Origin of the sequence: Conyzicola sp. (assembly GCF_046714715.1) — a bacterium.
Taxonomy (GTDB): Bacteria; Actinomycetota; Actinomycetes; order Actinomycetales; family Microbacteriaceae; genus Conyzicola.
Genome location: NZ_JBKKAD010000168.1, coordinates 1 through 55226, shown reverse-complemented (window position 1 = coordinate 55226; position 55226 = coordinate 1). Strand labels below are relative to the sequence as shown.

The window sequence follows — 55226 nt, the reverse complement described above, 5'->3', positions numbered from 1 at the left end:
CGTCACCCGCGTATCCGGATGCCTCGGGCAGACGCTTCTCGACGGCGGCGACGACGGCGTCCGGGCTCGCGCCAACACCGCGGATCGCGCCCGCGGCGGGCTCGTTCGCGGCCAGCACCCGCAGGATGTGGAGGGCGTCGAGCTCGTTGTGACCGTGGTCGAGGGCGAACTGGCCGGCCTCGGCGAGCATCTCACGGCTGCTGCGGCTGAGCAGGCGGCCGATGTTGATGGCGCGCGGCGATTCGGCCGAGCGCTCGCCCTGTAGGTAGCGCGCAAGGAACTCGTCGAACGAGCTGCTGGCATCTGGTGTGTTAGGCAATGGGACCTCCCGGTAAGACTTGAGTGCCTTCGACTCAAGTTAACGCCGGGCGTCGAATTTCATTCCCGCAGTCAACTTCGCATGGGAGTCCCCGCTAAAGCGGGTTGCACTTGGCGTACCCCCGCAGGCGATTTCACCGGGCGGGGTAAACGGGCATTTGAGCAACCAATGGCGCAGGAGGCCGAACCGCGATGAACTGCGCGCGGTGATCGACCCGGTCCGGGCAGATCCTAGAAGCGAAACAACGATCATCTGTCCGGCCTGCCTTCCTGATCGCGGAACAGCCTCAGTCAGGTTAGGGAGATCGCCAAAGATGCGTCGTGAGGGTACGGGAAAACGCTGTGCAGTGCGTAACGTTCTCCATGGCTGCCCGTCGCATGACGCCCGCCTCACGCACGCGAGGAGACACTGTGGAACTCAGGCACCTGCGGTACTTCGTCGCTGTCACCGAGGCGTTGAATTTCACGCGCGCCGCAGAACAGCAGCTCGTCGCGCAATCTGCGCTGAGCCAGCAGATCGCGGGGCTCGAGCGCGAGCTCGATGTGCGTCTTTTCGAACGCGGCGCTCGATCAGTCTCGCTCACCGACGCCGGCGAGGCCCTCCTACCGTTGGCTCGCCGTGTCCTCGGGGACGTAGAGGCAATCAACGTCGAGATGGATGCACGTGCAGGCCTGCGACGGGGAACTCTGCGGATCGGGCTGCTCCAGTCCCCAGCGACGTCGATCGATGTCGTGCAGGTCATGGGTTCATTCCACGAGCGATACCCTGGCATTACTTTCACCATCACCGACTCCCCGTCAGAGCAGATGGCTACTGCGGTAGCAGCCGGTGATTTGGACGTGGCGCTGGTGGGCCTTGAACCGCACGAACTGCCCGCGACCGTGTCCTCCTTGCTGCTGGCCGTCGACCCGCTGGTTGCGGTCGTCGCCAAGGACAACGCGCTCGCCTCGCGGCGCCTTGTGAGTATCCCCGAACTCGTCACGCAGGGCCAGTTCATCCACTTTGCCAAAGGCTCGGGGTTGCGCCGACGCGTCGAGGACGGGTTCGCCCGTGCCGGCGCACCGCTGGTCGGCTCCTTCGAAGTGGGACAGATCATCGACATGATCCGCCTCGCCGGCCACGGCATCGGCGTGACGATCGTGCCACGGACGGACGCTCTGGAGGCCGAGAACGCGGTCGAGGCGTTCGCGGTCATTCCCTTGGCCGACCCTGACGCTGTCCACCCGGTCAGTCTCGTGTTCAACCCCGCGCGTCTCTCCCGCGCAGCTGAGGTTTTCGTCGACGAAGCCTCTTACCGATTCCTGGGAAAGTCCGCCGAGGATGCGGCGGTCGCCGGCACGCTGCCATAAGCAGAAGCGATCGGTCTGAGCGCATCTATGTGTTGGACGGATCGACGTGCAGGGCGGACGATGGACCGACGGAACGTTCCGACCGAGTTCCGTGGAAAGTGATCATTGTGACGACTCGAACCATCACGAACCGCGATCTGCTTGCGACGGTCTGGACTTGGTCCGGGAACGCCGGCCCTGCGATCGGCGACGAGACAAGCCCGCTCGACATCCGCTCCCGCCTGGCCGCCGTGCAGAAGGCTGGCTGGACAGGAGTCGGCTTCGTGCACAGCGATCTTATGAAGATCGTCGAGGCCATCGGTGTGCGCGAACTGAAAACGCTCCTCGACGGCCACGGCATCGCCACGGTCGAGCTGGAGTTCATCAGCAACTGGTGGGCGAACGGCAGTCTGCGCGACGCCTCGGACGCCGTGCGCGCCGACCTGTTCGCGGCAGCGAGCGTTCTCGGGGCCACGACGATCAAGGTCGGCGCCGAACTGCAGTCGTTCGGTGTCGAGCACCCCGTCACGCCCGACCGCTTCCGCGAATCCTTCGACTCGCTCGCCACCGACGCGGCGACGCACGGCCTGCGGGTCGCGATGGAACCGATGCCTATGTCCAACATCACCACCATCACCGCCGGAGCTGACCTCGTTCGGGAGATCGCCAACCCCGCTGCCGGCCTCGTCGTGGACGCTTGGCATGTGCGTCGCGGCGGCACCGACTACCAGGCGATGATCGACACACTGCCGATGGAGCACGTTTTCGTCGTCGAACTCGACGACGCCGACGCCGACGTGGTCGGCACCCTGTGGGACGACACGGTGAACAACCGACGGATGCCCGGAGACGGTGCACTGGACACCCCGGCCTTTGTCGCCGCACTCCACGACGCCGGATGGCGTGGCCACTGGGGCGTCGAAATTATCTCGCGAGAGCTACGGGCCCTCCCCGTCGAGGACGGTGTTCAACGCGTCTATGACAAGACCATCGCCACCTTCGACCGAGCCGAGCACGTACCTGCATTCACCATCGTCACTCGCGCCTGACCGGACGGAGCCATGCTCGAACCCGTCATTGTCGAGCGACCTGACGGGACGGATGAAAGTGTTATGTTCCGGGCTCAGACCCGCGTCCATGCATCGCTGTCGAGTCTTGACGTCGCGCTGGCGTAATGGACGAACCGCGATGGCTCAACACCCCCGGACCGGCTTCTCGTCGAAGCATTCGCGATCGTCCGCATCTAGTTCGCGCGCCCGATAGTCGATGGTCTATCGGTTCACGTTGATCACGCTCGGCGTTGCCGGGCTGCCGGGCGAGCGAATCGTACAGTCCGACCCTCTCGTCGCCGACGTGCCCCTCATGACTGTTGTATGGTACGGCGATGGAATTCGCTGCGCATCCCTTCTCGACCATCGAATGGAAGTCCGTCGAACACACCGTGCATAACGGCTCCACGGGCGAAGCTCGCTGGCGGTCGGTCGAGATCGGCGCGACGCGACTCCGAATGGTGGATTACAGCGCGGGCTATCTGGCCGATCACTGGTGCACACGCGGGCACCTTCTCTTGGTGCTCGACGGGTCACTCACCACCGAACTCGATGACGGCCGGGTAGTCGAACTCACGGCGGGGCAGAGCTACCAGGTCGGCACGGGCATGGAAGCCCACCGATCGAGCACGGAAGACGGGGCCAAACTCTTCATCGTCGATTAGGCAGCACGCCAGGCGGACCTCGGCCCGGTGGGGCATCCTTTGCCTCACATGTACGTCCCGGGACGACATCGGCCCTCAAGGCCGTTGCCAGATGTGATGGGATGGTCCGATGAGTACGCACCTTGAACGCACGTTGAGCTTCCGAGCGATGCATGAGCCCGGCACGCCGATCGTCCTACCGAATGTGTGGGACGTCGCCTCGGCGCGCGTGGTCCTCGCTGCCGGAGCACGCGCGATCGCGACGACCAGCGCCGGCGTCGCATGGTCAGGCGGCCACCGTGACGGCAACGACCTGCCGCGCGACAGCGCTTTGCTCGCCGTGGAGCGCATTACGGCAGCCGTGGACGTCCCCGTTACCGCTGACATCGAGCGTGGCTACGGCGAGACACCGAGCGACGTCGCCGCGACCGTCGACGCGTTCCTCGACATTGGGGTCGCGGGCGTCAACATAGAGGACTCCTTGAGCCCGATCGAGCAGCAAGAGCTGCGTATCCGGGCTGCGCGTGACGCCGCGGAGGAGAAGGGCATCCCATTGTTCATCAACGCTCGCATCGACACGCACCTTCTCGGAGACCCAGGAAGCGACGACTGGCTCGAGGAGACGATGAAGCGGGCGACGGCGTACGCCAGTGCAGGGGCGAGCGGCATTCTCGTCCTGGGCGCCCTGTCGACAGACACGATCTCGGCCCTCGTGAACACGATCACACTGCCGGTCAACGTCGCCTTCGGTCCCGGCACGTTGCCAATCGGCGACCTCGCGCGAGCCGGCGCCAGTCGTGTCAGCGCCGGATCGGCGATCGCGGAAGCCGCTTACAGCGTGGCGCAAGAATGGGCCTCGACCATGTTCAACCTCCCCGAAGCCACCATCTCCACACCACCGGGGCTCGGATGGACGGCGCTCAACAGAACCATCCGCGACTGAATCATTTTCGAGAAGCTCGATTGCGAGCACGCTACGACATCGAGGACCTGCGAACGTCCCGGTGACCGATCGTCAAACGGACACCCAGAGCCGGCCCCTCGGTTTCCGGTGAGCGCCTGCGCGATAAGAGATCCCCACTTCAGAGAACATCCGGTATCCCCTACCCGTCTGGTCGCATCTCCCAAGCACGTCGCTTCTCCGCAAACCAAGGCCCCCTGTCGAGAGCGCGCGGGCAACGGGGCTATTTGGTGGGGGTCGAGCGGCGATTCGTGCTGAGGAGCCTCACCGCGCCGATTATGGCGACGAGCGCCAGCACTACCGAAAGCGTCGAGGTGATCGCGAGAAAGAGCGCTGCGAATCCGCCGGCCGATTCGAAAACTTGCTGACCGACCAGACCCAAGGCCGCGAGGGCGCCAGCGATCAGGGCTAAGAGAGCGATCCGAGTCCACGTAGCTCGGGCGGTAGGAGGCTGGGGAGTCATGGCGAGAGCCTAGCCTGCTGACGCGCACCCGCCTCATTCCCTCAGGCACACATTCGTGCCTAGCGCCACTACTGCGCTGACCATTGCCCGTCGGCAGCCCGAGGGTGCTTAGTGGGTATACAGCACCACAACGCACAAAGGGGTAACACCATGACCAACACAAACGATCCCATCGAAAACGACCGTCGACGCGACGCCGCAGCAGCCGACGCAGCGGCCGGCCACCGGGCAGACCGCCCGGTCGACGCCGAGCCCGCTCGCACCGTCGATGCGAACAGCACTCCGGTCGGAGAACGTCCCGTCGTGTACGAAGAGCCCGTGACATCCGCTGGCAACGTCGCCTCCGAGCGTCGGCCCGCAACAGAACCGAGCGCCGACGGCCGCACGGTTCGGCAGAACGTCGTCGCACGCGAGAAGGAGGAGTTCGGCGGGTTCAAGTTCGGCTCGGCCTTCTTCGGCTGGCTGACCGCCACCGGCACCGTCGTGATCCTGACCGCGCTCGTCGCCGGAGCGGGCGCCGCCCTCGGGCTCGGAACCGAGACCACGCGCGACGATGTGACCGACGTCGCGCAGGCCGATGCCGAGACGATCGGAATCATCGGGGCCATCGCGGTTCTCGTCATTCTGCTCATCGCGTACTACTGCGGCGGATATGTCGCCGGGCGCATGGCACGGTTCAGCGGCGCGAAGCAAGGAGTCGCCGTGTGGCTCTGGGCGATCGTGATCGCCATCGTGCTGGCCATCGTCGGCGCCATCGCGGGCAACCAGTACAACGTGCTGTCGAACCTCGACACGTTCCCGCGCATCCCGATCGGCGAGGGCGAACTCACCGCGGCCGGCATCATCACCGCGCTGCTCGCCGTGGCCGTCAGCCTCGCGGGAGCGGTTCTCGGCGGTCTCGCCGGCATGCGCTACCACCGCAAGGTAGACCGCGCGGGTCTCGGCAAGTAAGGCCACTCCGGCACCACCCGAAGAACCGCCCGCGTCTGACGCGGGCGGTTCTTTCGTGCGTGTTGCGATCGACGCCCTTCGATCGATGACGTAACCTGAGCTTTCCACACGGTGAAGGGGGCGGTAGATGGCGGACGAGAGCGCCTTTGCGAGCCGCCCGGCCGTTCACCGGCCGCTCACCTGGCGCTTCGCGTTGGCCGTCGTCGCGGGGTCGTTCGTCGGCGCCGCCGCGGTGCGCTGGACCATCGTCTTGGTCGCCTCTGCCCAAGCGCGCAACGAGGTATCGGGCCTGCAGACGATCCTGCTCGGAGCCGCTCTCGGGTTGGTGATCGGCTACATGGTGGCGGTCATCATCGTCGGGGTCGGCATGCGCAACCGGGAGCACGGCGGCCGATTCACGGTGGTCTTCGCGATCGTGCTGCTGGCCGTGCACGTGTTCTCGGGCATGTCGCGGGGCATGGCCATACTGGCCGTGCCGCTGGTCACGACGTCGAGTGACTTCTCCTGGCTCTTCCTCGTGCCGCCGCTGTTCACCGTGCCGGCAGCGGCCATGCGGGTCATCCGGTGGCGCTGGGCGGTGGGCGTGGCCGGGGTCGGCGTGGCGCTCGCGGCTGTACTCGGGGCGATGTTCGGGTGACGGGCGGGCGGCACGGGGTCGTCCGAGAGGGTGTCGGCGCAGCATCCGAATGTCTTCTTCGACGCGACGCGCTACCGCACGAGGCGCCCAGTCTCATAATCCGCCCCGGACGCTTGATCACCTCGAGGGCCCGGCGTAGACATGAGGCACACGACAGTTAGGTGTTGAACATGAACGACAAAAAGAAGCCAGACGGACTCGGAGACGATCAGACCATCCCGAACTCCGACGACGGAATCGCGGTGACCCTCGGGGCCGACAGCAATTTCAACCCCGAAGAAGACGAAGAGTCAGAGTCGACCAAGTAGCTGAACGCAGAACTGCCCGCCTCGATCGAGGCGGGCAGTTTCGTTTAACCGGGGGTTACGGAATCCAGTTGAACGTGTCGGGGTCGGGACCCGTGCGCTCATCGCGGTTGAGCTTCGCGATGGCGTCGATGTCGGCGTCGGTGAGCTCGAAGTCGAACAGGGCGAGGTTCTCCTCGACCCGGCTGCGCGTGACCGACTTCGGGAACACGATGTCGCCACGCTGGATGTGCCAGCGCAGGGTGACCTGGGCGGCGCTGCGGCCGACCCGCTCGGCGATCGCGGTGACGACGGGGTCGGTGAGCACGTTGCCCTTGGCGATCGGCGACCACGCCTCGGTGGCGATACCGTGCTGAGCGTTGAACGCGCGGGCGACCTCGTTCGTGAGGTACGGATGCACCTCGATCTGGTTGACCGAGGGCACGGTCTCGGTCTCGTCGAACAGACGCTGAAGGTGCGCGGGCTGGAAGTTGGACACGCCGATCGAGCGGACGCGGCCGGATGCCTTCATCTCCTCCATGGCCTTCCACGTCTCGACGTAATCGCCGACGGCGGGCATCGGCCAGTGGATGAGGAAGAGGTCGAGCGTCTCGAATCCGAGCGCCTCCATGGTGGTGTCGAACGCCTTGAGCGCGTCTTCGCGGGCGTGGAACGTGTTGTTCAGCTTGCTCGTGACGAAGATCTCGTCGCGCGCGATTCCCGACTCGGCGACGGCCTCGCCGACGCCCTTCTCGTTACCGTACATCTCGGCGGTGTCGATGTGGCGGTAGCCGACCTCGAGCGCCTGGAGCGTGGCCTTCTTGGTGTCCTCGGGCGGCACCTGGAACACGCCGAATCCGAGCTGCGGAATCTCGACGCCGTCATTCAGTTTGATGGTGGGTACTGCACTCATAGAGCCGTTCTCCTTACATTGCGGAACAGTGGCGGATCGCGCCACACCCCCAAGCCAACGCCTGTCGCTGCGGGATATATACCGGATGACACGGATTAGGTTTTTCGTCGCTGGGTGAGTAGGGCCGTCTGCTGGTTGAGTAGGGCGCCCGCGCCCGTATCGAAACCTGCCCCGCTACCGCTTGCGTCGACCGGACGCTGCCAGCGCGATACCCACGATTCCCCAGCTCACCGCCCAGGCGATCGGCACGGTGACCGCGAGCAGCGCCACGAGGTTCGGCTTGAACTTGGCGCCGTCCGGCCCGCGCACGTAGGCGCCGACCGGGATACTGGCGCCTCCGCCGCCTCCTCCGCCCTGCTCGGCTTCGTCACTTCCGCCGCCGAATCCGAACCAGACCAGCGCGACGGGAACGAGCTCGACTCCACCGACGGTGACCGGTTCTCCATAGCTTGCCTTCGCGCCAACGGATGTGACCTGTTGCGCGATCTTTTCCACGATGTTCGCCATGGGCACGACCGTACTCGCGGGGGTAGGGGGCGGGTCAACCGGTCCTCCACAGATATTGCCTGTGGAGAACGCTCCCGAGTTTGGCCGGATCTTCACCACGCGCGACGGTCGCTTGGGAAAATTCATACATGTCTTCCACGGCCCCACTCGATGCGTCGCTCGCAACGCTGTTGCAGTGCGCCGAGTCGGTGCCCTCGGATGCCACGGTCTTCACGTCTATCTCCGATGACGAGCTATTGGCGGCCCAGCGGTCGCTCGCGGCGGTGCGACGCGCGGTCGACACCGCTGCCGCGGTCGTCGCGGGCGAGGTCGGGCGCCGCTCAGACCCGTCGCTCGGGCATTCCGGCCTCGCTCAGCGCTCCGGTTTCCGCACGCCCGAGAAGCTCGTGCAGCACGAGACGGGGTCTACCGCCCGCGACGCAGTGACACTGGTGAAGGCCGGGGCGCTGGTGCTCGACGCCCACGAGCCGACACCCTCGGGTGCCGTCTGGATGCGCGACGTCGGGCGGGCGGTTGCAGGCGGCTCGCTTTCCGTCGCGGCTGCGACGGCCATTCAGGCCGGGCTCGGTGAGCCGGGGGTCGGGGTCACTGCCGAACAGCTGAGCGCTGCGGCGGCATCGTTGGTCGCGCTCCCGCTCGATGCCGACGCGATGTTCAAGCGCGCCCGCGAACTTCGCGACGACCTCGACGAAGCCGGCATCGTCGAACGTGAACGCCAGATCTATGAGCAGCGGGCGGTTCGCCGGGTTCGACGCGCGAACGGCCTGAACCGCTACATCGTCGACGCCGATCTCGAGTCCACGGCGTTCCTCGACTCGCTCTACGACTCGATCAGCTCGCCACGCCGGGGCGGGCCGCGGTTCGTCGACCCCGACGACAAGGCTTGGGCCGACGCTGTCGTCGCCGATGGCCGCACGACCGACCAATACGTGCACGATGCGTTCCTGCACGTGCTGCGGGCGGGGTCGGCGGCCGACGAGTCGCGCATCATGGTCGGCTCCCGTGTGCCCGCGGTGCGGTTGCTCGCCAACGTGACCGCGCTGGAAGCGGCGAAACGCGCCCGTGCGGGCTCGGCGTTCGGCGCTGGCGGTTCTGGTGGTGGTGGAACTGGTACCGGTGCTGGTGCTGGTGCTGGCGCTGGTGTCGGTGCTGGTGCTGGCGTCGCAACAGCCCCCTCCCCCAGCCACGGACGCATCGAGGGTCTCGACATCCCGGTCTCCATCGCGACTATCGAACGCAACGCCTGCGACGTGGGCACCCTCACGATCGACTTCTTTACCGGGCAACCCATCGACGTCGGCCGCGAACAGAGGCTCTTCACCGCGCGGCAACGCGTGGCCCTCGCGGCCCGCGATGGCGGCTGTCGCTGGCCCGGTTGCGATCGGCCACCCTCGTGGACCGAAGCGCACCACATTCGACATTGGAAACGCGATCACGGCCCCACCGACATTGTGAACGGCATCCTGCTCTGCCGACATCACCATCTGCTGCTGCACGACAACAACTGGGAGATCACGCGAAGCGGTGCCGACTACTGGCTCGTGCCGCCGGCCGACGTCGACCCCGACCGTGTTCCGCGCGCGATGCCCTCGAAGAGCGCCGCGCTGCACGACCTGGAGAGAGCGGCGGCAGGATAGCCAGGGAGGCGGCCGGGTGGAGCGCTGTCTGCTAGATCGAACCAGCGAACGCGTGAATCGGGCGAACCTGTGAACGGGCGGTCGACGCGGGACACTAGCACCCGACCGTCGCGCTGGCGAGGGGCAGCGAGCGCTCCGGTGGCTCCGTAACGTCGAAGGGGTGGCCACGAACCTTGTGGCCCGCACATCAATGCAACCGACAGATCAATCCACCAGAGAGATCAACAGGAAGAAGATAGCAATGCCCCAGGTCATCAAAACCGTCGACGTCAACGTTCCCGTTTCGACGGCCTACAACCAGTGGACCCAGTTCGAGACGTTCCCCAAGTTCCTGAGCTTCGTCGAGTCGATCACCCAGACCACTGACACCCTCACGCACTGGAAGGTGAAGGTCGCCGGAATCGAGCGCGAATTCGACGCCGAGATCACTGAGCAGCACGCCGACGAGCGCGTCGCCTGGAACAGCGTAGGCGGCGAAGAGAACCACGCGGGTGTGGTCACCTTCCACAAGCTGAAAGACGACGAAACGCGCGTGACCGTGCAGCTCGACTGGGAGGCCAGCGGCCTCGCCGAAAAGGCCGGCGCCGTTCTGGGTGTCGACGACCACATCATCAAGAGCGACCTCGACAACTTCAAGAAGTTCATCGAAGAGCAGCACACCGCGACCGGAGCCTGGCGCGGAGACGTCGCCAACTAGCACCGCGCGTTCGACTGGTACGCGCGAGCACAACGCTCGAACCAGCCGGAGAGCCTACCGTGAGGTGTGGCCAGTTCGTTACCTCGAGGGCCCCGCAGCTTCTGCTGTCGGGGCCCTCGTCGTTTTAGGCTGAGGGATGCCTACCTCCGCCGATCACAGCGCGGGCCTCCTGCTGTACCGGCGCCGGGAGAGCCTCGAGGTGTTCATCGGCCACATGGGTGGTCCGATCTGGGCGAGGCGCGATGCCGCGGCGTGGTCGATCCCCAAAGGACTCATCGAACCCGGCGAAAACGACTTCGCGACCGCTCGACGCGAGTTCGCCGAAGAGATCGGGCAGCCCGCACCGGAGGCTGAATACGTTCGGCTCGGCGACTTTCGCTACGTGTCGGGCAAGATCGTCACGGTGTTCGCGGCCGAAAGCGATCTCGGATTCGCGGAGCACGAGTTCGCGAGCAACCCCGTGACCGTCGAGTGGCCGCGGGGAAGCGGTCATCAGATCACTTTCCCCGAGATCGACCGTGCCGAGTGGTGCCCGGCCGACGTCGCGCGCTCAAGGTTGGTCAAGGGCCAGGTGCCGGCGGTAGCCGCGCTCGAGGCGATACTGCGCTGACCGCGCTCGAGGCAATGCGGCGATAAAAGCGGCTTACGGGTCAGGCGTCGGTGCGGGTCTGGACGCGGGCGGCGATCGGGATGGCCACGAGTGCCAGCACCGTCGTCAGCGCGAGAGCCGCGACGAAGCCGGCGCCGGTCGCCGCACCGAACGCCGTGAAGACGAGACCGGCGAACGCGATCGCCGTTGCCGCGGCGGTCGAGTCGGCGATGGTCAGCGCGGAGCTGTTGAAACCCTGGTCGGTGTCGCTGGACAGCGACAGCACGAGGGTCGAGAGGCGCGGGAAGAGCAGACCCATACCGCCGCCGGCGAGCAGCCATCCGGCGGCCGCGACGATCGGTGAGAGCAGCAGCGCGGCCGTCAGCAGCTGCACCGCGATACCGGCGAAGACGATGGCGGCACCGATGCGCAGGGTCGCGGAATGCGACATCCGGTCACCGAGTCGTCCCTGCAGCGTCGATCCGGCGGCCCACGACAGAGCGCCGACCGTGAGGATGAGCCCCGCCAGCCACGACGGCAGGCCGTACTGCTCGTGCAGCAGGTAGGGCAGGTAGACCTCCGTCGCGAAGAACGGCGCCGCGACCGCGCCGCGCAGCAACACCGTCGCGGGCAGGCCACGTCGGGCGATCAGGGTTCCGCGCGGCAGCAATGGGCGCAGGGCCAGCACCACGACCACGAAGGCGACCACCACGATGGGCCAGGCGAACGGGCCGCCGTTCTCGCCGCCGAGCCCGATCGCGAGCACCGCGACGGCGACCACGATCGCCCAGAGCACGGCCCAGCGGGCGCCCGCTGTTCCGGGGGCGACGACCACCGACCGAAGGTGCAGCAGGGCGGGAACGATCGCGCCGGCCGCGACCAGCGAGATCACGCCGACGCCGAGGAACACCCAGTGCCAGCCCACGGTGTCGGCGACGGCGCCCGCGACAGGCGGGCCGATGAGGGACGGCAGCACCCAGGCCGTCGCGAACGCGCCGAACATGCGCGGATGCAGCGCGGGCGGGTAGATGCGCGCGACCACGACGTAGAGCGCGACGATCGTCGCGCCGGAACCGAGGCCCTGCAGGAACCGGCCGACGATGAACACGTACATGTTCTCCGCCGTGCCCGACAGCGCGAGACCCACGACGAACACCGCCATCGACGCGATGAGGGGTCCGGACGGACCGCGCCGGTCGGACCAGCCGCCGGCGACGACCATGCCGATGACGCTCGCGGCGAGGGTGGCCGAGAAGGCGAGCGAATACAACGCCTCGCCGTCGAGTTCGCGGCTGACGGTGGGCATGATCGTGGTCACGGCGAGCGACTCGAACGCGCCGAGGAAGATCAGGGTGATGGCTCCGACCGTGGTCCAGAGATACTGCGGGGAGAGAAGGCGTTCCGGTGGTCGGGTGGTACTCATGATTCTTCGAGGTTAGTCATAGAATTCCGTCAACCGCACGGCGAAAGGACATCATGGCTCCCGAAATCAACTACTGGGCGGTCATTCTCGCGACCCTGTCGAGCATGATCGTCGGTACGGTCTGGTACACGCCGAAGGTCTTCGGCACCTACTGGATGCGGGTGGCGAAGGTCACCCCCTCCGGCAACGCGAAGGACGCGGCGTGGCCGATCGTGATCACGCTCATCGTGAGCTTCATCACGGCGTGGGTGCTGGCCGGGGCAGCCTACATCTCGTGGGACTTCTACGGCGGCAGTTTTCTGGTGAACGCGCTCGTGACCACGATCATCCTGTGGGCGGGCTTCACCGCCGCGCGGTTCATCACGCACGACGCCTTCGAGGGGCGTCCGAGCGGGCTGACCGTGCTGAACATCGCGCACGAGTTCGTGACGCTCGTGATCATGGCGCTGATCATCGGGGTGTGGCCGGCGTAGCTCGGGCCGCGCGGCTCTGAAATCAGGGCTCGCGCTCGCAGCCGCGGCGGCTGGCTATCCTCGACAGATGGGATCTGACGGGCGACGACCGACGGGCGGCGTTGGTCGCGACGTGCGTGGCTCTGGCACACGAGGCAGGGCCACGAGCTCTTCGCGCACTAAAGCGGCGCCCGCCCTGCCCGGATACATCCTGCTCGCCGCCTTCGCCGCGCTGTATCTCGGCGTGTGGGTCGAGTGGCCGTTCCCCGTCTGGGTGCACGCGCTCTACCTGGTCGCGGGTGTCGTCACCTTCGTCGTCTACGCCGTCGACAAGCGGGCCGCCGGAACCGGCAGGCGTCGCGTCTCGGAGAACACGCTGCACCTGCTCGCCGTCGTCGGCGGCTGGCCGGCCGCCCTCATCGCGCAGCAGATGCTGCGGCACAAGACGGCCAAGCGGTCGTTCCGCGCCGTCTTCTGGGTTACCGCGGCGGTGAACGTCGCCGGGTTCGTGCTGCTGACGACGCCGGTGGTCGGCGCGCTCGCGGGATAGGGCGCACGGCAGGGCGACGCCCCCGCCGCAGACCGATCGACGCACCCCGACGGCATCGACCGGCCCCGCGACATCCGCATCGCTGCGCGGTCTTGCGGATACGCAGGGGAAAAGCAAGGCCTGCTCCGATCCGGCGCGCGCACATACCGTGAAGAAATGACTTCTGCCCGTGGTGCCCTGTGATCGGGTACTACGCGCACCACCGCGGCGCCGGCCACCTGCACCGCGCCATGTCGATCGCGCACGAGCTGGGCGACGAGGTGACCATCCTCTCGTCGTCCCCGCGACCCGCGGCCTGGACTGGCGGCTGGGTCGACCTCCCCCTCGACCATTCGCCGCACGACCGTGACGCCGACGCGGACGCCACGGCGCACGACGCGCTGCACTGGGCGCCGCTCGGCTCCGACGGACTGCGCGAGCGCATGGGCCTCATCGCCGAGTGGCTGCGACGCGAGACGCCGTCGGCGGTCGTGGTCGACGTGTCGGTCGAGGTGGCGTTGCTGGTGCGGCTGCACGGGATCCCGGTCATCTCCATTGCCCAACCGGGCGATCGGGCGGATGCGCCCCACTCGCTGGGCTACCGCGCGTCGAGCGCGATCGTCGCCGTCTGGCCGCCGGACATCGCCGCCCTGACTGTCGCGGACGACGTCGCACCCCGCATCGAGCCCGTCGGCGCGATCAGCCGCATTGCCACCGTCGATTCGCTGCCCCGCGTCGCCGGGCAGATCGCCGTGCTCGCCGGACTCGGCACACGCGGGGTGAGTGCGCTCGACGCCGCCGTCGCCGAAGCGCGGCGCGCCCTGCCCGACGCCGACTGGGTCGTGCTGTCCGGCGCCGACAGCGCGACGGTCGCCCACACGCTGCGCACCTCGGCGCTCGTGATCGCACACTGCGGCGAGAACGCACTCGCCGAGATCGCCGCGTCGCGGGTGCCGGCGATCATCCTGCCCGAGGACCGGCCACACGACGAGCAGCACGCGATGGGGCGCGCGCTCGCGGCGAGCGACATGCCGGTGGCTATCGTCGATCCGACGGTGGATGCGTCGCCGGTCGACTGGGCGCGGCTCGTGCGCGAGACGGCGGCACTCGACGGCGAGGCGTGGAGCGTCTGGTGCGACGGTGGCGCCGCCGCGCGTGCGGCGGCCATCGTGCGCCGCGTCGCGCGACCCGTTGGCGCGGGCGATGCCGGCGACGCCGACGACGCCCCCGCCTCGCCACCACCCGACACCGCTCCCTCGCCCGCTCGCGACGCCGGCACCGCTCCCTCGCCCGCTCTCGACCCCGGCACCCCTCCCTCGCCCGCGCTCCCCCGGACCGACGCAGCGTGAGAGTCGCCGTCGTCACCATCGTCTCCGGCCGGCACGAGCATCTCGAGCGGCAGCACGCCGCACTCGCCCGCTCGACCCGGGCGGCCGACGACTACATCGTGGTGGCCATGGGTGACGCCGCCCTCGGCGGCTGGGCGCCCGGCGGTGCCCCTGCTCCGTTCGTCGTCGACGTGCCCGTCGACGGGCGGCTGCCGCTCGCCGCCGCGCGCAACCGCGGCGCGGACCTCGCGCTCGAACGCGGCGCCGACGTCGTAGTGTTCCTCGACGTGGACTGCATCCCCCACCCGCAGCTGCTCGACCTGTATGCGAAGGCCGCGCAGCAGCATCCGCGGTCTCTGCTCACCGGTCCTGTCGGCTACCTGCCCGAGGGCGTCGACTACAACCGCCCGGCCTCGTTCGACGACGTCGCGCACGTGCACGCGTTCCGTCCGAACCCCTCGCCGGGCGAGATCGACCGCGGCCGCCACGAGCTGTTCTGGTCGCTGTCGTTCGCGGTCGACCGTGCCGCCTGGCGCGACCTCGACGGCTTCTTCGAGGGATACACGGGGTACGGCGGCGAAGACACCGACTTCGGGCTCGCGGCCGACGACGCCGGCATCGACCTGGTCTGGGTGGGCGGCGCCGTCGCGTACCACCAGTTCCACGAGACGCAGGACCCGCCGGTGCAGCACCTCGACGACATCCTCACCAACGCCGCCCTGTTCGAAAGCCGCTGGGGGTTCTGGCCCATGCGCGGCTGGCTCGACGAGTTCGAACGCCGCGGCCTCGTGGGTCGCGACGCGGCCGGCCTCTACACCCGAATCGGAGTCACCACGTGAGAATCGCGCTGCTCAGCCACATGCACCACGCCATCGCCGAGCCCTACGAAGGCGGCACCGAGGCGCACACCGCGATGCTCGCCGACGAGCTGGTGGCCCGCGGGCACGACGTGACCCTGTTCGCGAAGGAGGGATCGGTCAGCGACGCCGAGGTCTACCCACTCGTGCCGGCGGACTTCGAGTTCACCAACTTGGCCAGCCCGCTCGTGCGCAAGCAGCAGCAGGGCTTCCTCGCCGAGGCGGTGCACCACAGCATCGCGGTGATCCACGACGGCCGGTTCGACGTCGTCGTCAACAACTCGCTGAGCTCGCAGCCGTTCAGCGCGATGCGCGAGCTGCCGATGCTCACCATCCTGCACACGCCCGCCAACCTCGACGACGTGACCGCGATCGTGAGCCGACCCGGCTGGACGCCGAGTGCGCTGCACCGGTACGTCACCGTGTCCGAGTCGAACGCGCGCGGCTGGCGCGGCATGCTGCCCGAGGTCGACGTAGTGCCCAACGGCATCAAGCTCGAACGCTGGCGTCCCACGGTCGCGCACACCCCCGGCCTCGCGGTCTGGGCGGCGCGCATCACGCGCGAGAAGGGCCTGCACCTCGCCATCGACGCCGCCCGCAGCGCCGGCATGCAATTCGAGTTCGCCGGGCCGATCTCGCGCCACGACTACTTCGAGACCGAGATCGCGCCGCGGCTCGGCGCGGACGTGCGCTACCGCGGCCACCTGCAGCACCGCGAGCTCGCCGGCTTCTTCGCGTCGGGCGAGGTGTTCGTCTCGTCGCCGCTGTGGGAGGAACCGTTCGGCCTCACCGTGGTCGAGGCGCTCGCGAGCGGCACGCCCGTCGCGGCTCTGCCGAACGGCGCGGTGAGCGAGCTGCTCGGCGGGCAGGGCGGGTGCATTTCACGGTCGACGGATGCCGCGGCTCTCGCCTCGGCCATCACCCGCGCCCGGCGCATCGACAGGTCGGAGGCGCTCGCTGCCTCGCGCCGTTTCGAGTTCGGCGGCATGGTCGACGCCTACGAGTCGGTGCTGGTGGATCTGGCCGCGGTGCCGGTCGAGCGTTCCGCCTGAACCGGTCGGCCTGAGCGACCGGGCGGCCTGAGCGGCTAGTTCGTGCGGGCGCGACGGCGCGCGCTCACCAGGTGGGCGACGGCTCGCCAGCCGAGCAGGAAGACGCCCAGAACCACGGATGTCACGATCACGAAGCTCCACTGAACGCCCTGGTCGGCCAGCACCCGCAGCAGCATGCCGAGCGCGACCGTCGTGACCCAGATCGGCACGCCACTGCGCAGCACGGCGAGCGGAGACCTCCACGCGCGAGCGAGCACCCATCCGACCAGCAGCGCCACGAGGAACGGCCAGTAAGTCACGAGCGCCCCGAGCATCGGGTTCTCGTCGTGGCTCGCGCGGCCGATCAGCACGAAGACGAGCACGAGCGCCGCGTCGGTCAGGAAGGCGAGCAGGGCGGTTCGGGTGGCGGGACGCATGGGGTCAACGGTACGCGCGCGGTGACCGGCTCGCGCGCTCGCGGGGTGTCGCGTGCTTCGACGGGCTCGCGCTTCGACAGGCTCAGCGACCGGGCCGCGGGTTGAGCAGGCCGCCCACGGCCGTATCGAGACCTGAAGCGCGCAGAATAGACCCATGATTCTCGGCTACAGCGCGGCGCAGGTGCGGGCCGCCGAGGCGCCCCTGCTCGCGGCGGGTGTTCCGCTGATGCAGCGCGCCGCCGCCGGGCTGGCGCGAGAGGTGCGCGCGCTCGTCGGCCGCGACGACGCCCGGGTCGTGCTGCTCGTCGGCACCGGCAACAACGGCGCGGACGCGCTGTTCGCCGGGGCGACCCTGGCGGCCGGGGGCGCGGATGTCACGATCGTGCGTACCGGCGACCGGGTGCACGACGGGGCGCTCGCGGCCGCGATCGGCGCGGGAGCGCACGAGGCCGGGCCTGGAGAGACGGCCGGGCGAGAGACAGCCGGGCGAGAGACAGCCGGGCGGGAGACAGCCGGGCGGGAGACAGCCGGGCGGGAGACGGCCGGGCGCGAGACAGCCGGGCCCGCGGAATCAGTCCGCCCCGCGGAGACCGCCGCGCGCGCGGTCGGCGCCGCACCCGACGAGATCGCGCGGCTCGTTTCATCCGCGGATGTCGTGGTCGACGGCATCCTCGGAACCGGAACCAGCGCGCATCCGGCCCTGCGCGGACGCGCCCGCGCGATTGTCGCGGCCATCCTCGAGGCCGGCGGCACGACGCCAGTGGTCGCGGTGGATATCCCGAGCGGAATCCACCCGGACGACGGCGGCGTGCCCGACCCGTGCGTGCTGCGCGCGACCGTGACCGTGACCTTCGGCGGCTACAAGGCCGGGCTGCTTCTGGCGCCGGCGAGCGGGTACGCGGGCGACGTGCGACTGATCGACATCGGGCTCGGCGAGCAGTTGGCCGCGATGGAGCCGGTCGTGCGCGTCGGCCAGACGCCCTAGCCGCCCCGCCGCCGCCCTAGCCGCCCCGCCGCCCTAGCCGCGCAGCCGGGCCAGCTCGGTGTAGTGCGCCACCTCGGGCATCGGCTCGTAGAAATGGTGCAGCATCGAACGCCACTCGTCGTACGCCGGCGAGCCGCGGAAACCCTGCTCGTGGGCCTCGAGCGACTCCCACTCGATGAGCAGCAGGTAGTGGTTCGGTGTCTCGATTCCGCGCGACAGGGTGAGGTCGCGGAAGCCGGGCGACGCCGCGACGATGTGCTGGGCCGACGCGAACGCCGCCTCGAACTCGTCTTCGCGACCGGGGGTGACCGGCAGCACCACCTGTTCGCGCACGTTCGGGGTGTCGTACTCCGGCTCCTCGAGATACGTCGTGCCGAGGAAGTCGCAGCCGAGCGCGCCCAGGTCGGCCATCAGTTTCGCGCCGAAGACGAAGCTGCCCTGCGAGCTGTCGGAGAAGCCGCCGTAGACGATCTCGGTGGAGTAGTTCTCGCGCAGGGTCTCGAGCGCCGCCGCCGTGCCGCGCAGCGTCTCGGCCAGGGATTCGAGCGGGTCGAGCCCGTCGTGCGCCTCCGCCTCGAGCACCCACAGCGAGTATTTGCGCGGCAGCCCGCTGAGCGCCTTGCGGTCGCCGATCTCGGCGGTGCGGGTCGGCTCGAGTCCGAGCACGGCGCCCACCTCGGCCGCCGGGTGGGTCTCGCTGATGATCGAGAGGGAGGCCTTGCTGTGCGTAATCACCCATCGAGCGTAACGGGCACCCCGCCGCGGGCCGGGTGCGCAACCCCGCACTCTGCCGCAACCCGGCCGGAAAACCTTCGCAACTCAGGCAGAAGCAGGGGCGCGGATGCCGCCTGCCGCAGTGGCACGCGGATGTCGCGACCCGGTGGCCGCGACATCCGAGAATCTGCCTGAGTTGCGAAAGTGGCTACAGTCCGTTGTCGCGCGCCACCTCGCCATACCAGGCCGCGCTCGGCTTGGGCGTACGGGCGAACGTCTCCTTATCCCAGGCGATGAGGCCGAAGGTCGGGGCGAACCCCGACGCCCACTCGTAGTTGTCGAGCGCCGACCAGTGCTGGTAGCCCAGCAGCTCGATGCCGTCGGCGATGCAGTCGTGCAGCCCCTCGAGCGCGCCCCGCGTGTAGTCGATGCGGCGGGCGTCGTCCTGCGTCGCGATGCCGTTCTCGGTGACCATGACCGGAACGTGGTCGCTCAACTCCCATGCGGCGCGCACGCCGATGCCGGCCGCGGGCGGGAAGTACTCCCACTGGGTGAGGGTCTTCTCCACCTCGGGCTTCGGCGGGCGGATGCCCTCCGGCCCGACGATGTTGCGCGTGTACGCCTGCACGCCCACGAAGTCGTCGCCCTTGATGCTCGAGAGGTACCAGTTCTCGGCGGGGTCGGCGATCTCCTTCAGCTTCTCGGCGGCTCCCGGTTCGACCGAGCCGTCGGGCAGCGTCGCCGCCTCGAACGCCTGGGTCGCGACGGTCCAGCCGGTCTTGAGCCCGCTCACCTGCGACAACACCTCGCGCGACCGCTGGTGCGAGGCCAGCAGTGCGTCGGCGACCGCCAGGTCGGGCTTCGGCAGGCCGTACGCGACCAGGTTCGACGCGTCCTCTCCCCCGGCGAGCATCGCGGCGATGTTCGGTTCGTTGATCGTGCAGACGTAGTTCACGCCCGACGAGACGACCGGCAGCGCCAGCTCGGTGTACCGGGCGAACAGGTCGGCCGCGTCGGGCGCGCGCCAGAAACCGTCGGTCTCGAACCAGCGCGGCACCGTGAAGTGCATGAGCGTGACGATCGGCTCGACGCCGAACTCGAGGCAGGTGTCGACCATGCGGCGGTAGTGGTCGATCGACGCGCGCGAGACGAGCCCGCGTTCGGGCTCGATGCGGGACCACTCGATGCTGAACCGGTAGGAGTTCAGCCCCAGGTCGGCCAGGATCTTGACGTCGTCGCGGTAGCGGTGGTAGCTGTCCGCCGCGTCGCCGCTCGGCTCGACGATGGTGGTGCCCGGCTCGTTCTCGTGAACCCACCAGTTGCTGTTCACGTTGTTGCCCTCGATCTGGTGGGCTGCCGTCGCGGCGCCCCAGAGGAATCCGTCGGGGAATGTACGCATGGGTGTGTCTCCTTGTGGTGCGGTGGTGAACTGGTCGAGAAAGCGGGGGCTAGGCCACGTCTTTGCGCGGGTTGGGAACGGCGTCGAGCAACCGCATCGTGTACTCGTCGGTCGGGTTGCGCAGCACGTCGGCGGTGTTGCCCTTCTCGACGACGCGGCCCTGGTTGAGCACCATGATGTTGTCGGTGACGACGCGGGCGCTCAGCAGGTCGTGCGTGATGTAGAGCATCGAGACGCCCCACTGTTCGCGCAGGTCCTCGAGCAGGGCGAGCACCCCGGCGCGCAATGAGACGTCGAGCATCGACACCGGCTCGTCGGCGATGATCTCCTGCGGGTTGCTGGCGAGGGCCCGGGCGATGACGACGCGCTGACGCTGACCGCCGGAGAGCTGGTGCGGCAGTTTGGCCGCGAACTCCTCGACGGGCGAGAGTCCGACGGTGTCGAGCAGCTCGAGCACGCGACGGCGGGCGTCGCGCCCGTGCAGCCCGGTGAAGTTCACGACCGGCCGGGTGAGCGTGTACTCGACCGTGTGCAGCGGGTTCAGCGCGGCGTACGGGTCTTGGAACACCATCTGCACGTCGCTGTGCAGGGTGCGGAACCGGCCGCGGCGCAGTCTTCCGACATCGAGGTCGCCGAACATGATGCGCCCGTCGGTCGGCTTCTCGACGGCCGTGATCATCTTCGCGATGGTCGACTTGCCGCTGCCCGATGCCCCCACGAGTGCGAGCGACTGGCCCGGCTCGAGCGTGAACGACACGTTGTCGACGGCGCGCACCGGGTTCTCGCCGCGACGCGCCGCCGGGTAGACCTTGCTCACGCCCTCGACGACGATCGCCTTCTGGTCGCTACGGCGCTCGCGCGACGACACGGTCGGCGGGTGTGTCGCGCCGCTCGCGCGCTTCTGGCCCGTGGCCGCGCGCTGGTTGCGGTCGACGAAGCCGGGCAGCTCGACGACGTCGGCCCGCGGGTCGGCGTAGTGCGAGAGCAGCATGCGCGTGTAGTCGTTCTGCGGGTTGTTCAGGATGTCACCCGCCGACGCGTCTTCGACGATGCGTCCCTCGTGCATCACCATCACGCGTTGCGCGCTCTCGAGCACGATGCCGAGGTCGTGGCTGATCAGGATCGCCGTGAAGTTCTCCGCCTTCTGCAGCTCGATGATCGTGTTCATCACGGCATGCTGCACGAGCACGTCGAGCGCGGTGGTCGGCTCGTCGAACACCATGAGCTCGGGCTCGAGCGACAGTGCGAGCGCGATCGACACGCGCTGGCGCATACCGCCGCTGAGCTCGCCCGGGTAGCGGTCGAGCACCGTCGCCGGCAGCTCGACCTTGCCGACGAGCTCGAGCGCGCGGGCGTTCCAGTCGTCGCGGGTCACGTGGCCGTGGGCGCGGAAGATGTCGACGAAATGATTGCGGATGCTGCGCACCGGGTTGAGCGCGTTCATACCGCTCTGCAGCACCATGGCGATGCCGCCGTGTCGCTGCTCGCGCAGCTGCTCCTGGCCGAGGCTCGCGATGTCCTTGCCGCCGAACAGGATGCGCCCCTTCTCGATGTGGGCGGGCGGCTTCGACAGGCCGGTGAGGGCGAAACCGAGCGTCGACTTGCCCGACCCCGATTCGCCGACGAGCCCGACGAACTCGCCGCGCGCGAGCCGGAACTCGATGTTGCGCACGGCGTGGGTCGCATCCGCCCCGTAGCCGTAGTCGACCGACAGGTCGTGCACTTCCAGCAGGGTCTCGTTGTTCTGTACGTTCGTCACTTCTTCGCTCCTTCGCGAAGGCGCGGGTTGCTGATGCCGTCCACGCCGAAGTTGATGAGGGTGAGGGAGGTCGCGAGCAGCGCGATGCACAGGCCGGGCGCGAACAGCAGCGCCCACTGGCCGGTGAGCAGGGCGTTCGAGTTCTGCGCCCAGAACAGCATGGTGCCCCAGCTGACGATGCTCGAGTCGCCGAGTCCGAGGTACTCGAGTCCGGCTTCGGCGAGGATCGCCGCGGTGGCCGCGCCGAAGAAGTTGCCGACGATCAGCGACGTCATGTTCGGCAGGATCTCGCGGAACACGATGCGGAACGGACGCTCGCCGCTGAAGACCGCCGCCGTCACGAAGTCGCGCGAACGCAGCGACTGCGTCTGGCTGCGCAGCACGCGCGCGCCCCACGCCCAGCCGGTGATCACCACGACGATGATGATCATGCCGATGCCGCCGCCGGAGAGGTAGGCGGCGATCACGATCATGAGCGGCAGGCCGGGGATCACCAGGAACAGGTTGACGACGAAGTTGATCACGTCGGCCCCGAAGCCGCGCACGTAGCCCCAGCTCAGGCCGATGAAGACGGCGATGATGGTCGAGAACAGTCCAGCGATCAGGCCGACGAAGATGCTGATCTGCGAGCCCCAGATGAGCTGGCTCAGAACATCCTCCCCCGCCGCGGTGGTTCCGAGCCAGTGGGCGGCGCTCGCGTCGGCGCTGCGGTCGAAGCCGTTCTCGGTGGCGCCGTACGGCGCAATGAGCGGCGCGAAGACCGCGACGAGGATGAACAGGCCGAGAACGATGAGGCCGATGCGGGCCTTGCCATTCGACCACACGGTGGAGGCGACGCGGGCGAAGACCTTCCACGGGCTGGGGGCGTCGGGAATCTGCGTCTCCGAGCGCGACAGGGTCTGGGTGGTCATGGTCGCGCTCACTTCCGGGTCCGCGGGTCGAGAACGCCGTACAGGATGTCGACGAGGAAATTGGCCACCAGCACGCTGACCGTGATCATCAGGAACAGCGCCTGCATGAGCGGGTAGTCCTGGTTGGTGACGGCGTTGAACAGCAGATAGCCGACGCCCGGGTAGCCGAACACGCGCTCGACGAGGATCGAGCCGCCGACCACGCCGCCGAGCGCGAGCCCGAACGAGGTGAGGTTCGGCAGGATCGCGTTGCGGGCGGCGTAGCGCAGGGCCACCGTGCGCGGCTTGAGCCCGTTCGCCTCGGCGAACGTGACGTAGTCGTCGCCGAGGGTGGAGATCATCGTGTTGCGCATGCCGAGGATCCAGCCGCCGAGCGACGTGATGAGGATCGTGAGCGCCGGCAGGAACGCGTGGTAGAGCGCGTCGCCGAGGAACTCGACGCTGAACTGCGGCGAAGCCGTCGGCCCGTAGGCGCCGCTGGTCGGGAACAGGCGCCAGACATAGCCGGCGAAGAAGAGCAGCAGCAGCGCCGTCCAGAAGTACGGGAACGCGCTCGCGAACGAGCCGGCCAGGGTCGGCAGGGTGTCGAGCCAGGTGCCGCGCTTCCACGCGGCCAGCACGCCGAGCAGCGTGCCCAGCACGAACGCGACGATCGTCACGACGCCGACCAGCACGAGCGTGTACGGCAGCGCGGTCGACACGAGTTCGGAGACCGACTGCGGGTAGAACGTGTACGAGACCCCGAAGTCGAGCGTGACCACCTGGTGCAGGTACGTCACGTACTGCTCGACGATGTTGCCGCTCGGCACACCGAGCTGGGCCTCGATCGCCGCCTTCGTCGCCTCGCTCACCGGTCCGTTCTGGGAGAGCTTGGCCAGCGCGGCGTCGGCGGGCGAGCCGGGCATGAGCCGCGGCAGCGCGAAGTTGAGGGTGATCGCCGCCCACAGGGTGAGCACGAACAGCCCCAGTTTGCGCAAGGTGTACGCGAGGGCGCGTCTGCCTCCGCCGTGCGATTGAACGGGCGCCGCGGCATCCGTCGTCTCGAGAATTGCGCTAGTCATCGTCGACCGCCTTCAGGTGGGTGAGAACGAGCAGGGGTGTCGACTCGTAGGTCTTCGGGCTCGCGTACGGGTCGTCTTCGCTCGGCCAGCCGGTGAACTTTGCGTCGCTGACGAGGCCCCAGGATCCGCCGTAGTAGAGGCTGAGCACGGGCAGCTCGTTGTAGACGATCTGCTGCAGCTGGTAGCCGAGCTGCTTCTGCTCCTCCGGATCGATCGCGAGCTTGTACCGGTCGAGGATGGACTGCGCCTCGGGGCTGTCGAAGCGCTCGAAGTTGTTGCCCGCCTCCTCGCCTACCGGCTTGAGATAGTCGCTCGAGAGCAGGCCGTTGAAGTCGCGGAAGATAGACCCGGTACCTCCCGTGCCGCCCATCGCGAAGTCGTACTCGCCGTTGCGCAGGGCGAGCTGGTAGGCCGCGGGCTGCGGGCTGTCGACCTTCACGTCGATGCCGAGGGCGCCCCACTGCTTCTGCACCTCCTGCACTCCCTTGAGCCAGTCGTTGTAGCCGTTGGCGGTGGTGATCGAGAAGCTCAGCTGGCTGCCGCCCGCGTCGACGAGTTTGCCGCCCTGCTGCGTGTAGCCGGCCTTCGCGAAGAAGTCGAGTGCCGCCGTGTCGTTCTTGTCGAGCAGCCCGGCGTTCGGGATCGACGGGTCGAGCGCGTCCTGCTGGTAGGGCAGCAGGATGTTGGTCTGGCCGGCCGGGTCCATGTAGCCCTCCGCCGCGGCGTCACCCACGGCGGCCCGGTCGAGCGCGGCCGACAGTCCCTTGCGCAGGTTCAGGTCGTTGAAGGGCGCCTTCGTGAGGTTCGGGAACAGCGCGATCGTGCCTCCCGGCGGGAACCAGTAGGTGTTCTCGTTGCCGGCCGCGACCCAGGTGCCGTCGACGTCGCTGATGAACGAGTACGCCCAGTCGTAGCCCTTGGTGGCGACGTCGAGCTGCGTGTTCGTGGCCGGCAGGATGATGTGCTCGGCGGCGACCTTGTCGGCCTGCCAGTAGTCGGGGTTCTTGTCGACCGTGTACTGCTGCGCGGCGAAGTTGCCGAGCACGTACGGCCCGGTGCCCACGGGGTCGGGATTGCGGAACGTCTCCGGGTCGTCGACGTCGGCCCAGATGTGCTCGGGCACGATGAGGGTCGTTCCGATGAGCTGGGCCGCGGGAACGTCGGCGGCGTTGAGGTGCACCGTCACGGTCGTGTCCGTCGACTCGACGCTGTCGATGTAGCTCCAGATGCCCTGGATGTCGAACGCCGGCACGTCTTTCAGCAGCTGGAAGCTGAACGCGACGTCGTCGCTCGTGAGGGGCTCGCCGTCGCTCCAGGTGACGCCGTCGCGCATCGTGTAGACCACGGTCGACGGGTCGGTCAGCTCGTAGCCGGTCGCGAGCCACGGGTGCTCTTCGCCGGTCACGTTGTCGAGGATCACCAGCGGCTCGTACATGTAGAACGCCGCCGTGCGCTTGTTCGTCATGTACGGGTTGAAGTTGCGCTCGAACAGCGGTGAGCCGTTGTCGGCCGCGACGAGCATCGTGTCGTCGGGAATCGAGGGATCGGGCGCGCTCTCGATTTGGATGCTGCACGCCGCGAGCATCACGCCCGCGGTCGCCACGGCGAATGCCGCGAGGGTGCGTCGCGTGCGGGTTCTTGTTGGTTGCTTCATTACTACCGTTCCAGTCATCGTTGAACTGAATCCTGCTCTGGGTTGAGTGTATGCGCTTACATTGCTCCCCGCAACCCGCGGCGCGCGGTGCAGGCGTCGCAACTCAGGCAGAAAGGGCGGGGCGGATGTCGCGGGGCCCGGGCTCGTGCGGATCGCGGTGGGTGCCCCGCACCGCGCCACGGATCCTGCCTGAGTTGCGCGACCGGTCACGGCAACGGGGCTTGAACCGGTTCGGCACCGCCGCGCGCTAGGGGCAGCTGTCGCGCAGCACGACGCTCACCGGCAGCGTGAGCGACTGCGGGCCGAGGGTCGGGTCGTCGAGTCGCGCGGTGATCGCGTGCACCGCCGCGCGGCCGAGCTCGACCATCGGCTGGTGCACGGTCGTGAGCCGCGGGCGCGAGTGCGCGCCCGCGGTGATGCCGTCGAACCCCGTCACGAGCACGTCGTGCGGAACGCGGATGCCCCGCGCCTCGAGCACGTCGAGCACGCCGAGGGCGGTCTGGTCGTTCGAGCAGATGACGGCGCGCACGCCGGGCGGGCGGGTTCCGGTCGCCGCACCCGGGGTCTCGCGGCCCAGCGCTCCGCGCTCGACGAGCCGCTCGGCGATCGCGCGTCCGCCCTCGCGGGTGAAGTCGCCGCGCTCGAGGGTGACCGCGTCCTCCGCGATTCCCGCGGCGCGCAGTGCCTCACGGAAGCCCTCGCGTCGCTCCGCGTCATCCGGAGAATCGGTCGGTCCCGCGATGTAGATGGGGTCTCGCACGCCGTGCGTCTCGAAGACGTGGCTCGCGAGGGTGCGCATGCCGGGGCCGTTGCTCGCGCTCACGTGGTCGAAGCCGTCGTCGCGCTGCGAACCGGCCAGCACCACGACCGGGATGCGGCGGGCGACGTGGGCGAGCAGCTCGTCGGGAACGGTGCGGGCCAGCACGGCCAGGCCGTCGACGCGTCCGGCGATGTCGTTCACGAGCGCCTCGCGGGATGCGCCCCGGCCGGCCGCGACCATGAGAGCGAGGCCGTGGCGCCAGGCCTCGATCTCGGCACCGCGCAGCACCTCGTCGAAGTACAGGTTCTCGGACTGCTGGGCGACGGAGCCGTCGTCGACGACGATCGGCACCTCGCCGCTCGAGCCGGGCGTGAGGATCTCGGTCGCGTCGAGGTCGTCGTGACCGGGGAAGAACAGGCCGATCACGTTGGTGCGGCGGGCGGCGAGTGCACGGGCGTTGCCGCTCGGCACGTAACCGAGGTAGCGCACCGCCTCGAGCACACGTTCGCGGGTCTGCTCGCGCACGGCGTCGGGGCTGCGAAGCACGCGCGAGACCGTGGCGATCGACACGTTGGAGCGCTCGGCGACGTCGTAGACAGTGGGGAGCTTCGCCATCCGTCACCCCTCCCCGCCTTGTTTCGCCGCTCGTGTCAGCCTAGCCGCGTCGATTTCCGCGCTAAGACATAAGATTCAGACTTATTTTTGGCTGGAATTAGGTATAGCCTAATTGGATGGATGCCTCAGCGAACGCCGTCGCCGTGATCGTCGACGTCTCGAAGTCACGGTCGCACTCCGACCGTCGCGAACTACAGCGGCAGATCGAGCAGGCGTTCGGCCGGGTCAACGACCTGGTGGCGGCCGACCAGCCGCTGCAGCCGACCGTCGGCGACGAGTTCCAGGCGGCCTACGCCGACCTCGGAACCGCCCTGAGCGCGTCGTTGCGCGCGCGGCTCGCGCTGCCCGAGGGCGTGGACTGCCGTTTCGGCCTGGGTCTCGGCGAGCTCGCGGCGATCGGTACGGGTGTCGCCGGTGTGTTGCAGGATGGTTCCGCATGGTGGGCCGCGAGGAGGGCGATCGATGAGGCACGCAAACACGAATACTCGAAGCTCGGCTTCGTTCGCACCTGGTTCCGGGCGGCCGAACCGACCCCGACCGAGGCGCTCGTCAACGCCTACCTGCTCGGCCGCGACCAGATCGTCAGCGCCATGAACGCGCGGGCCAGGCGGCTGCTGCTCGGCCAGCTGCTCGGCGAGACGCAGGGTGTGCTCGCGCAGAAGGAGGGCATCACGCAGTCCGCGGTGTCGCAGAACCTCGCCCGAAGCGGCGCGAACGCGGTGATCGCCGGCGAGGCGCTCTTGCTCGAGACGACGGGGGTGTTCGGATGATCCTGCTCGCCTTCTTCCGCGGCGCGCGCGGCCTCGCCGACCTCGCCCGGGTGCGCGGCGGTGCCCGTGCCCGACGCGACGACCGCCGGTCGGCCGTCTCCACCGTCGTCGGCGCTGCCCTCGGCATCGCGGCATTCGTGCTCGCCTCGGTGGCGAGCGGCCTGCCCCTCTGGTGGTCGCCGATCGCGGCCGCCGCGATCATCGGCTGGCTGTTCGCGACGCGCGAGGGCGACAAAGGTGACGCGGGCGGCGACAGCGGCCGCGGGGCCGACCGCGGCGCCGGATACTGGGCTCTCGGCGCACTCGCCGCCGTGATCGTCGCCGCCTTCGTCTGGGGACCGTGGCTTCCGCGTGCCCACGGCCCGCTTCCCGACTGGTACGAGGCGCTGCCGTACTCCGTTCTCGACGGCATCAGCTTCGCCACGTTCGCCCTCGCGGTGGGCGGCGCCCTCTTCCTCGTTGAGACATCGAACGTGATCGTGCGGCTGGCGCTACGTGGCGAGCGTGCGGCGCCGAGCCTGCTCGACTCGACAACGACTCTCGAACCGTTGACCACAGCGCCGGCGAGCGCGGGCCGACGACGGTGGTGGTGGCGCGAGCCGCTCGCACCGCAGCCAGCTGCCGCACCCGAACCAGCCCTGTCACCAGAACCGCCCGCCGCCCCCTTCGTCGAGTTGAAGGGCGGCCGCTTCATCGGCCCGCTCGAGCGCCTCTTCCTGCTCGCGCTGGTGCTCGCCGGCCAGTTCACGGCGATCGCCGCGCTGGTCGCGGCGAAGGGCATCATCCGCTTCCCCGAGATCTCGAAAGACACCTCGGGCGGGTCGAAGGCGGAGTACTTCCTCGTCGGCAGCTTCGCCAGCTGGGCGCTCGTGCTGCTCGTGGCCCTGCTGGTGACCCTCGGAGCGTCGGCCGCCTAGGAACCACGCTGACTATTAGCCTGAAACTAATAGACAGGCGATATCAGTGCTCGCCTAATAGGCAGGTCAGAGGGCCCGCTGCAGGATCGCCAGGTCGGCCGCGCTGTGAGCGACGAGCGTGATCGTCTCAAGCGCGGTATCCGGGTGCTGCGCCAGCCACTCCCTGATCGCGCTCACCGCGACGGCCGCGGCCGCCGCCGGCGGGTACCCGTAGACGCCCGTAGAGATGGCGGGAAACGCTATCGAACGAAACTCCGCCGCGAGCGTGAGGCTGTTGCGGTAGCAGTCGCCCAGGAGACGCGCCGCATCGGCCTCCGGATGCGACGCATACACCGGACCCACCGTGTGAATGATCTTTTCGGCGCTCTCGATACCGAACGTATCCGTCATCTTCGCCTCACCGGTGCGCGCTCCGCCGAGCAGCCGCGTCGCCTCGAGCAGCCGCGGTCCGGCGGCTCGGTGGATGGCGCCGTCGACTCCCCCGCCGCCGAGCAGGCTCGTGTTCGCGGCGTTGACGATGACGTCGGACGGGAAACGGGTGATGTCGGCCTGGGTCGCGATGATGGATGTCACGTTCAGGACGATACCCCGCGCACCGTCGTCACAGCAGGCCCCCGTAGCATTGCCCGGATGGGTAATTCTGGCTCCCCCGCGCGCTCACGCCTCCCGCTGCTGCGGGCTCGCCTTCCGGTGAAGGCCTGGGTCACCGACTCGCGCCTGCTGCTCGCGGCCAAGACGTCCCTCGCGGTGGGGATCGCCTGGTTCGTCGCCCCCTTCGTTCCCGGCGTGGCCGACGACTACCCCTACTACGCGCCCCTCGGTGCGCTGATCAGTATGACGCCCACGCTCATGGGTTCGGTACGCGTCGGGCTGCAGACCCTGGTCGGGCTCGCGGTCGGCATTCTGCTCGCCGGTGCCGTCATCCTCTTCGCGGAGCCCAACTTTCTCACCATCGCGCTGGTCGTGGGCCTCGGCGTGCTCGTCTCCGGTTTCCGCTGGCTCAGCCAGAGCGGAGGCTACGCGCCCGTCGCGGCCCTCTTCGTACTCATTGTCGGTGGCGGCGACGCGGAGTCGTACTCGATCGGCTACATCGTGCAGATGGGCGTGGGCATCGCGGTCGGCCTGATCGTGAACTTCGCGATCTTCCCGCCGCTGCGGGTGACCGCGGCGGTGTCGGGCCTCCACGACTTCCGCACCCTGCTCGCCACACATCTCGACGAGATGGCCGACGCGCTCGTCGACAGCTGGCCGCCCGCGAACGAGGACTGGGCCGACCGCAGCGACACCCTGCGGGAGACAGCCGATGCCGTGCGCGATGCGCTGCGCGACGCCGAGGAGACCGGTAAGGGCAACCCGCGGGCGCGCCTGCACAAGCGCGACCTCGGCAGCGACTACGCCGACCTCTACGACCTGGAGTCGATCACCTTCCACGTGCGCGACGTGACCGACGTGCTCGCCGCCGCCATCTGGCAGCGCTCGTTCGCGGCCGAACTGCCGGCCGAGCTGCGTGAGCCGCTGAGCGACGCACTGCGGGCGATCGGCGGCGTGCTCGAGTCGCGCAATGCCGGCGACGACGTTTCGAGTGCCGTCACGGCCGCCGACAGCGCCCTCGAGGCCGCGCTGGCCCGCCTCGACGAGCAGCACGACAGCGCGCCGTCGTCGCTCAGCACCGCGGCATCGGTGGCGGTGAGCGCGAGGCGCATCCTGGCCATCATGGCGCAACGCCCGAACGGCGCCGCGGCGGGCACGGCGGAATAGACGACAAGGGCAGTTACACGCCCGACGACACGGGCTCTTCCCGTCGGCGTCCGGTTCCCGCCTCGGCAGCGCGCACACGTCGGGCCAGATACACCGCGAGCCCGGCGTTCGCTGCGGACAACACCAGGTAGACGACCGCGCCGACCCACGCGGGCCAGGCGTCGAGTGTGACCGGTCTCCCGCTCGGAGAATCGAGCAGATTCGGCCAGCCGTTCACCACGATGGCGACGCCGGCCACCGCCCACGACACGCACGCGATGGCCGCGAACACGATGAACAGCACGAGCGTCACGGCTCCGCGGGGTCGTCCCCGCTTCGCCGGCAGATCGCGACGGCCGACCACGACGCCCACCGCGACCGCCACGAGGGCAATGCCGAGCGCCATCCCACCCGCGGGCAGGTTGAGCTGCGTCGAACCGCTGTCGGCGCCGTTGAAGACCACCCCCGTGAATACCGCCGCGACGATGGTCTCTCCGAGCACGAACAGCGTCACCATCACGACGACGACGAGCCCCCACACGATGACACGCCACCATGGCTCGCGGCCCGTCGTCGCCGTCGTCACTGCTGCGCGCGCTCCAGCACGAGCTCGCGCACGCGGGCCGCGTCGGCCGTGCCGCGCATGGCTTTCATGACCGCGCCGATGACCGCGCCGGCGGCCTGCACCTTGCCGTCGCGGATCTTCTCGAGCACGTCGGGCTGGGCGGCGAGAGCCTCGTCGATGGCGGCGATGAGCGGGCCGTCGTCGGACACGACCACGAGGCCGCGGGCCTTCGTGACCTCGGCGGGGCTGCCCTCGCCGGCCACGACGCCCTCGAGCACCTGGCGCGCCAGACGGTCGGTCAGCTCGCCGCCCTCGATCATGGCGATGAGCAGCGACACGTGCAGCGGCGAGACGAGCGACGACGCGTCGACGCCGGCGACGTTCGCGAGGCGGGCGATCTCGCCCGTCCACCACTTGCGGGCCTGGGCGGGAGCGGCGCCCGCGGCGACCGTCTCCTCCACCTCGACGAGCAGGCCGGAGTTCAGCACGTCCTGGAACTCGAGGTCGGTGAAGCTCCACGCCTCCTTGAGGCGGCGGCGGCGGACGGCGGGAGCCTCGGGCAGCGCCGCCCGCAGCTCCTCGACGAGCTCGATGCTGGGGCGCACCGGCACCAGGTCGGGTTCTGGGAAGTAGCGGTAGTCGTCGGCGTCGCTCTTCGGACGTCCGGCGCTCGTCACGCCGGTGTCCTCGTGCCAGTGACGAGTCTCCTGCGTGATGGTGCCGCCCTTCGCGAGGATGGCCGCCTGGCGCTGGATTTCGTAACGGATGGCACGTTCGACACTGCGCAGCGAGTTGACGTTCTTCGTCTCGGTGCGGGTGCCGAGCTTGCCCGAGCCGCGCGGGGTCAGCGAGATGTTCGCGTCGCAGCGCAGGTTGCCGCGCTCCATCTTCGCCTCGGAGATGCCGAGCGAGACCGCGATGTCGCGGATCGTCGAGACGTAGGCCTTCGCGAGATCGGGTGCGTCGGCTTCGGCGCCGTAGATGATGTCGGTGACGATCTCGACGAGCGGAACGCCGGCGCGGTTGTAGTCGACGAGCGAGTACTCGGCGCCCTGGATGCGGCCGGTCGAGCCGCCGACGTGCGTGAGCTTGCCGGCGTCCTCCTCCATGTGGGCGCGTTCGATCGACACCTGGAAGACGCGGCCGTTGGGCAGTTCGACCTCCACGTTGCCGTCGTGGGCGATCGGTTCATCCGACTGGCTGATCTGGTAGTTCTTCGCGAGGTCCGGGTAGAAGTAGTTTTTCCGCGCGAAGCGGCTCGACGGTGCGATCTCGCAGCCGAGGGCGAGGCCGAGGCTGATCGCGAACTTCACCGCCTGCTCGTTAACGACCGGCAGGCTGCCCGGCAGACCGAGGTCGACGGGCGTGATCTGCGTGTTCGGCTCGGCGCCCTGGTTCTCACTGTTGGCGGGGTTCGGCGCGTCGGAGAACATCTTGGTCTTGGTGTTGAGTTCGATGTGGACTTCGAAGCCGAGCACCGGCTCGAAGAGCTCGAGCGCCTTGTCGTAGTCCATCAGTTCTGCCTTGGCCATCAGATGGCTCCTTCTGTTGCTGCGCGCATCTCGGTCTGGCTGAGGTCGGGGATCCGGCTGATGAGGGTGTGGCCCCACTTTTCTTCCAGCAGACGCTCAAGCGTCGCGCCCACCCCGTACAGGCGCGCATCCGCCCGCGCGGGGGCCATGATCTGGATGCCGACGGGCAGGCCGTCTTCGGGGGCGAGCCCGATCGGGAGGCTCATGCCGGGGATGCCGGCGAGGTTCGCCGGGATCGTGGTGACGTCGTTCAGGTACATCGCGAGCGGGTCGTCGATCTTCTCGCCGATCTTGAACGCGGTGGTCGGGGCCGACGGGCTGACGAGAACGTCGACCTTGTCGAACGCCGCCGCGAAGTCGCTCTGGATCAGCGTGCGCACCTTCTGCGCACTGCCGTAGTAGGCGTCGTAGTAGCCGGCGCTGAGAGCGTAGGTGCCGAGGATGACACGGCGCTTCACCTCGGGACCGAAGCCCTGCTCGCGGGTGGCGGCCATCACGTCTTCGACGGTGCCTCCCCCCACAGGGTTCACGCGGAGGCCGAATCGCACAGAGTCGAACTTCGCGAGGTTCGACGACGCTTCGGCCGGAAGAATCAGGTAGTACGCGGCGACCGCGTACTCGAAGTTGGGTGCATCCACTTCGACGATCTCGGCGCCAGCTGCCGCGAGGATCTCGAGACTCTCGTGGAAGCGCTGCGTCACTCCGGACTGGAAGCCGGGAGCGTCGAGTTGTTTGACGACGCCGACACGGAGTCCCTTGAGGCTCTCGGCTTTCCGGCCCGCGAGCGCCGCGTCCGTGAAACTGGGCCATTCGTCGGTGAGGGAGGTGGAATCGCGCGGGTCATGACCGCCGATCACGTCGTGAAGCAGAGCTGCGTCGAGCACCGTACGGGAAACGGGGCCGACCTGGTCGAGCGAGCTCGCCAGGGCGATTGCGCCATAGCGGGACACGCCGCCGTAGGTGGGCTTGACCCCGACCGAGCCGGTGACGGCCGCGGGCTGGCGGATGGATCCGCCGGTGTCGGAGCCGAGGGCGAGGGGCGCCTCGAAGGCGGCGACGGCCGCTGCCGAGCCGCCGCCCGAGCCGCCGGGGATGCGTTCGAGGTCCCACGGGTTGTGGGTGGGGCCGTACGCGGAGTGCTCGGTCGACGAGCCCATCGCGAACTCGTCCATGTTGGTCTTGCCGAGCGGGATGAGGTTCGCGGCGCGCAGGCGGGCGACCACCGTGGCGTCGTAGGGCGGAACCCATCCCTCGAGGATCTTCGATCCGGCGGTCGACGGCATGTCGATGGTGCAGAGCACGTCTTTGATGGCGACGGGCACACCGGCGAGCGGGCCGAGCTTCTCGCCCGCGGCGCGCTTGGCATCGACGGCAGCCGCCGTGGTCAGGGCATCGGCGGAGACGTGGAGGAACGCGTGCACGTCTCCGTCGACGGCGGCGATGCGGTCGAGGTGGGCCTGCGTGGCTTCGACCGAAGAGACCTCGCCGCTGGCGAGCTTGTCGGCGAGCGCCGCGGCGCTGAGGTTGATGAGCGTCATGGGTTACTGCTCCTCTCCGAGAATGGCCGACACCTTGAAGCGGGCGCCGTCGTGCTCGGGAGCTCCGGCGAGCGCCTGTTCGGCGGTCAGCGTCGCGCCGGGCACGTCAGGGCGGAACACGTTGAAGAGCGGGATCGGGTGGCTCGTGGCGGGCACGTCGGGCGTGGCCACCTCGCTCACCTTGGCGACGTTGTCGAGGATCGCGCCGAGTTCGCCCGAAAGCGTCTCGATCTCTTCGGGCGTCAGCGCTATCCGCGCGAGGTTCGCGAGGTGCGAGACGACGTCGGTCGTGATTTCAGACATGGGACTCCGTGCGGTTGTGAGCGGTGCGGTTGAGAGCAGTGCGATCGTGCGGTGCGATCGTGCGGGCACATGGGCCAGCTCGAGACACTCCAGCTTAACGGGCCGAGCGTTGCGTGGTGCCCAGCGCGGACGGGGCAGGCGGGCGACCGCCCTCCCGCTCAGTGGAGGACGCTGAATCGCGCCGAGGGCCGGCCCGCGGTCTCGTAGTCGAGCGACTTGCGGGCGCGGCGAACGGAGACGAGGTATTCCAGGTAGCGCCGGGCGCTCACCCGCGAGAGTCCCGACAGGGTGGCGATCTCCGCCGCGGAACTGTTCGGCGCGCCCGCCAGCGCGCCCTCGACCGTCTCGAGCGTGGGCGCGCTCAGCCCCTTCGGAAGCGGCGCCGGCCGCCCTGCCGGCGCGCGTCCTGTCGCACCCGAGCGCATCAGCGCGTCGATGTCACGCTGCGCGAGGCCGTCGGTGGTCTGGGAGCCGAGCATGGCGAGACGGTCGCGGGCCACATCCTCGAGGCGGGCCTGCAGATTCGCGGCGGTGAACGGTTTGACCAGATAGTGCTGGATGCCCGCGCTGCGTGCCTGTCGCACGCTGTCAACGTCGCGGGCGGCCGTGACCGCGATGACCTCGGGCTGGTGGCCGCCGAGCGCCCGGAAATCCCGCAGCACCTCGAGACCCGACAGCCCCGGCAGGTCGAAGTCGAGCAGCACGAGGTCGGGACGGTGCAGCTCGATGAGCCGCAGGGCGTCCGGCCCGCTGTGCGCGGTCGCGACCACCTCGAACGCCGGATGCACCGCGACGAAACGGGCGTGCAGCACCGCCACCTCGGCGTCGTCGTCGACGATGATGGTGCGCAGCTTGGGCGAAACGGTCACCGCGTCACCCTGCCCGCGAGCACAGCGGCACCCAGCGGCAGTTCCACGGTGAACCGCGCTCCCCCGAGATCCGACCGGCCGACGGTGGCGCGTCCGCCGGAGCGTTCCACGATGCGACGCACCAGGGCCAGCCCGATGCCCCGGCGTCGCAGGGTGGCCGCCGTCTCCGGGCCGGCATCCGCCCCGCCGCCCGGAACCGTCTTCGAACTGACGCCCTCCTCGAACACCCGCTCGTACTGGTCGGGCTCGATTCCCGAGCCGTCGTCGTCCACCGTCAGCCGCACGAGGCCCCCGTCGACCGCGAAGCTCAGCTCGATGTGGTTTCCCGCGGCACACGCCTCCAGCGCGTTGTCGATGAGGTTGCCCACGACGGTCACCAGATCGCCGCGCAGGCTCGCCGCGGCATCCGACCGCAACACGGCCGGCAGCGGCTCCGACGGCGTGATCGCCACGCGCATGCCCAGTTCGCGGGCGTGGCTGGCCTTCACGAGCAGCAGCGCGGCGAGCTCTGGGATCTCGCGGATGACCTCCTCGCCCGCCACGCGCAGCGCGCCGCCGGTGCCGGTGCGTTCCACGAAGTCGCGCGCCTCGTCGACTAGCCCGAGTTCGAGCAGGCCGGAGATCACGTGCAGCTTGTTCGCGAACTCGTGCGCCTGTGCTCGCAGGCCGTTGGTCAGCGACTGGGCGCCGTCCATCTCGCGCAACAGCTGGTGCAGCTCGGTGTGGTCGCGCACCAGCAGCGTCGCGCCGACCGCGTGCCCGTCGAACTCGGTGCCCGTGCTTCGGGCGACCAGGATGCGTTCCCCCGCCAGCACCAGCTGCCCGCCGGCCTCGCCGCGTTCCAGCACCGCGACGAGCGGCGCCTCCAGCACCTCCGCGGCCGCGTGTCCGGTGAGCGTGTCGGTCTCCAGCGCGAGCAGCTCGAGCGCCGCGTCGTTGACGAGAACGATGACCCCGTTCTCGTCCACGCTGATGACGCCTTCGCTGAGCCCGTGCAGCATCGTCTCGCGCGACCCGACCAGCGACGCGATCTCCTTCGGCTCCAGTCGGTAGATGCGTCGCCGGATGATCGCGGTCACCCACCCCGCCCCGAAGATACCCACCACGGCCGACGCGACGAGCGCGATGACCAGCCCGCTCAGGCCGCCCACGAAGTCGGCCCGCAGCGACGATTCGAGGATCCCGACCGACACGGTGCCCACGACCGTGCCGTCGTCGACCCGCACCGGTACCTTCGCCCGCCACGACTCGCCGAGCGTTCCGGTCTGCGTGCCCACATACGTCTCGCCGGAGAGCGGCACCGACGGATCGGTCGAGACCCGTTCGCCGATGCGGTCTGCGTCGGGGTGCGAATAGCGGATGCCACGGACGTCGGTCACCACGACGTAGGTCACGTTCGACGCCTCGCGGATGACTTCGGCGATGGGCTGGATGACGGCGGCGGGGTCGGGGTCGTCGAACGCGTCCCGGATCGCGGGAAGCCCGGCGACCGACTGGGCCACACCGATCATCCGGTCGAGGTAGGCGTCGCGCACCTGCCGCTCCGACAGGCTCGCCGCCACGATCCCGGTCGCGAGCACAACGACGCACACGATCAGCGCCTGCAACAGCAGGAGCTGGTTTCGAAGCGACATTGCTTTCACTCCCCCATTGTCGTGCGTCGCCCGCGGAAACGCACCGTCGGCCCCGTCGCGCGGCCCCGGTGAGTCGCGGCCAATAGTTACGAAAGGGTCGTGATGCGGCCGGCGGTGGGTACCGTCCAATCAGCAATCGCGTCCGCCGTCGTGGCGGGCACTCAACGAGGAGAAGATTCATGCGACGACTCGCACTGGTCATCGTGGCCGCAACCGCGGCCCTGACCCTGGCATCCTGCAGCAGCACCGACACCGGCGGTTCCGGCTCCGGCGAGGGCGGCGCCGAAGCCACCGCCGTCACCGACCTCCAGATCATCGTCCCCGCCGAACCGGGCGGCGGCTGGGACCAGACGGGACGCTCGATCTCCCAGCTGCTCACCGCAGAGGAGATCGTCGACACCGCGCCGGTCACCAACATCGGCGGCGCCGGCGGCACCGTCGGTCTGGCGTCGCTCGCCAACGAGAAGGACCCGCACAGCCTGATGGTCACCGGCCTCGTGATGGTGGGCGCGGTCGAGACGAACGCAGCCCAGAACCGCATGGAGGACACGACGCCGATCGCCCGCCTCACGGAGGAGCCGCTCGTCGTGGTCGTGCCCGCGGACTCGGACTACGACACGCTCGAAGACCTCGTCGACGACATCGTCGAGAACGGTCAGGATGTCACGGTCACGGGCGGCTCCGCCGGCGGCGCCGACCACATCCTGGCCGGCCTGCTGCTCGAAGAGGCGGGCCTCACGGGCGCGGAGATCGGCGAGAACCTGAACTACATCCCGAACTCGGGCGGCGGCGAGGCGGTCGCGCTGATCCTCGGCAACAACGCGTCGGCCGGTATCTCGGGCATCGGCGAATTCGTCGAGCACATCGACGCCGGCACGATGAAGGCGCTGGCCGTGTCATCCGCGGAACCGGCCGCGAACCTGCCCGACGTGCCGACCATCACCGAGGAGGGCTACGACGTCGTGCTGACGAACTGGCGCGGACTGCTCGCGCCGAGCGACATCTCCGACGGCGACCGCGACGCCCTCATCGACGTCGTGACGCAGCTGCACGACAGCGAGGCATGGACGGCCGAGCTCGAGACGCGGGGCTGGGCCGACGCCTTCCTCGTCGGTGACGAGTTCACGTCGTTCCTCGACGAGAACATCGCCGAGGTCACCACGACCCTGACGAACATCGGCTTGGTCGGCTGACCATGAGCGCCCCAACCGCGCACGCGCCGGGCTCCGGCCCCGCGCGTGCGGCGGGCGCATCCGGCACCGGCGCCTCCGGCATCAGGGCGAAGGCCGGCGAACTGATCTTCGCCGCCCTCGCCCTGGCGCTCGGGGTGTTCGTGTTCGTCGGCGCCTTCGCCATCCGCGTGCCCTCCTCGGGTACGCAGGTCGGCCCGCGTGTGTTCCCGTTTCTCGTCGGCACGATCCTGGTGATCTCGGCCGCGGCCGTGCTGGTCAGCGTCTTCCGCGGCAAGGTGGCCGAGCTCGAGGAGGGCGAGGACATCGACGACACCGCCCGCACCGACTGGGTGACGCTCGCCAAGATCGTGGCCTTCGTGGTCGCCCACATCGCGCTCATCGAGATCATCGGCTGGCCGTTCGCGGCCGCGGTGCTCTTCGGCGGCGTCGCCTGGAGCCTCGGCGCGAAACGCTGGTGGGGCGCGCTGCTGATCGGGCTCGCCCTCGGGCTCGTCGTGTACGTGCTGTTCGGCGGTCTGCTCGGGCTCTCCCTGCCGGCAGGCCCCCTACTCGGCTGGCTCGAGCCGCTGATCGACGGGCTGGGGATCTGACGTGGACAACATCATGAACCTCATGGAGGGGTTCGCCACCGCCCTCCAGCCCGAGTACCTCATCTACGGCTTCATCGGCGTGCTGATCGGCACGGCGGTCGGCGTGCTGCCGGGCATCGGCCCGGCCATGACCGTCGCGCTGCTGCTGCCTCTCACCTACGCGCTCGACCCGACCGCCGCTCTCATCACCTTCGCCGGCATCTACTACGGCGGAATGTACGGCGGGTCGACCACGAGCATCCTGCTCAATACGCCCGGGGAGTCCGCCTCGATCGTCACGGCGCTCGAGGGCAACAAGATGGCGAAACTCGGGCGCGGTGCCGCCGCGCTCGCCACGGCCGCCATCGGGTCGTTCATCGCCGGATCGATCGCCACCATCGGGCTCACCCTCCTGGCACCGACGATCGCCGCGTGGGCGGTGAACCTCGCCCCCGCCGACTATGTGGCGCTGATGGTGATCGCGTTCATCACCGTCGGCGCCCTGCTCGGCTCGTCGGTGTGGCGCGGCCTCACCTCGCTCGGCATCGGCCTGTTCCTGGGGCTGGTCGGCACGGAGATCCTCTCCGGTCAGCAGCGCTACACCTTCGGGCTGTTGCCGCTCGCCGACGGCATCGACGTCGTGCTGGTGGCGGTCGGCCTGTTCGCGGTGGGCGAGACGCTCTATGTGGCTTCGCGGATGCGGCACGGGCCGGTGAACCTCGTGCCCGTGACGCGCGGCTGGCGCAGCTGGATGACGAAGGACGACTGGCGCCGCTCGTGGAAGCCGTGGCTGCGCGGAACCGCGATCGGATTCCCGATCGGTACGATCCCGGCCGGCGGCGCCGACGTCGCCACCTTCCTCTCCTACGCGAGCGAGAAGAAGCTGAGCAAGCACAAGGACCAGTTCGGCCGCGGGGCCATCGAGGGTGTCGCCGGTCCGGAGGCCGCCAACAACGCGGCCGCCGCCGGTGTACTCGTGCCGCTGCTCACGCTGGGCCTGCCGACGACCGCCACCGCCGCGATCATCCTCTCGGCGTTCCAGTCGTACGGCATCCAGCCGGGGCCGCAGCTGTTCACGAACCAGCCGGCGCTCGTCTGGGCGCTCATCGCGAGCCTGTACATCGGCAACGTGATGCTGCTCGTGCTCAACCTGCCGCTCGTCGGCATCTGGGTGAAGCTGCTGCAGATCCCCCGTCCGTACCTCTACGCGGGCATCCTCACCTTCGCGGCGCTGGGCGCCTACGCGGTGAACTTCTCGATCGTCGACATCGTCATCCTGCTGGTGATCGGCGTCATCGGGTACTTCCTGCGCCGGTACGGCTACCCGATCGCCCCGCTCGTGATCGGCCTGATCCTGGGGCCGATGGCGGAGGCTCAGCTGCGGCGAGCGCTGCAGCTGAGCCAGGGGGACCTGACCGCGCTGTTCACCCGTCCGTTCGCGGCGATCTGCTACCTGGCGCTCATCGTGATCATCGCGCTGGGCCTCTGGCTGCGTCACCGCCAGAGCCGGCTCGAGCACGCCCTCGCCGCGGCCGCCGCGGCGGACACCTCGGTCGACGCCGCGGTGAACCGCATGTGGGAGCCGGGGCAGCGCCCGAGCGACGTGAAGACCTCGGAGATCCGTACCGTGGATCACAAGGACGGCGACGCCTGACCGAGGACGGCGGGCGGGGGTGGGGTGTCTCCCCTACCCGCCCGCCGTCCTCCGTTTCGTGTGAGGGGTGCGGCCCGGGCGAGTCGGTACGCTCGACCCAACGTTTCCCGACGACCGGGCGTCCTTGGAAGCAGGAGGTTCTCTATGCGCACGAAACTCGCACCGCTCGCCGTCGCTATCGCCGTCGCCGCGCTCGCCCTTGCCGGCTGCGCTCCCACTCCGAGCACGGAGGTGGCCGGCCCGGTGGGAGACAAGCTCGACGATTCGTGGTTGCTCACCTCGGGCACCGACACCTCCGGCGCGTTCGACCTCGACGACGCGAGCATCACCCTCGAGATCGACGACAACGTGGCATCCGGCAATTCCGGCTGCAACTCGTACACCGGCGACTTCGGGGGAACCGCGGACGGCGTGTCCTTCGGTCCGTTCGCCTCGACCCGGATGGCCTGCTCGCCCGAGACCGTGATGACGCTCGAGGCGCGCTATCTCAAAGCGCTCGAGGCCGCCGACACCGCGACCGTCGACGGCGATACCCTCACGCTCAGCCTGAACGACGACGTCTTGGAGCTCGTCTACTCCCAGACCGAACCGGTCGCCGACGCCGAACTCGTCGGGCCGACGTGGGGGCTCGAGTCGGTCGGCACCACCGACGCCGTGAGCAGCGTGCAGGGCGATCCGACGCTCGTCTTCGGCGAGGACGGCACGATTCACGGTTCGGGCGGATGCCGCGAATTCAGCGGCGACTACGTGGCCGCCGACGACGACCTCATCCGCTTCACCCGCTTCGAGATTGCTTCCGCCGAGTGCCCGGCCGAGGTGGGCGACCAGGAGACGAAGGTCTTCGACATCATCGGCGAGGGTTTCACCGCGGAGATCGAAGGAGACACGATGACCGTGACACGGGCGGGAAGCGACGTGACGTTGGTCTACCGGGCGGGTGAACCCCGGTGAGGCGCGCGGCAGCGATCGTCGTCGCCCTCGCCGCGCTGGCCGTTACCGGATGCGCCTCGGACAGCGGCAACCGCGGCAACTACGGCGAGGAGGATCCGATGAGCGGAATCACGGGCGAATGGCAGCTGACCAAGGGCAGCGACGCCGAGGGCGCGATGATCGTGAACGGCATGCCGGTCACCCTCGTTATCGCCGAGGAGGCGGTCTCGGGGCAGGGGCCGTGCAACGTCTACGGGGGCGACGCGACGATCGATGGCACCGACATCGGCATCGGCACGCTGACCTCGACGATGATGGCCTGCGAGGAGGACGCACGCACCCAGCTCGAGACCCGCTACTTCGCGGCGCTCGAGACGGTGACGACCTCGAAGCTCGGCGGCGGAGACCCGGCGGCCCTCACCCTGAGCGGGCCCGACGCCTCGCTGATGTTCACGATCATCGAGAAGCGGGCGGCAAACTAGCGCTGCACGACCGAAACGCGTGCGCCGCCGAAACACCGTCGTAACCGCCCGCGAGTACCGTGACGCCATGACATTCCATGTTCCCGCCGTCGACATCTCCGCCTGGGTCACGGGCGGCACCCCCGACGAGAAGGCGGCCGTCGCCGACGCGATCGACGCGGCCTGCCGCGAGGTCGGCTTCATCCAGATCCTGGGGCACGGCATCCCGACGCGCGTCACCGACGGCCTCGCGAGCGCCATGGACGACTTCTTCGCCCAGCCCCTCGAGACGAAGAAGCTCAGCATCGCCCCGAAGGGCACCAACCGCGGCTACACCCCGCCGAAGGCCGAGTCGCTGAGCCTCAGCCTCGGGGTGGAGAGCGCGACGCGCATGAACGACTTCTTCGAGGCGTTCAACGTCGGGCTCGCGACATCCGACTTCCCAGGTCTCGACCTCGACCCGATGGAGTACGCGGAGAACGTGTGGCCGGATGTCGCGGGCTACCGTGACCGCATCGACGCGTACTTCGCCGAGGCCGGCCGCGTCGCCCGCACCATGACCGACATCTTCGCGGCAGCCCTCGACCTGCCCGACGGCTTCTTCGACCCGTTCACCGCCCACTCGATCGACGTGCTGCGCATGAACAACTACGCCCTGCCGCCCGGAACCGTCGACCTCGACGGCGACCTCATCGGCATGAGCGAGCACACCGACTTCGGTATCGTCACCGTTCTCTGGGCCGACCAGGTGAAAGGCCTGCAGGTGCTCGGCACCGACGGCTCGTGGAACGACGTGAGTCCCGCCGACGACGCGCTGCTCATCAACCTCGGCGACCTCACTTCGCGCTGGACCAACGAGCGCTGGATGTCGACCCTGCACCGCGTCAAGCCGCCCATCGTCGACGGCACCATCAACCGCCGCCGCAGCGCCGCGTATTTCCACGACGGCAACGCGGATGCCACGATCTCGGCGATTCCCGCGACGATCGAGCCCGGCGGCGAACCCCTCTACCCGCCCATCACGGTGAGCGAGCACATCAGGGCCAAGCTCGCCGGTTCGCGCGCCGGGAAGATCAACACGGCGGCGACGCGCGAGGCCGCGCGAGTGCTCGCGGCGAACGCGGGCTGACGGGCAACGCGCGCCGACCCCCACCGCAGGCTGACCGGGGGGGGGTTCCAGCGCCTAGGGCGCGGTCGTACAGTGCTGTCATGAACACGGTGCCGTCATGAACACGCGACTGTTCGCCTATCTCAGCTACCGCGACGCCCGCGCGGCGATCGACTGGCTCGTGGCCTGCGGTTTCGAGACGGTGCGCAGGATCGACGGCGACGACGGACGGGTGGTGCACTCGGAGATGCGTCTCGGCGAGGCGGTCGTGATCGTCTCGAGCAACGACCTCGACTACGACCACGCCGTGCTCGTCGGCGAACCCTCGGGCCACGGCATCTACCTCATGGTGCCCGACGTCGACGCGGTGTACGCCAGGGCCGTGGCGGCCGGGGCGACCCCGGTGATCGAGCCGGAGGACACCGAGTGGACTACTCGTCGCGCTCGGGTCTACGACCCGGAGGGCATCGAGTGGAGCTTCGGCAGCTACGAACCGGGGCAGCGATAACCGATTCGTTCCCTTTACCGCGATCGTCACCTACTGTGGGTTCGTGCAGAAGAATTCCTCGTTAATTGGCGGGCCCGCCCGGTGAGCGGCACGCGCGACGACTACAGCGACCTCGCCGAGATGTTCGAGAGATCGCAGGTCGAGGCCTACCGGCCCGACCCGAACGACCCGGAGTTCCTGAAGAAGCGCGGGCGTCGCCGCCGCCGACGCCTCATCGCGGCCGGCATCGTCTTCCTGCTCTTCGCCGGCGCGGTCGGCACCTACCTGCCCCTCACCCTGCTGGCCCCGGTCGCCGCGACCCCGGCGGCTTTCGCCGAGCCGCCCATCGAGCAGCCCGCCGCCGTCGCGTTCACGGCGCCGGCGGCGCTCGCTACCGCCATCAGCGTCACCGGCGCCGACGAGTTCCCGGCGACCGCGGGTACCGACGGCATCCTCAACGCCACCGGCGGAAACGAGGCGCGACCGATTGCGAGCATCAGCAAGGTCATCAGCGCCCTCGTCATCCTCGACGCGAAGCCTCTCAACCCGGGCGAGAGCGGCCCGACGCTGAACTTCGGCGAGACGGAGAACGACACCTACGACAAGTACTACGTGCTGGGTGCCACGATCGCCCCGATGAAGATCGGCTCGAGCATGACCCAGCGCGAGGCGCTCGCCATGATGCTCATGGTGTCGGCGAGCAACTACGCCGAGGTTACCTCGACCTGGGCGCTCGGCTCGCAGGCGAACGTCCGCAGCGCGACGAACCGCTGGCTCGACAAGAACGGACTCACCGGCACGACCATGGTCGAGCCGACCGGAATCGACCCGCGCAACACGAGCACACCGACAGACCTGATCGTGATCGCCCGGCTGGCCATGGCGAACCCGGTGGTGGCCGAACTCGTCGGCACGAAGTCCCTGCAGATCGGCAGCCTGGGCTGGCAGCAGAACCGCAACGGCGTGCTCGGCGTCGACGGCATCAACGGCATCAAGACCGGAACGCTCGACGAAGCGGGCTCCTGCCTGCTGTTCTCGTCCGTGATCGACGTCGGCCTCGACGCTCCCATCACGATCGTGGGCGTGGTGCTCGGTTCGGCCAACAGCGCGGTCGCCGGCGATGTGGCCCGCGGCCTGATCGGCACCGTCAAGTCCGGCTTCCACCACGTGCCGCTGCTGACCTCGGGCCAGGAGCTCGGCGACTATATGACGCCGTGGGAGGACACCGCGCGCATCGTTGCCGGCAAGGGCGCCACCGTGCTCACGTGGTCGGACACCCCGGTCACCGCGACCAGCACGATCGAGCCGGTCGGCATCGCGGAGAGCGGCACCGAGGTGGGCAGCATCACCTACACGGCCGGCGCGCGCACCATCACGGTGCCGCTCGAACTCGCCGGCGGGATCGACGGCCCGGGTGGCTGGTGGCGCCTCACCCACCCGCGCGAGCTGCTGTTCGAGCAGTAGGGGCTCAGCCGAGGAACAGCGCGACGAACGCGACGATCACCACGACGTGCAGCACGGCGAACACGATCGTGCGGGCCCGCGGTTTGTCGGTGCGCAGAACGGGCAGCCGCTGCCAGCGCAGCACCGCCGCCGCGACGCCGGCCGCCGCGACCGCCACCGGCAGGAGCCACAACCAGGTCGGCACACTCCCCCACGGCATGAGCGCGTGCGCGAGAGCCAGCATGGCGACGGCGTCCAGCGCCGCCGTCACCAGCGCGAGACGACTCGTGGCGGCGAAACCCTTCCACCTCGTGGCACCCGCGGCGAGGAAGACCAGGGCGAAGGCGAGAGCGAGAAAACCGGGGAGCAGCTCCATCAGTTCGCCTCCATCAGGGCGAAGCCGATGTCGTCGACCGAGACGGCCGTGTTGCTCAGTACGACCACCGCGCGGTCGCTCTCACGGTCGAACCCGACCCAGCTCGTGAAGCCGCCGGTCTGTCCGTTGTGCCAGGTGACGTCGTCGGTCGTGATCCAGGCGAGCCCGATGCGGCCCAGCTCGCCGATCTCGGTGCGCGCGGTCGTCGCGTCCGCCCCCGGGGCCGTTGCGTCGAGCTGGGCCCGGGTGTAGACGACCATGTCGGCGAGGGTCGAGCGCACACTGCCGGCCGGGCCGTCCGCCGCCATCGTCCACGGGTCGGACGGCCGCCCCGTCGCGGTGAACCCGGTCGTCGCCGATTCACGCAGGTCGTCGGTCGTGGCGGGCGCGTAGCTGTCCCGCATGTCGAGCGGCTCGAACACACGCTCCCGGGCCAGCTCGGCATAGCTCTGCGCACCGGCCGCGACGACCAGTGCCTGGCCGAGCAGCGCGAAGCCGAAGTTCGAGTAGAGAAACTCCTTCTCGCCGACGTCGCTCGCCTTGGCGTCGCTCTCGAGGTCGGCGACGGTAGAGCCGTACGGGTCGCCGGCGCGGAACACGGCGACGAGCGACGGAAGAACCGATCCGACATTCGTCGGCAGACGCGGAAGCCCGCTCGACTGGGTCGCGAGTTCGCCGAGAGTGACGGATGCCGCGGCCGAGTCGCCGAGATCGAGCAGGTCTCCGAGGCGGGTCGACTGTTCGACCTCTCCGCGCGCGATGGCGTCGGCCAGCAGTGACCCCGTGACGGTCTTCGTCACCGAGCCGATCTCGTACTCCGTGTCATCCGCGGCACCGAAGTGTGCCGTCCTGACGTCGGATCCCTCGATCACGGCCACGCTCACCCTGTCGCGCACGCCCGGGCCCGCGGCGAGCAGCGCGCCCACCTCGTCGACGAGGGCCGAATCCCCGCGCGACTCGGCCGACAGCTGGGGCGGCCGCGGGATGAGCAGCGCCCCGGCGACGAAGGTGGCGACGGCGCCCAGCATCGCCACGACGGCGATCCAGCGCGGCCGCTTCACGCCGCCTCTCCCGCGCGGGTAAACGGTTGCGGTCGGGCGATCGGGCCGCGGGCGTGCCTGTGCTGCGTCATGGTTCGAGCCTAAAAAGGCGCGGCCGAGGCCACCTCCCGCGCGCGGGGGATTTTCGGCAGACGTCTCTCCGCCGCGTGGCCGGTAGGCGCCTCCCGGGTGCGCTCCCCGGCCGTTCTGGGGCCAGCGCGCGGTCCGGCGGTGTGCCACGATCGTGCGATGCGACGCTCCTCCGTGATGGTCACCCTCCTGGCTGCCATCGCCGCGCTCTGCTGGGCCACGGCCACCCTCGCCGCTGCGTGGCCGGAGATCCTGCGCGGGGAGCGCATCGTGACCTACCCGGAACTGGCCGGAACTCTCGCCGTGCTCGCGACGCCCTTCGTGATCGTGTACCTCGTTCGTTTCGAACGACGCGTAGCAATCGCGGGACGGGCACAACACGACGCGCTCACCCGGCTGTTCCCGGACGCCGTGATCTTCACGACCCAGGCGTTTCCCGAGACGGTGTCGACGCTCGACGGGATCAGACGTTTCTCCGGATCCGAGGCCCCGCGGCTCAAGGCGGACCACCGCGCCCTGACCGTCACCGTCACGCACTCCGACCTGAGCGTCTGGGACGGGCTCGATGCCCCGAGGCGGATCGCGATGATTCCGGCGCGGGAGATCGGTGCCACCACTTTTGCCGGGGCCGCCGTGCTCGTCAGCCCGACGAAGACGAGGATGGTGCCCGCCGTCGGCGTGCGTTTGCGTTCCGGCGCACGGCTCGTGCTGCCCGTCCTGGTGGTCTCGCCCCGCGCTGTGAAGCCGACGGAGGACGACGTGCGGGCGGTCGTCGGACGGGTCGAGGCGCAGCTGCTGGCCGCGTACCGCTACTCGGGCTGAGCTGCGGCCGCGCCCTCGTCTTCGGCGCCCGCCGCGCCCTCGCCTACCGCCCCTTCGCCTTCGACTTCGCCATCGACTTCGCCATCGACAACCTCGCCGGCGTCGGAGCCGCTCTCGGGCAGCGCCACAGCGGCGGGCCCGCCCTCGAGCAGCCGCGCGAACTCCGCGGCGTCGAGAATGCGGATGCCCAGGTCTTCGGCCTTGCCGAGCTTCGACCCGGCGCCCGGACCGGCCGCCACGAAGTCGGTCTTCTTCGACACGCTCGACGCCGCCTTGCCCCCGGCGGCGATGATCGCCTCGAGCGCGCCCTCGCGGGTGAAACCCTCGAGGCTGCCCGTGGCCACCACGGTGATGCCGGCGAGCGGGCCGTCGTTGTCGCCCGCCGCACCCGGACCGGGGTGACCGGGAGTGGCGAACTGCACACCCGCCGCGGCCCAGCGCTCGATGATGTCGACGTGCCAGTCCACGGCGAACCAGTCGATGAGCGCGTCGGCGATGATGCCGCCCACGCCGTCGACGGCGGCCAGTTCTTCGCGCGAGGCCGCGCGGATGGCGTCGAGCGAGCCGAAGTAGCCCGCGAGGGCCCGGGCCGCGACCGGTCCGACGTGCCGGATGCTGAGCGACACTAGAATGCGCCACAGCTCTTTCGTCTTGGCGAGCTCGAGGTTGTCGATGAGCTCGTAGGCGGTCTTCGACGGAACGTAGGTCTCGTCGCCGCCGAACACCTGCGCCTGCGGGTCGTAGGGCGCATCCGTCTTCTTGCGCAGCCTCCGGAACGGCGCGACCTCTTTCGGCACCGGTTCACCCGGCGTGCCATCGGCACGGGGTGGCCCGTCGATGAGTTTCATCTCGCCGGTCTCGTTGTCCCGCACCCGCACCCGGATCGGGAAGAGGTCTGCGATCGAGAGGTCGAAGAGCCCGGCCTCGGTCACGAGCGGGGGCGTCTCGGGCACGATCGGCTGGGTGAGGGCCGCGGCCGTCACCTCGCCGAGCGCCTCGATGTCGAGCGCACCGCGGCTGCCGACGTGCTCGACGCGTCCGCGCACCTGGGCGGGGCACGCCCGCGCGTTCGGGCAGCGCAGGTCGATGTCGCCCTCTTTCGCGGGGGCGAGCGGGGTGCCGCACTCGGGGCAGTTCGTCGGCATCACGAAGGCGCGTTCGGTGCCGTCGCGCAGTTCGACGACCGGTCCGAGCACCTCGGGAATCACGTCGCCCGCCTTGCGCAGCACGATCGTGTCACCGATGAGCACGCCCTTCGCCACCACGACCTCCTGGTTGTGCAGGGTCGCCTGGCGCACGACCGAGCCGGCGACGCGTGCCGGCTCCATCACGGCGAAGGGCGTGGCCCGGCCGGTGCGACCCACGCTCACGACGATGTCAAGCAGCGTGGTCTGCACCTGTTCGGGCGGGTACTTATAGGCGATAGCCCAGCGCGGCGCACGACTCGTCGCGCCGAGTTCGTCGTGCAGTTCGAGCTCGTCGACCTTGATGACGATGCCGTCGATCTCGTGCTCCGGGTCGCCTCGGTGCGCCCCGTAGTACTCGATGAACGTCACGGCCTCAGCGGCGCTGTCGACGACGCTGAAGTAGGGACTCGTCGGCAGGCCCCAGCCTTTGAGCAGTGCGTAGATCTCGCTCTGGCTCTCGACGGGCGGCTTCACCCACGCACCGATGCCGTGCACGAACATGGTCAGCGAGGCGAACCGCGCCTGCGCCGCCTCACGCTCGAGCCCGTCTTTTTTGTCGAGCTGCTGGCGGATCCCCCCGCTCGCCGCATTGCGGGGGTTGGCGAAGGCCGGGAACCGTCGCGCGGCCGACAGGCGCGCCTTCTCCTCGTCGAACTCGGCCGTGCCCGACCGCCGCGCGACAGACCGATCCTTGGTCTCCTGGTAGGCGCGCTCCCGGAAACCCGCCTGCAGCTCGTTCAGCCGCTCGAACGCGGCGACGGGAATGAAGACCTCGCCGCGCACCTCGACGAGCGCCGGGTGCCCCTCCCCATCGAGCCTCTGCGGGATATTGGTGACGAGTTTGATATTTTCGGTCACATCGTCGCCGACGCGTCCGGTGCCGCGCGTCGCCGCACTCGTGAGCACGCCGTTCTCGTAGCGCAGGTTGATGGCGAGGCCGTCGATCTTCAGCTCGCAGAGGTAGCGCACCGCACGGCCCGAGTTCTGTTCGACCTTGGCCGCCCACGCCTCGAACTCCTCGATGGAGAAGACGTTGTCGAGGCTGAGCATGCGCTCGGCGTGCTCGACCTCGTCGAAAAGGGCCGCGTTCGCTCGGCCGCCGACGTTCTGGGTGGGGCTGTCTTGGCTGGCGAGCTCGGGGAACAGCCGCTCGAGCTCTTCGAGCCGGTGCATCATCGCGTCGTACTCGCCGTCGGAGACGAGTGTCGTGTCGCGGTCGTAGTAGGCGTCGCGAAGTTCGAGGATGCGCGTGGTCAGCCCCTGCGCTTCGTCGCGTGCGTTATCGAGGTGCTCCGGTGGATAGTTCTCAGCCACCCGACCAGTGTATGCAGGGCCGACGACACCGCCGCGGCCTTCCCCGGCTACCCGCTCCGCGCTAGGGCGGGTCGCGGGTCGTCATCCACTCGGGCATTACACGAGGATTCCTTGCAACACGAGCGTTCCGTCGCTAGGGTGGTCGCACACACGCCAGAGCGCTCCGCGGAAGGGACAGCCATGACGATCCTCCCCCACGCCCGGTCGCACTACGCGGCAGCGGCGGCGGTCACCGCCGCAATCCTGGCTCTCGTCGCTTTCGTCGTCGCGGCGGCGGACGGGGTGATCGGTCTCGTCTACACGCAGGGGCGAACACTCGAGTCGCTCGACGGGTTCGAGTACGCGTTGCCGGCGCTCGGCGTCACCGTGCCGTACGTGCTCTGGCACGTCATTCCCCTGGCCGCGGGGGTGTTCCTGTCGTTCTGGTGGGTTCTACCGATCCGCCCGCAGCAGCGGGTGGGCGGCGTCGTGCTGCGGTCGATCGTCGCTCTGGTCATCGGACTCGCGATCGCGATCGCGATCGAGGCCGTGCGCCTCACGACGAGCGACCTGCCGGTGAACCCGACCCAGGGTGGCGCGGTCGACAACCGCTACTACATCCTCGTTCTCGGAGGGCTGGCCAACGACGCGTGGAATCTCTTCGCCGGCTCGTTCGGCCTGGTCGTGGCGGCGGGCCTGGCCATGTGGGGCTGGCTGCGCACGCGCCCGGTCTACGGTCCGCTCCGCCATGGCACGACGCAGACTGGCACGACGCAGACCGGACCGGTGCCGGTGTCTGCGGAGTAGGGCTCCGGTTCACCCTCAGCCCGTGACATCCGAGGGCCGCTTAGAACGTCTCGATTCCCCGCGAACGGAACTGCCCGCGCACGCGCTCCTGCAGGTCGCCGGTCGGAGGCGACACGTCGGCGAGCCGGTAGGGCTCGCCGAGCCGCTCCCACTTGTCCTCCCCCATCTGGTGAAAGGGCAGCACCTCGACGCGCTCGACGTTGGGCCACCGCGACACGATCTCGGCCGCGGCATCCACGTTGTCCACCGCGTCGGTGAGTCCGGGCACGAGCACGTACCGCACCCACACGGCGATTCCGCGTGCGGCGAGCCGGTCGCCGAACTCGACCGTCGGCGCGAGCTCGCGGCCGGTCACCTCGCGGTACGTCGCCGGCAGTCCCGACTTCACGTCGAGCAGCACGAGGTCGACCGAGTCGAGGAGGGCATCGGAGGCGCGCCGCCCCAGATAGCCCGAGGTGTCGAGCGTCGTGTGGATGCCGAGCGCGCGGCACTCGGCGAACAGGCGCGCGACGAAGGCCGGCTGCATCAACGGCTCGCCGCCCGACACGGTGAGCCCTCCGCCCGTGGCGCGGAACACGGGCAGATACCGCTCCAACCGGGCCACGATCTCGTCGATCGGGGTGATCTGCCCGTCCTTCATCTTCCAGGTGTCGGGATTGTGGCAGTACTGGCAGCGCAGCGGGCATCCCGAGAGAAAGAGGGTCATCCGGGTGCCGGGCCCGTCGACCGCCGTCACGAGTTCCCAGGAGTGTACGCTCGCGACCCCGCCGTCGCGGACCGACTCCATCTCCGAGTGGTGCAGGTCGATCGAGACCGGCGTGCGCACGGCGCTATACCCCCGCGTGGAAGGTGCGGCTGATGACGTCGAGTTGCTGCTCGCGGGTCAGCCGCACGAAGTTCACGGCGTATCCGGAGACGCGGATCGTGAGCTGCGGATAGTTCTCGGGGTGCTCCATGGCGTCTTCGAGGGTCTCGCGGTTCAGCACGTTGATATTCATGTGGAACCCGTCGGATGACACGTAGGCGTCGAGCAGACCGACCAGGTTGCTCACCTGCTCCGGCTGCGAGTGCCCGAGTCCGCTCGGCACGACCGTGGTCGTGAGCGAGATGCCGTCCTGCGCCTGGTCGTAGGGCAGCTTGGCGACGCTGAGGGCCGACGCGAGCATGCCGTGGGTGTCACGACCGTTCATCGGGTTCGCCCCGGGCGCGAACGGCATTCCCGCGCGGCGGCCGTCTGGGGTGTTGCCGGTCTTCTTGCCGTAGACGACGTTCGAGGTGATGGTCAGCACCGACTGGGTGTGCGTCGCTCCCCGGTAGGCGGGGTGCTTGCGCACCATCGCCATGAACCGCTCGACGATCTCGACGGCGATGGCGTCGACCCGGTCGTCGTCGTTGCCGAACGCCGGATAGTCGCCGTCGATGTCGTAGTCGATCACGAGGCCCGTCTCGTCGCGCACGGGGCGCACGGTGGCGTACCTGATCGCCGACAGCGAGTCGGCGGCGACGCTGAGCCCCGCGATACCGCAGGCGAGCGTGCGCAGCACCGAGCCGTCGTGGAGGGCCATCTCGAGCCGCTCGTAGGCGTACTTGTCGTGCATGTAGTGGATGCAGTTGAGCGCATCGACGTAGGTCTCGGCGAGCCACTCGAGCAGGCCGAGGTATGCCGACCAGACCTCGTCGTAGTCCAATACCTCGGACGCGATCGGCGGGACCGCCGGAGCGATCTGCTCGCCCGTGATCTCGTCGCGGCCGCCGTTGATCGCATAGAGCATGGCCTTGGCCACGTTCACCCGGGCGCCGAAGAACTGCATCTGCTTGCCGACGCGCATCGGCGACACGCAGCAGGCGATGGCGGCGTCGTCGCCCCACGCGTCGCGGATGAGCGCGTCGGACTCGTACTGGATAGCCGACGTGTCGATCGAGATCTGGGCGCAGAAGCGCTTGAAGCCGTCGGGAAGCGCGTCGCTCCACAGCACCGTGAGGTTCGGCTCGGGCGCGGGACCCAGGTTGTAGAGGGTCTGCAGGAAGCGGAAGGCGGTCTTGGTCACCATCGGCCGGCCGTCTTCGCCGATCCCGCCGATCGATTCCGTCACCCAGGTGGGGTCGCCCGAGAACAGCGCGTCGTATTCCGGGGTGCGCAGGAAGCGCACGATGCGCAGCTTGATGACGAGGTCGTCGACCAGCTCCTGCGCGTCCTGCTCGGTGATGACGCCCGAGGCCAGGTCGCGTTCGAGGTAGATGTCGAGGAACCCGGTGTTGCGCCCGAACGACATCGCGGCGCCGTTCTGCTCTTTCACCGCGCCGAGGTAGGCGAAGTACAGCCACTGCACGGCCTCGCGGGCCGTGCGTGCCGGCTCGGCGATGTCGTAACCGTAGCTCGCCGCCATCGCCTTCAGTTCGCGCAGCCCCCTGACCTGCTCGGCGTTCTCCTCGCGCGAGCGGATGATGTCCTCCGTCGAGAAGTCGAGGTCGAGCACCGCGTGCTCGGCCTTCTTCGCGGCGATGAGGGCGTCTACACCGTAGAGGGCGACCCGGCGGTAGTCGCCGATGATCCGCCCGCGACCGTAGGCGTCGGGCAGGCCGGTGATGAGGTGGCTGTGGCGCGCCCGCTTGACCGCGGGCGGGTAGACGTCGAACACCCCGTCGTTGTGGGTCTTCCGATAGGTGGTGAAGATCTTCTCGAGCTCGGGCGGCACGTCGAAGCCATAGGTCTCGAGCGAGGTGGCGACCATGCGCCAGCCGCCGAACGGCATGATCGCGCGCTTGAGCGGGGCGTCGGTCTGCAGGCCGACGATGATCTCGCTGGGCTCGTCGATGTAGCCGGGCGCGTGGGCGGTGATGGTGGCGGGAGTCAGCGCGTCGATGTCGTAGACGCCCTTGGCCCGCTCCTCGGGGAACATCGCCGAGAGCTTCGACCAGAGCGCCGTCGTGCGCGCGGTGGCGCCGGTCAGGAACGAGGAGTCACCCGGGTAGGGCGTGTAGTTGCGCTGGATGAAGTCGCGCAGGTCGATCGAGTCCTGCCAGGGTCCCGGGGTGAACGACCGCCACGCCGCGGTGTTCTCGACACCGTCGTGGGTTGCGTCTCGGGTGCTGTCGGTCGTGGTCATGTCGATCTCCCTCTCGTGGATTGAGATGCTGCCTGTATAGGCATGACGCTACGCCGCGACGGAGGGCCCACACAGAGCCATAGGTCCCTGATCGGGACCGGGATTCGACGGTCGAGGCTAGGCGGGAACCGGCACGGCGCTGACCGTGCGCGCGATCGTGCACTGCCCGAGAACGCGGGTGCCGACGTAGACGACCGCGGTCTGGCCGGGCGATACGCCGTTGATCGGCTCGACCGGGCGGATGACCATCTCGCCGTTCTCCACGAAGACGACGGCGGCGACCGGGTCGGCGTGGGCGCGGATCTGCACCTCGCAGTCGAACGGCGTGATCGCTCCGTTCTCGTCGATAGTCGCGATGCCCGACTCGACGGGGCCGAGGCCCGCCCAGGTGAACTTCGTTCCGGCGAGCTCCGAGAGGTCGAGCGCCTCCTTCGGGCCGACGACGACGGTGTTCGTCTTCGGCTGCACCTCGAGCACGAAACGCGGCATGCCGTCGTCGCTCGGGTAGCCGATCGAGAGTCCCTTGCGCTGGCCGATCGTGAACGCGAGCGCGCCCTGGTGGGTGCCGAGCACCTTGCCCGAGCGATCGAGAATATCGCCCTGCTCGGCGCCGACCTTCTCGGCCAGCCAGCCGCGGGTGTTGCCGTCGGGGATGAAGCAGATGTCGTGCGAGTCGGGCTTGTTGGCGACGCTGAAGCCGCGCGCGGCGGCCTCGGCACGCACCTCGGCCTTCGACGGCGTCGAGCCGAGCGGGAAGAGCGAGTGTTCCAGCTGCTCGGCCGTGAGCACGCCGAGAACGTAGCTCTGGTCTTTCGCCCAGGTGGCCGCGCGGTGCAGTTCGGCGTTGCCATCCGCGTCGCGGCGCACATCCGCATAATGTCCGGTCGCTACGGCGTCGAATCCGAGCGCGAGCGCCTTCTCGAGCAGCGCCGAGAACTTGATGCGCTCGTTGCAGCGCATGCACGGGTTGGGGGTGCGGCCGGCGGCGTATTCGTCGATGAAGTCCTCGACAACGTCGAGCTTGAAACGCTCGGAGAAGTCCCACACGTAGTACGGGATACCGATGATGTTGGCGGCGCGCTGGGCGTCCATGGAGTCTTCGATGGTGCAGCAGCCGCGGGCGCCGGTGCGCAGGGTTCCGGGCATACGACTGAGCGCGAGATGCACCCCGACTACCTCGTGTCCCGCCTCGACGGCGCGTGCCGCGGCAACCGCCGAGTCCACTCCACCGCTCATTGCCGCTACAACCTTCATGGGTTCCAGTGTACGTGCGGCCGGCTGAACGGACCCGGGGGTCGTGTCGGATACCGGTTGAGTAGCGAGCGAGGAACGAGCCCGCGTATCGAAACCAGGGATGCGGGGTTTCGATACGCGCCCCGGAGGGCGCTACTCAACCAACGAGTCCGTGGATTGAGCTCGTCGAAATCTAGCGGCCGAAGGTCGGCGCGTGCTCGGCGAGCCCCGCGCGGGCCGCCCGTTCCACCGCGGCGGGCAGGGCGGCGACCAGCGCGTCGACTTCCTCCGGCGTCGTGTGGGTGCCGAGGGTCATGCGCAGGGCCCCGCGGGCATCCGCCTCGCTGAGTCCCATGGCGGTGAGCACGTGCGACGCCTCGGGAACGCCGGCCTGGCAGGCCGACCCGGTGGAGACCGAGAAGCCGGCGACGTCGAGCAGGAACAGCAGCGAGTCGCCCTCGCAGCCGGGGAAGGTGAAGTGGGCGTTGCCGGGCAGGCGTCCGTCGGCCGCCGGATCGCCGCGCAGCTCCGCGGACGGCACGGCGGTTCGGATGCCTGCCACCAGCCGGTCGCGGAGCTCGCGCAGGCGGGCGGCGTGGCCCCCGATGTCGGCCGTGGCCGCACTCGCGGCCAGGCCGAACGCGACCGCGCCGGCCACGTCCTGGGT

Annotated in this window: 56 protein-coding genes (1 of these 56 running past the window's edge); 29 read left to right on the top strand and 27 right to left on the bottom strand. The window is 69.1% G+C overall.

The window, feature by feature from the left end; all coding sequences use genetic code 11:
• Nucleotides 1-319: the beginning of an ATP-dependent Clp protease ATP-binding subunit gene (locus ACLQ6X_RS13100; RefSeq protein ID WP_411700592.1), read on the bottom strand. Its footprint begins 2210 nt before the window's first position; only the first 319 of its 2529 coding nucleotides appear in the window; its start codon is at nt 317-319; the stop codon falls past the left edge of the window.
• Nucleotides 320-729: 410 nt separating this feature from the next.
• Between ACLQ6X_RS13100 and ACLQ6X_RS13095 the strand changes: the two genes are divergently transcribed.
• The 4 genes from ACLQ6X_RS13095 (at nt 730) to ACLQ6X_RS13080 (ending at nt 4283) form a co-directional block, all read left to right on the top strand.
• On the top strand, nt 730-1668 hold the full coding sequence (locus ACLQ6X_RS13095; RefSeq protein WP_411700591.1) for a LysR family transcriptional regulator: 939 nt from the start codon (nt 730-732) through the stop codon (nt 1666-1668).
• Nucleotides 1669-1775: 107 nt separating this feature from the next.
• A complete protein-coding gene (locus tag ACLQ6X_RS13090) occupies nt 1776-2696 on the top strand; it encodes a sugar phosphate isomerase/epimerase family protein (RefSeq protein ID WP_411700590.1) in 921 nt (306 codons plus the stop codon).
• A gap of 335 nt (nt 2697-3031) precedes the next feature.
• Nucleotides 3032-3361, top strand: a complete 330-nt coding sequence (locus ACLQ6X_RS13085; RefSeq protein ID WP_411700589.1) for a DHCW motif cupin fold protein — start codon at nt 3032-3034, stop codon at nt 3359-3361.
• A 109-nt stretch (nt 3362-3470) separates the two neighbouring features.
• Nucleotides 3471-4283: an isocitrate lyase/phosphoenolpyruvate mutase family protein gene (locus tag ACLQ6X_RS13080; protein ID WP_411700588.1), complete on the top strand. Its 813-nt coding sequence runs from the start codon at nt 3471-3473 to the stop codon at nt 4281-4283.
• Between the two features lie 241 nt (nt 4284-4524).
• Here ACLQ6X_RS13080 and ACLQ6X_RS13075 read toward each other — a convergent pair whose 3' ends face one another.
• Nucleotides 4525-4764 (bottom strand): hypothetical protein, encoded by a 240-nt coding sequence (locus tag ACLQ6X_RS13075; RefSeq protein WP_411700587.1) that lies wholly within the window; start codon nt 4762-4764, stop codon nt 4525-4527.
• A 150-nt stretch (nt 4765-4914) separates the two neighbouring features.
• On the opposite strand from ACLQ6X_RS13075, the gene ACLQ6X_RS13070 reads away from it, so the two are divergent.
• The 3 genes from ACLQ6X_RS13070 (at nt 4915) to ACLQ6X_RS13060 (ending at nt 6660) form a co-directional block, all read left to right on the top strand.
• On the top strand, nt 4915-5715 hold the full coding sequence (locus tag ACLQ6X_RS13070; protein WP_411700586.1) for a hypothetical protein: 801 nt from the start codon (nt 4915-4917) through the stop codon (nt 5713-5715).
• 127 nt (nt 5716-5842) lie between these two features.
• Nucleotides 5843-6352 carry a hypothetical protein gene (locus ACLQ6X_RS13065; RefSeq protein WP_411700585.1) on the top strand — a complete coding sequence of 170 codons (510 nt, stop codon included), beginning with the start codon at nt 5843-5845 and terminating at the stop codon, nt 6350-6352.
• Between the two features lie 170 nt (nt 6353-6522).
• Nucleotides 6523-6660, top strand: coding sequence for a hypothetical protein (locus ACLQ6X_RS13060; RefSeq protein WP_188509911.1), 138 nt, complete (start codon nt 6523-6525; stop codon nt 6658-6660).
• Between the two features lie 55 nt (nt 6661-6715).
• Here the strand turns inward: ACLQ6X_RS13060 and ACLQ6X_RS13055 are convergent, their stop codons facing one another.
• Together ACLQ6X_RS13055 and ACLQ6X_RS13050 are read right to left on the bottom strand one after the other, a co-directional pair.
• Complete coding sequence (locus tag ACLQ6X_RS13055) at nt 6716-7549, bottom strand: aldo/keto reductase (RefSeq protein WP_411700584.1); 834 nt, start codon at nt 7547-7549, stop codon at nt 6716-6718.
• A 174-nt stretch (nt 7550-7723) separates the two neighbouring features.
• Complete coding sequence (locus tag ACLQ6X_RS13050) at nt 7724-8056, bottom strand: hypothetical protein (protein ID WP_411700583.1); 333 nt, start codon at nt 8054-8056, stop codon at nt 7724-7726.
• 128 nt (nt 8057-8184) lie between these two features.
• On the opposite strand from ACLQ6X_RS13050, the gene ACLQ6X_RS13045 reads away from it, so the two are divergent.
• The 3 genes from ACLQ6X_RS13045 to ACLQ6X_RS13035 all read left to right on the top strand — a co-directional run bounded on the left by ACLQ6X_RS13045 (nt 8185) and on the right by ACLQ6X_RS13035 (nt 11000).
• Nucleotides 8185-9693 (top strand): HNH endonuclease signature motif containing protein, encoded by a 1509-nt coding sequence (locus tag ACLQ6X_RS13045; protein ID WP_411700582.1) that lies wholly within the window; start codon nt 8185-8187, stop codon nt 9691-9693.
• Nucleotides 9694-9934: 241 nt separating this feature from the next.
• Nucleotides 9935-10390: an SRPBCC family protein gene (locus ACLQ6X_RS13040; RefSeq protein ID WP_188509914.1), complete on the top strand. Its 456-nt coding sequence runs from the start codon at nt 9935-9937 to the stop codon at nt 10388-10390.
• Nucleotides 10391-10526: 136 nt separating this feature from the next.
• A complete protein-coding gene (locus ACLQ6X_RS13035; protein WP_411700581.1) occupies nt 10527-11000 on the top strand; it encodes an NUDIX domain-containing protein in 474 nt (157 codons plus the stop codon).
• Nucleotides 11001-11040: 40 nt separating this feature from the next.
• Here the strand turns inward: ACLQ6X_RS13035 and ACLQ6X_RS13030 are convergent, their stop codons facing one another.
• A complete protein-coding gene (locus ACLQ6X_RS13030) occupies nt 11041-12402 on the bottom strand; it encodes an MFS transporter (protein ID WP_411700580.1) in 1362 nt (453 codons plus the stop codon).
• Between the two features lie 53 nt (nt 12403-12455).
• Here ACLQ6X_RS13030 and ACLQ6X_RS13025 point away from each other — a divergent pair, with 53 nt between their 5' ends.
• The 5 genes from ACLQ6X_RS13025 (at nt 12456) to ACLQ6X_RS13005 (ending at nt 16620) form a co-directional block, all read left to right on the top strand.
• Nucleotides 12456-12875, top strand: coding sequence for a DUF1761 domain-containing protein (locus ACLQ6X_RS13025; protein WP_411700579.1), 420 nt, complete (start codon nt 12456-12458; stop codon nt 12873-12875).
• Between the two features lie 67 nt (nt 12876-12942).
• Entirely contained in the window at nt 12943-13404 is a 462-nt protein-coding gene (locus ACLQ6X_RS13020; RefSeq protein ID WP_411700578.1) for a DUF1294 domain-containing protein, read from the top strand.
• A 179-nt stretch (nt 13405-13583) separates the two neighbouring features.
• On the top strand, nt 13584-14732 hold the full coding sequence (locus tag ACLQ6X_RS13015) for a hypothetical protein (protein WP_411700577.1): 1149 nt from the start codon (nt 13584-13586) through the stop codon (nt 14730-14732).
• Nucleotides 14729-15550: a glycosyltransferase family 2 protein gene (locus tag ACLQ6X_RS13010; protein WP_411700576.1), complete on the top strand. Its 822-nt coding sequence runs from the start codon at nt 14729-14731 to the stop codon at nt 15548-15550. Before ACLQ6X_RS13015 ends, ACLQ6X_RS13010 begins: the two co-directional genes overlap by 4 nt.
• Nucleotides 15547-16620, top strand: coding sequence for a glycosyltransferase (locus ACLQ6X_RS13005; RefSeq protein WP_411700575.1), 1074 nt, complete (start codon nt 15547-15549; stop codon nt 16618-16620). The genes ACLQ6X_RS13010 and ACLQ6X_RS13005 overlap by 4 nt, the downstream gene beginning before the upstream one ends.
• A 35-nt stretch (nt 16621-16655) precedes the next feature.
• On the opposite strand, the gene ACLQ6X_RS13000 is transcribed toward ACLQ6X_RS13005, so the two are convergent.
• A complete protein-coding gene (locus tag ACLQ6X_RS13000) occupies nt 16656-17036 on the bottom strand; it encodes a DUF3054 domain-containing protein (RefSeq protein ID WP_411700574.1) in 381 nt (126 codons plus the stop codon).
• A 154-nt stretch (nt 17037-17190) separates the two neighbouring features.
• Between ACLQ6X_RS13000 and ACLQ6X_RS12995 the strand changes: the two genes are divergently transcribed.
• Nucleotides 17191-18021: an NAD(P)H-hydrate epimerase gene (locus ACLQ6X_RS12995; protein ID WP_411700573.1), complete on the top strand. Its 831-nt coding sequence runs from the start codon at nt 17191-17193 to the stop codon at nt 18019-18021.
• Between the two features lie 33 nt (nt 18022-18054).
• Here the strand turns inward: ACLQ6X_RS12995 and ACLQ6X_RS12990 are convergent, their stop codons facing one another.
• The 7 genes from ACLQ6X_RS12990 to ACLQ6X_RS12960 form a co-directional block, all read right to left on the bottom strand.
• Nucleotides 18055-18756 (bottom strand): antibiotic biosynthesis monooxygenase, encoded by a 702-nt coding sequence (locus ACLQ6X_RS12990; protein WP_411700572.1) that lies wholly within the window; start codon nt 18754-18756, stop codon nt 18055-18057.
• 187 nt (nt 18757-18943) lie between these two features.
• Nucleotides 18944-20134, bottom strand: coding sequence for a glycoside hydrolase family 1 protein (locus tag ACLQ6X_RS12985; RefSeq protein ID WP_411700571.1), 1191 nt, complete (start codon nt 20132-20134; stop codon nt 18944-18946).
• Between the two features lie 49 nt (nt 20135-20183).
• A complete protein-coding gene (locus ACLQ6X_RS12980) occupies nt 20184-21893 on the bottom strand; it encodes an ABC transporter ATP-binding protein (protein WP_411700570.1) in 1710 nt (569 codons plus the stop codon).
• Nucleotides 21890-22804 carry an ABC transporter permease gene (locus ACLQ6X_RS12975; RefSeq protein ID WP_411700569.1) on the bottom strand — a complete coding sequence of 305 codons (915 nt, stop codon included), beginning with the start codon at nt 22802-22804 and terminating at the stop codon, nt 21890-21892. The genes ACLQ6X_RS12980 and ACLQ6X_RS12975 overlap by 4 nt, the downstream gene beginning before the upstream one ends.
• Nucleotides 22805-22812: 8 nt before the next feature.
• Entirely contained in the window at nt 22813-23865 is a 1053-nt protein-coding gene (locus ACLQ6X_RS12970; protein ID WP_411700568.1) for an ABC transporter permease, read from the bottom strand.
• Entirely contained in the window at nt 23858-25519 is a 1662-nt protein-coding gene (locus ACLQ6X_RS12965) for an ABC transporter substrate-binding protein (protein ID WP_411700567.1), read from the bottom strand. The genes ACLQ6X_RS12970 and ACLQ6X_RS12965 overlap by 8 nt, the downstream gene beginning before the upstream one ends.
• Nucleotides 25520-25766: 247 nt before the next feature.
• The gene (locus ACLQ6X_RS12960) at nt 25767-26894 is read right to left on the bottom strand and encodes a LacI family DNA-binding transcriptional regulator (RefSeq protein WP_411700566.1); all 1128 of its coding nucleotides are present in this window, start codon (nt 26892-26894) and stop codon (nt 25767-25769) included.
• Nucleotides 26895-27010: 116 nt separating this feature from the next.
• On the opposite strand from ACLQ6X_RS12960, the gene ACLQ6X_RS12955 reads away from it, so the two are divergent.
• A complete protein-coding gene (locus ACLQ6X_RS12955) occupies nt 27011-27664 on the top strand; it encodes a SatD family protein (protein ID WP_411700565.1) in 654 nt (217 codons plus the stop codon).
• Nucleotides 27661-28581, top strand: a complete 921-nt coding sequence (locus ACLQ6X_RS12950; protein ID WP_411700564.1) for a hypothetical protein — start codon at nt 27661-27663, stop codon at nt 28579-28581. The genes ACLQ6X_RS12955 and ACLQ6X_RS12950 overlap by 4 nt, the downstream gene beginning before the upstream one ends.
• A gap of 66 nt (nt 28582-28647) precedes the next feature.
• Here ACLQ6X_RS12950 and ACLQ6X_RS12945 read toward each other — a convergent pair whose 3' ends face one another.
• Nucleotides 28648-29154, bottom strand: a complete 507-nt coding sequence (locus tag ACLQ6X_RS12945) for a macro domain-containing protein (protein WP_411700563.1) — start codon at nt 29152-29154, stop codon at nt 28648-28650.
• A gap of 57 nt (nt 29155-29211) precedes the next feature.
• Here ACLQ6X_RS12945 and ACLQ6X_RS12940 point away from each other — a divergent pair, with 57 nt between their 5' ends.
• Complete coding sequence (locus ACLQ6X_RS12940; RefSeq protein WP_411700562.1) at nt 29212-30339, top strand: FUSC family protein; 1128 nt, start codon at nt 29212-29214, stop codon at nt 30337-30339.
• A gap of 13 nt (nt 30340-30352) precedes the next feature.
• Here the strand turns inward: ACLQ6X_RS12940 and ACLQ6X_RS12935 are convergent, their stop codons facing one another.
• From ACLQ6X_RS12935 to ACLQ6X_RS12910, 6 genes are all read right to left on the bottom strand, one after another.
• A complete protein-coding gene (locus ACLQ6X_RS12935; protein ID WP_411700561.1) occupies nt 30353-30904 on the bottom strand; it encodes a hypothetical protein in 552 nt (183 codons plus the stop codon).
• Nucleotides 30901-32415, bottom strand: a complete 1515-nt coding sequence (gene gatB / locus ACLQ6X_RS12930; protein WP_411700560.1) for an Asp-tRNA(Asn)/Glu-tRNA(Gln) amidotransferase subunit GatB — start codon at nt 32413-32415, stop codon at nt 30901-30903. Before gatB ends, ACLQ6X_RS12935 begins: the two co-directional genes overlap by 4 nt.
• Nucleotides 32415-33953: an Asp-tRNA(Asn)/Glu-tRNA(Gln) amidotransferase subunit GatA gene (gatA, locus tag ACLQ6X_RS12925; protein WP_411700559.1), complete on the bottom strand. Its 1539-nt coding sequence runs from the start codon at nt 33951-33953 to the stop codon at nt 32415-32417. The genes gatB and gatA overlap by 1 nt, the downstream gene beginning before the upstream one ends.
• A 3-nt stretch (nt 33954-33956) precedes the next feature.
• Nucleotides 33957-34256, bottom strand: coding sequence for an Asp-tRNA(Asn)/Glu-tRNA(Gln) amidotransferase subunit GatC (gene gatC / locus ACLQ6X_RS12920; protein WP_411700558.1), 300 nt, complete (start codon nt 34254-34256; stop codon nt 33957-33959).
• Between the two features lie 158 nt (nt 34257-34414).
• Nucleotides 34415-35125, bottom strand: a complete 711-nt coding sequence (locus ACLQ6X_RS12915) for a response regulator (protein ID WP_411700557.1) — start codon at nt 35123-35125, stop codon at nt 34415-34417.
• Nucleotides 35122-36759, bottom strand: coding sequence for an ATP-binding protein (locus ACLQ6X_RS12910; RefSeq protein WP_411700556.1), 1638 nt, complete (start codon nt 36757-36759; stop codon nt 35122-35124). Before ACLQ6X_RS12910 ends, ACLQ6X_RS12915 begins: the two co-directional genes overlap by 4 nt.
• A 179-nt stretch (nt 36760-36938) precedes the next feature.
• Between ACLQ6X_RS12910 and ACLQ6X_RS12905 the strand changes: the two genes are divergently transcribed.
• The 8 genes from ACLQ6X_RS12905 to ACLQ6X_RS12870 all read left to right on the top strand — a co-directional run bounded on the left by ACLQ6X_RS12905 (nt 36939) and on the right by ACLQ6X_RS12870 (nt 44625).
• The gene (locus ACLQ6X_RS12905) at nt 36939-37952 is read left to right on the top strand and encodes a Bug family tripartite tricarboxylate transporter substrate binding protein (RefSeq protein ID WP_411700555.1); all 1014 of its coding nucleotides are present in this window, start codon (nt 36939-36941) and stop codon (nt 37950-37952) included.
• 2 nt (nt 37953-37954) lie between these two features.
• The gene (locus ACLQ6X_RS12900; protein ID WP_411700554.1) at nt 37955-38542 is read left to right on the top strand and encodes a tripartite tricarboxylate transporter TctB family protein; all 588 of its coding nucleotides are present in this window, start codon (nt 37955-37957) and stop codon (nt 38540-38542) included.
• Between the two features lies 1 nt (nt 38543).
• Complete coding sequence (locus ACLQ6X_RS12895) at nt 38544-40175, top strand: tripartite tricarboxylate transporter permease (RefSeq protein ID WP_411700553.1); 1632 nt, start codon at nt 38544-38546, stop codon at nt 40173-40175.
• Nucleotides 40176-40319: 144 nt separating this feature from the next.
• On the top strand, nt 40320-41126 hold the full coding sequence (locus ACLQ6X_RS12890; protein ID WP_411700552.1) for an META domain-containing protein: 807 nt from the start codon (nt 40320-40322) through the stop codon (nt 41124-41126).
• Entirely contained in the window at nt 41123-41587 is a 465-nt protein-coding gene (locus ACLQ6X_RS12885; RefSeq protein ID WP_411700551.1) for an META domain-containing protein, read from the top strand. The genes ACLQ6X_RS12890 and ACLQ6X_RS12885 overlap by 4 nt, the downstream gene beginning before the upstream one ends.
• A gap of 67 nt (nt 41588-41654) precedes the next feature.
• Nucleotides 41655-42695: an isopenicillin N synthase family dioxygenase gene (locus ACLQ6X_RS12880; RefSeq protein ID WP_411700550.1), complete on the top strand. Its 1041-nt coding sequence runs from the start codon at nt 41655-41657 to the stop codon at nt 42693-42695.
• Between the two features lie 97 nt (nt 42696-42792).
• A complete protein-coding gene (locus ACLQ6X_RS12875) occupies nt 42793-43182 on the top strand; it encodes a VOC family protein (protein WP_411700549.1) in 390 nt (129 codons plus the stop codon).
• 81 nt (nt 43183-43263) lie between these two features.
• Nucleotides 43264-44625 carry a D-alanyl-D-alanine carboxypeptidase family protein gene (locus ACLQ6X_RS12870; protein ID WP_411700548.1) on the top strand — a complete coding sequence of 454 codons (1362 nt, stop codon included), beginning with the start codon at nt 43264-43266 and terminating at the stop codon, nt 44623-44625.
• Between the two features lie 4 nt (nt 44626-44629).
• On the opposite strand, the gene ACLQ6X_RS12865 is transcribed toward ACLQ6X_RS12870, so the two are convergent.
• Together ACLQ6X_RS12865 and ACLQ6X_RS12860 are read right to left on the bottom strand one after the other, a co-directional pair.
• Complete coding sequence (locus tag ACLQ6X_RS12865) at nt 44630-44980, bottom strand: hypothetical protein (protein WP_411700547.1); 351 nt, start codon at nt 44978-44980, stop codon at nt 44630-44632.
• On the bottom strand, nt 44980-46041 hold the full coding sequence (locus ACLQ6X_RS12860) for a serine hydrolase domain-containing protein (protein ID WP_411700546.1): 1062 nt from the start codon (nt 46039-46041) through the stop codon (nt 44980-44982). The genes ACLQ6X_RS12865 and ACLQ6X_RS12860 overlap by 1 nt, the downstream gene beginning before the upstream one ends.
• A 228-nt stretch (nt 46042-46269) precedes the next feature.
• Between ACLQ6X_RS12860 and ACLQ6X_RS12855 the strand changes: the two genes are divergently transcribed.
• A complete protein-coding gene (locus ACLQ6X_RS12855) occupies nt 46270-46932 on the top strand; it encodes a hypothetical protein (RefSeq protein WP_411700545.1) in 663 nt (220 codons plus the stop codon).
• Here ACLQ6X_RS12855 and ligA read toward each other — a convergent pair.
• Complete coding sequence (gene ligA / locus ACLQ6X_RS12850; RefSeq protein WP_411700544.1) at nt 46920-49433, bottom strand: NAD-dependent DNA ligase LigA; 2514 nt, start codon at nt 49431-49433, stop codon at nt 46920-46922. The two genes, ACLQ6X_RS12855 and ligA, sit on opposite strands and share 13 nt — an antisense overlap.
• Nucleotides 49434-49613: 180 nt before the next feature.
• On the opposite strand from ligA, the gene ACLQ6X_RS12845 reads away from it, so the two are divergent.
• Entirely contained in the window at nt 49614-50219 is a 606-nt protein-coding gene (locus tag ACLQ6X_RS12845; protein ID WP_411700543.1) for a hypothetical protein, read from the top strand.
• A 40-nt stretch (nt 50220-50259) separates the two neighbouring features.
• Here the strand turns inward: ACLQ6X_RS12845 and pflA are convergent, their stop codons facing one another.
• From pflA to ACLQ6X_RS12825, 4 genes are all read right to left on the bottom strand, one after another.
• Nucleotides 50260-51006, bottom strand: coding sequence for a pyruvate formate-lyase-activating protein (gene pflA / locus ACLQ6X_RS12840; RefSeq protein ID WP_411700700.1), 747 nt, complete (start codon nt 51004-51006; stop codon nt 50260-50262).
• A 43-nt stretch (nt 51007-51049) separates the two neighbouring features.
• Nucleotides 51050-53326, bottom strand: coding sequence for a formate C-acetyltransferase (pflB, locus tag ACLQ6X_RS12835; protein WP_411700542.1), 2277 nt, complete (start codon nt 53324-53326; stop codon nt 51050-51052).
• Between the two features lie 117 nt (nt 53327-53443).
• A complete protein-coding gene (gene mnmA, locus ACLQ6X_RS12830; RefSeq protein ID WP_411700541.1) occupies nt 53444-54580 on the bottom strand; it encodes a tRNA 2-thiouridine(34) synthase MnmA in 1137 nt (378 codons plus the stop codon).
• 172 nt (nt 54581-54752) lie between these two features.
• The coding region (locus ACLQ6X_RS12825) for an aminotransferase class V-fold PLP-dependent enzyme (protein ID WP_411700540.1) at nt 54753-55226 on the bottom strand (474 nt) is incomplete at its 5' end.

What these genes read in the sequence shown, in the direction of transcription:
- ACLQ6X_RS13050 (WP_411700583.1), bottom strand. Translation starts at nt 8,056, where the DNA reads ATGGCGAACATCGTGGAAAAGATCGCGCAACAGGTCACATCCGTTGGC.
- ACLQ6X_RS12900 (WP_411700554.1), top strand. Translation starts at nt 37,955, where the DNA reads ATGAGCGCCCCAACCGCGCACGCGCCGGGCTCCGGCCCCGCGCGTGCG.
- ACLQ6X_RS13025 (WP_411700579.1), top strand. Translation starts at nt 12,456, where the DNA reads ATGGCTCCCGAAATCAACTACTGGGCGGTCATTCTCGCGACCCTGTCG.
- ACLQ6X_RS12910 (WP_411700556.1), bottom strand. Translation starts at nt 36,759, where the DNA reads ATGTCGCTTCGAAACCAGCTCCTGCTGTTGCAGGCGCTGATCGTGTGC.
- ACLQ6X_RS13080 (WP_411700588.1), top strand. Translation starts at nt 3,471, where the DNA reads ATGAGTACGCACCTTGAACGCACGTTGAGCTTCCGAGCGATGCATGAG.
- ACLQ6X_RS12965 (WP_411700567.1), bottom strand. Translation starts at nt 25,519, where the DNA reads ATGAAGCAACCAACAAGAACCCGCACGCGACGCACCCTCGCGGCATTC.
- mnmA (WP_411700541.1), bottom strand. Translation starts at nt 54,580, where the DNA reads ATGAAGGTTGTAGCGGCAATGAGCGGTGGAGTGGACTCGGCGGTTGCC.
- ACLQ6X_RS13060 (WP_188509911.1), top strand. Translation starts at nt 6,523, where the DNA reads ATGAACGACAAAAAGAAGCCAGACGGACTCGGAGACGATCAGACCATC.
- ACLQ6X_RS12995 (WP_411700573.1), top strand. Translation starts at nt 17,191, where the DNA reads ATGATTCTCGGCTACAGCGCGGCGCAGGTGCGGGCCGCCGAGGCGCCC.
- ACLQ6X_RS13085 (WP_411700589.1), top strand. Translation starts at nt 3,032, where the DNA reads ATGGAATTCGCTGCGCATCCCTTCTCGACCATCGAATGGAAGTCCGTC.
- ACLQ6X_RS13030 (WP_411700580.1), bottom strand. Translation starts at nt 12,402, where the DNA reads ATGAGTACCACCCGACCACCGGAACGCCTTCTCTCCCCGCAGTATCTC.
- ACLQ6X_RS12890 (WP_411700552.1), top strand. Translation starts at nt 40,320, where the DNA reads ATGCGCACGAAACTCGCACCGCTCGCCGTCGCTATCGCCGTCGCCGCG.
- ACLQ6X_RS12970 (WP_411700568.1), bottom strand. Translation starts at nt 23,865, where the DNA reads ATGACTAGCGCAATTCTCGAGACGACGGATGCCGCGGCGCCCGTTCAA.
- ACLQ6X_RS13000 (WP_411700574.1), bottom strand. Translation starts at nt 17,036, where the DNA reads ATGCGTCCCGCCACCCGAACCGCCCTGCTCGCCTTCCTGACCGACGCG.
- ACLQ6X_RS12875 (WP_411700549.1), top strand. Translation starts at nt 42,793, where the DNA reads ATGAACACGCGACTGTTCGCCTATCTCAGCTACCGCGACGCCCGCGCG.
- ACLQ6X_RS13065 (WP_411700585.1), top strand. Translation starts at nt 5,843, where the DNA reads ATGGCGGACGAGAGCGCCTTTGCGAGCCGCCCGGCCGTTCACCGGCCG.
- ACLQ6X_RS13040 (WP_188509914.1), top strand. Translation starts at nt 9,935, where the DNA reads ATGCCCCAGGTCATCAAAACCGTCGACGTCAACGTTCCCGTTTCGACG.
- pflA (WP_411700700.1), bottom strand. Translation starts at nt 51,006, where the DNA reads ATGGAGTCGGTCCGCGACGGCGGGGTCGCGAGCGTACACTCCTGGGAA.
- ACLQ6X_RS12960 (WP_411700566.1), bottom strand. Translation starts at nt 26,894, where the DNA reads ATGGCGAAGCTCCCCACTGTCTACGACGTCGCCGAGCGCTCCAACGTG.
- ACLQ6X_RS13055 (WP_411700584.1), bottom strand. Translation starts at nt 7,549, where the DNA reads ATGAGTGCAGTACCCACCATCAAACTGAATGACGGCGTCGAGATTCCG.
- ACLQ6X_RS13020 (WP_411700578.1), top strand. Translation starts at nt 12,943, where the DNA reads ATGGGATCTGACGGGCGACGACCGACGGGCGGCGTTGGTCGCGACGTG.
- ACLQ6X_RS12845 (WP_411700543.1), top strand. Translation starts at nt 49,614, where the DNA reads ATGACGATCCTCCCCCACGCCCGGTCGCACTACGCGGCAGCGGCGGCG.
- ACLQ6X_RS12955 (WP_411700565.1), top strand. Translation starts at nt 27,011, where the DNA reads ATGGATGCCTCAGCGAACGCCGTCGCCGTGATCGTCGACGTCTCGAAG.
- ACLQ6X_RS12985 (WP_411700571.1), bottom strand. Translation starts at nt 20,134, where the DNA reads ATGCGTACATTCCCCGACGGATTCCTCTGGGGCGCCGCGACGGCAGCC.
- ACLQ6X_RS13035 (WP_411700581.1), top strand. Translation starts at nt 10,527, where the DNA reads ATGCCTACCTCCGCCGATCACAGCGCGGGCCTCCTGCTGTACCGGCGC.
- pflB (WP_411700542.1), bottom strand. Translation starts at nt 53,326, where the DNA reads ATGACCACGACCGACAGCACCCGAGACGCAACCCACGACGGTGTCGAG.
- ACLQ6X_RS12880 (WP_411700550.1), top strand. Translation starts at nt 41,655, where the DNA reads ATGACATTCCATGTTCCCGCCGTCGACATCTCCGCCTGGGTCACGGGC.
- ACLQ6X_RS12905 (WP_411700555.1), top strand. Translation starts at nt 36,939, where the DNA reads ATGCGACGACTCGCACTGGTCATCGTGGCCGCAACCGCGGCCCTGACC.
- ACLQ6X_RS13070 (WP_411700586.1), top strand. Translation starts at nt 4,915, where the DNA reads ATGACCAACACAAACGATCCCATCGAAAACGACCGTCGACGCGACGCC.
- gatA (WP_411700559.1), bottom strand. Translation starts at nt 33,953, where the DNA reads ATGACGCTCATCAACCTCAGCGCCGCGGCGCTCGCCGACAAGCTCGCC.
- gatC (WP_411700558.1), bottom strand. Translation starts at nt 34,256, where the DNA reads ATGTCTGAAATCACGACCGACGTCGTCTCGCACCTCGCGAACCTCGCG.
- ACLQ6X_RS12975 (WP_411700569.1), bottom strand. Translation starts at nt 22,804, where the DNA reads ATGACCACCCAGACCCTGTCGCGCTCGGAGACGCAGATTCCCGACGCC.
- gatB (WP_411700560.1), bottom strand. Translation starts at nt 32,415, where the DNA reads ATGGCCAAGGCAGAACTGATGGACTACGACAAGGCGCTCGAGCTCTTC.
- ACLQ6X_RS12950 (WP_411700564.1), top strand. Translation starts at nt 27,661, where the DNA reads ATGATCCTGCTCGCCTTCTTCCGCGGCGCGCGCGGCCTCGCCGACCTC.
- ACLQ6X_RS13045 (WP_411700582.1), top strand. Translation starts at nt 8,185, where the DNA reads ATGTCTTCCACGGCCCCACTCGATGCGTCGCTCGCAACGCTGTTGCAG.
- ACLQ6X_RS12865 (WP_411700547.1), bottom strand. Translation starts at nt 44,980, where the DNA reads ATGGAGCTGCTCCCCGGTTTTCTCGCTCTCGCCTTCGCCCTGGTCTTC.
- ACLQ6X_RS13075 (WP_411700587.1), bottom strand. Translation starts at nt 4,764, where the DNA reads ATGACTCCCCAGCCTCCTACCGCCCGAGCTACGTGGACTCGGATCGCT.
- ACLQ6X_RS12940 (WP_411700562.1), top strand. Translation starts at nt 29,212, where the DNA reads ATGGGTAATTCTGGCTCCCCCGCGCGCTCACGCCTCCCGCTGCTGCGG.
- ACLQ6X_RS12855 (WP_411700545.1), top strand. Translation starts at nt 46,270, where the DNA reads ATGCGACGCTCCTCCGTGATGGTCACCCTCCTGGCTGCCATCGCCGCG.